Origin of the sequence: Confluentibacter citreus, assembly GCF_002807055.1 — a bacterium.
GTDB lineage: Bacteria > Bacteroidota > Bacteroidia > Flavobacteriales > Flavobacteriaceae > Confluentibacter > Confluentibacter citreus.
Genome location: NZ_NIXN01000006.1, coordinates 1 through 57,671 on the forward strand (window position 1 = coordinate 1; position 57,671 = coordinate 57,671).

General features: G+C 34.7%; 55 protein-coding genes and 1 other RNA gene (1 of these 56 running past the window's edge). 22 read left to right on the top strand and 34 right to left on the bottom strand.

The window, feature by feature from the left end; translation table 11 throughout:
- A partial coding sequence (locus CDH49_RS11610; RefSeq protein WP_157805307.1) for a PKD domain-containing protein occupies positions 1-2,156 on the bottom strand: 2,156 nt, incomplete at its 3' end.
- A 448-nt stretch (positions 2,157-2,604) separates the two neighbouring features.
- Here CDH49_RS11610 and CDH49_RS11615 point away from each other — a divergent pair.
- The 4 genes from CDH49_RS11615 to CDH49_RS11630 all read left to right on the top strand — a co-directional run bounded on the left by CDH49_RS11615 (position 2,605) and on the right by CDH49_RS11630 (position 6,955).
- Positions 2,605-3,090, top strand: a complete 486-nt coding sequence (locus tag CDH49_RS11615; protein WP_100615705.1) for a SixA phosphatase family protein — start codon at positions 2,605-2,607, stop codon at positions 3,088-3,090.
- Between the two features lie 203 nt (positions 3,091-3,293).
- Positions 3,294-5,357, top strand: coding sequence for a polyphosphate kinase 1 (ppk1, locus tag CDH49_RS11620; RefSeq protein WP_100615706.1), 2,064 nt, complete (start codon positions 3,294-3,296; stop codon positions 5,355-5,357).
- A 1-nt stretch (position 5,358) separates the two neighbouring features.
- On the top strand, positions 5,359-6,264 hold the full coding sequence (locus CDH49_RS11625) for a Ppx/GppA phosphatase family protein (RefSeq protein WP_100615707.1): 906 nt from the start codon (positions 5,359-5,361) through the stop codon (positions 6,262-6,264).
- Between the two features lie 97 nt (positions 6,265-6,361).
- The gene (locus tag CDH49_RS11630; RefSeq protein ID WP_100615708.1) at positions 6,362-6,955 is read left to right on the top strand and encodes a porin family protein; all 594 of its coding nucleotides are present in this window, start codon (positions 6,362-6,364) and stop codon (positions 6,953-6,955) included.
- Here the strand turns inward: CDH49_RS11630 and miaE are convergent.
- On the bottom strand, positions 6,952-7,533 hold the full coding sequence (gene miaE, locus CDH49_RS11635; RefSeq protein WP_100615709.1) for a tRNA-(ms[2]io[6]A)-hydroxylase: 582 nt from the start codon (positions 7,531-7,533) through the stop codon (positions 6,952-6,954). The genes CDH49_RS11630 and miaE overlap by 4 nt on opposite strands.
- A 115-nt stretch (positions 7,534-7,648) precedes the next feature.
- Here miaE and CDH49_RS11640 point away from each other — a divergent pair, with 115 nt between their 5' ends.
- The 6 genes from CDH49_RS11640 to CDH49_RS11665 are packed head-to-tail and all read left to right on the top strand — an operon-like array spanning position 7,649 to position 14,067.
- Positions 7,649-8,503: an EboA domain-containing protein gene (locus CDH49_RS11640; RefSeq protein WP_100615710.1), complete on the top strand. Its 855-nt coding sequence runs from the start codon at positions 7,649-7,651 to the stop codon at positions 8,501-8,503.
- Between the two features lie 6 nt (positions 8,504-8,509).
- The gene (locus CDH49_RS11645; RefSeq protein WP_100615711.1) at positions 8,510-9,418 is read left to right on the top strand and encodes a TatD family hydrolase; all 909 of its coding nucleotides are present in this window, start codon (positions 8,510-8,512) and stop codon (positions 9,416-9,418) included.
- Positions 9,399-10,322 carry a UbiA-like protein EboC gene (eboC, locus tag CDH49_RS11650; protein WP_100615712.1) on the top strand — a complete coding sequence of 308 codons (924 nt, stop codon included), beginning with the start codon at positions 9,399-9,401 and terminating at the stop codon, positions 10,320-10,322. The genes CDH49_RS11645 and eboC overlap by 20 nt, the downstream gene beginning before the upstream one ends.
- 11 nt (positions 10,323-10,333) lie before the next feature.
- Positions 10,334-11,476 (top strand): 3-dehydroquinate synthase, encoded by a 1,143-nt coding sequence (locus CDH49_RS11655; protein ID WP_100615713.1) that lies wholly within the window; start codon positions 10,334-10,336, stop codon positions 11,474-11,476.
- 15 nt (positions 11,477-11,491) lie between these two features.
- Positions 11,492-12,688, top strand: a complete 1,197-nt coding sequence (eboE, locus tag CDH49_RS11660) for a metabolite traffic protein EboE (RefSeq protein ID WP_100615714.1) — start codon at positions 11,492-11,494, stop codon at positions 12,686-12,688.
- Complete coding sequence (locus tag CDH49_RS11665; RefSeq protein WP_100615715.1) at positions 12,685-14,067, top strand: alkaline phosphatase family protein; 1,383 nt, start codon at positions 12,685-12,687, stop codon at positions 14,065-14,067. The genes eboE and CDH49_RS11665 overlap by 4 nt, the downstream gene beginning before the upstream one ends.
- 6 nt (positions 14,068-14,073) lie before the next feature.
- Here CDH49_RS11665 and CDH49_RS11670 read toward each other — a convergent pair whose 3' ends face one another.
- Positions 14,074-14,640, bottom strand: a complete 567-nt coding sequence (locus CDH49_RS11670) for a DUF4738 domain-containing protein (protein WP_100615716.1) — start codon at positions 14,638-14,640, stop codon at positions 14,074-14,076.
- A gap of 10 nt (positions 14,641-14,650) precedes the next feature.
- Positions 14,651-16,387, bottom strand: coding sequence for a DNA polymerase III subunit gamma/tau (gene dnaX / locus CDH49_RS11675; protein WP_100615717.1), 1,737 nt, complete (start codon positions 16,385-16,387; stop codon positions 14,651-14,653).
- A gap of 102 nt (positions 16,388-16,489) precedes the next feature.
- On the opposite strand from dnaX, the gene rnpB reads away from it, so the two are divergent.
- Positions 16,490-16,809: RNase P RNA component class A (rnpB, locus tag CDH49_RS11680), an RNA gene on the top strand.
- Between the two features lie 63 nt (positions 16,810-16,872).
- Here the strand turns inward: rnpB and CDH49_RS11685 are convergent.
- From CDH49_RS11685 to CDH49_RS11700, 4 genes are all read right to left on the bottom strand, one after another.
- Positions 16,873-17,385, bottom strand: coding sequence for a nuclear transport factor 2 family protein (locus tag CDH49_RS11685; RefSeq protein ID WP_100615718.1), 513 nt, complete (start codon positions 17,383-17,385; stop codon positions 16,873-16,875).
- A 134-nt stretch (positions 17,386-17,519) separates the two neighbouring features.
- A complete protein-coding gene (locus tag CDH49_RS11690) occupies positions 17,520-18,062 on the bottom strand; it encodes an RsmD family RNA methyltransferase (protein WP_100615719.1) in 543 nt (180 codons plus the stop codon).
- Positions 18,062-18,889: a DUF3822 family protein gene (locus tag CDH49_RS11695; protein WP_100615720.1), complete on the bottom strand. Its 828-nt coding sequence runs from the start codon at positions 18,887-18,889 to the stop codon at positions 18,062-18,064. The genes CDH49_RS11690 and CDH49_RS11695 overlap by 1 nt, the downstream gene beginning before the upstream one ends.
- A complete protein-coding gene (locus CDH49_RS11700; RefSeq protein ID WP_193434733.1) occupies positions 18,873-19,610 on the bottom strand; it encodes a hypothetical protein in 738 nt (245 codons plus the stop codon). Before CDH49_RS11700 ends, CDH49_RS11695 begins: the two co-directional genes overlap by 17 nt.
- Positions 19,611-19,737: 127 nt before the next feature.
- Here CDH49_RS11700 and CDH49_RS11705 point away from each other — a divergent pair, with 127 nt between their 5' ends.
- The 5 genes from CDH49_RS11705 to CDH49_RS11725 all read left to right on the top strand — a co-directional run bounded on the left by CDH49_RS11705 (position 19,738) and on the right by CDH49_RS11725 (position 24,355).
- Positions 19,738-21,165, top strand: a complete 1,428-nt coding sequence (locus CDH49_RS11705; protein ID WP_100615721.1) for an ATP-dependent DNA helicase — start codon at positions 19,738-19,740, stop codon at positions 21,163-21,165.
- The gene (locus CDH49_RS11710; protein ID WP_100615722.1) at positions 21,161-21,727 is read left to right on the top strand and encodes a DUF4126 domain-containing protein; all 567 of its coding nucleotides are present in this window, start codon (positions 21,161-21,163) and stop codon (positions 21,725-21,727) included. Before CDH49_RS11705 ends, CDH49_RS11710 begins: the two co-directional genes overlap by 5 nt.
- Positions 21,728-21,775: 48 nt before the next feature.
- Positions 21,776-22,504, top strand: a complete 729-nt coding sequence (gene kdsB / locus CDH49_RS11715) for a 3-deoxy-manno-octulosonate cytidylyltransferase (RefSeq protein WP_100615723.1) — start codon at positions 21,776-21,778, stop codon at positions 22,502-22,504.
- A complete protein-coding gene (locus CDH49_RS11720; protein WP_100615724.1) occupies positions 22,495-23,199 on the top strand; it encodes an HAD family hydrolase in 705 nt (234 codons plus the stop codon). Before kdsB ends, CDH49_RS11720 begins: the two co-directional genes overlap by 10 nt.
- A gap of 94 nt (positions 23,200-23,293) precedes the next feature.
- Positions 23,294-24,355 carry an iron-containing alcohol dehydrogenase family protein gene (locus tag CDH49_RS11725; protein ID WP_100615917.1) on the top strand — a complete coding sequence of 354 codons (1,062 nt, stop codon included), beginning with the start codon at positions 23,294-23,296 and terminating at the stop codon, positions 24,353-24,355.
- Between the two features lie 162 nt (positions 24,356-24,517).
- Here the strand turns inward: CDH49_RS11725 and CDH49_RS11730 are convergent, their stop codons facing one another.
- The gene (locus tag CDH49_RS11730) at positions 24,518-27,106 is read right to left on the bottom strand and encodes a zinc-dependent metalloprotease (protein ID WP_100615725.1); all 2,589 of its coding nucleotides are present in this window, start codon (positions 27,104-27,106) and stop codon (positions 24,518-24,520) included.
- Between the two features lie 194 nt (positions 27,107-27,300).
- Between CDH49_RS11730 and CDH49_RS11735 the strand changes: the two genes are divergently transcribed.
- Positions 27,301-28,029 (top strand): NYN domain-containing protein, encoded by a 729-nt coding sequence (locus CDH49_RS11735; RefSeq protein WP_100615726.1) that lies wholly within the window; start codon positions 27,301-27,303, stop codon positions 28,027-28,029.
- Positions 28,030-28,033: 4 nt separating this feature from the next.
- On the opposite strand, the gene CDH49_RS11740 is transcribed toward CDH49_RS11735, so the two are convergent.
- Both CDH49_RS11740 and CDH49_RS11745 read right to left on the bottom strand, forming a co-directional pair.
- On the bottom strand, positions 28,034-29,047 hold the full coding sequence (locus tag CDH49_RS11740) for a ThuA domain-containing protein (RefSeq protein WP_193434734.1): 1,014 nt from the start codon (positions 29,045-29,047) through the stop codon (positions 28,034-28,036).
- Positions 29,048-29,095: 48 nt separating this feature from the next.
- A complete protein-coding gene (locus CDH49_RS11745; protein WP_100615727.1) occupies positions 29,096-30,082 on the bottom strand; it encodes a Gfo/Idh/MocA family protein in 987 nt (328 codons plus the stop codon).
- Between the two features lie 120 nt (positions 30,083-30,202).
- On the opposite strand from CDH49_RS11745, the gene CDH49_RS11750 reads away from it, so the two are divergent.
- Complete coding sequence (locus tag CDH49_RS11750) at positions 30,203-31,228, top strand: hypothetical protein (RefSeq protein WP_100615728.1); 1,026 nt, start codon at positions 30,203-30,205, stop codon at positions 31,226-31,228.
- A gap of 167 nt (positions 31,229-31,395) precedes the next feature.
- Here CDH49_RS11750 and CDH49_RS11755 read toward each other — a convergent pair whose 3' ends face one another.
- The 14 genes from CDH49_RS11755 to CDH49_RS11820 form a co-directional block, all read right to left on the bottom strand.
- Positions 31,396-32,115, bottom strand: a complete 720-nt coding sequence (locus CDH49_RS11755) for a YebC/PmpR family DNA-binding transcriptional regulator (RefSeq protein WP_100615729.1) — start codon at positions 32,113-32,115, stop codon at positions 31,396-31,398.
- A gap of 297 nt (positions 32,116-32,412) precedes the next feature.
- Positions 32,413-32,709: a 4a-hydroxytetrahydrobiopterin dehydratase gene (locus tag CDH49_RS11760; protein WP_100615730.1), complete on the bottom strand. Its 297-nt coding sequence runs from the start codon at positions 32,707-32,709 to the stop codon at positions 32,413-32,415.
- Positions 32,710-32,935: 226 nt separating this feature from the next.
- Positions 32,936-33,772 (bottom strand): sugar nucleotide-binding protein, encoded by an 837-nt coding sequence (locus tag CDH49_RS11765; protein WP_100615731.1) that lies wholly within the window; start codon positions 33,770-33,772, stop codon positions 32,936-32,938.
- A 27-nt stretch (positions 33,773-33,799) separates the two neighbouring features.
- A complete protein-coding gene (locus CDH49_RS11770) occupies positions 33,800-34,717 on the bottom strand; it encodes a glutaminase (protein ID WP_100615732.1) in 918 nt (305 codons plus the stop codon).
- Positions 34,717-35,799: a glycine cleavage system aminomethyltransferase GcvT gene (gene gcvT / locus CDH49_RS11775; RefSeq protein WP_100615733.1), complete on the bottom strand. Its 1,083-nt coding sequence runs from the start codon at positions 35,797-35,799 to the stop codon at positions 34,717-34,719. Before gcvT ends, CDH49_RS11770 begins: the two co-directional genes overlap by 1 nt.
- A 144-nt stretch (positions 35,800-35,943) precedes the next feature.
- Positions 35,944-37,053 carry a chromate efflux transporter gene (chrA, locus tag CDH49_RS11780; RefSeq protein WP_100615734.1) on the bottom strand — a complete coding sequence of 370 codons (1,110 nt, stop codon included), beginning with the start codon at positions 37,051-37,053 and terminating at the stop codon, positions 35,944-35,946.
- A 145-nt stretch (positions 37,054-37,198) separates the two neighbouring features.
- A complete protein-coding gene (locus CDH49_RS11785; protein WP_100615735.1) occupies positions 37,199-37,615 on the bottom strand; it encodes a DoxX family protein in 417 nt (138 codons plus the stop codon).
- Position 37,616: 1 nt separating this feature from the next.
- Positions 37,617-38,246, bottom strand: coding sequence for a class I SAM-dependent methyltransferase (locus tag CDH49_RS11790; RefSeq protein WP_100615736.1), 630 nt, complete (start codon positions 38,244-38,246; stop codon positions 37,617-37,619).
- Positions 38,247-38,353: 107 nt separating this feature from the next.
- Positions 38,354-39,064, bottom strand: a complete 711-nt coding sequence (locus tag CDH49_RS11795) for an aromatic aminobenezylarsenical efflux permease ArsG family transporter (RefSeq protein WP_100615737.1) — start codon at positions 39,062-39,064, stop codon at positions 38,354-38,356.
- Positions 39,065-39,502: a nitrophenyl compound nitroreductase subunit ArsF family protein gene (locus CDH49_RS11800; protein WP_100615738.1), complete on the bottom strand. Its 438-nt coding sequence runs from the start codon at positions 39,500-39,502 to the stop codon at positions 39,065-39,067.
- A gap of 19 nt (positions 39,503-39,521) precedes the next feature.
- The gene (locus CDH49_RS11805; protein ID WP_100615739.1) at positions 39,522-40,496 is read right to left on the bottom strand and encodes a permease; all 975 of its coding nucleotides are present in this window, start codon (positions 40,494-40,496) and stop codon (positions 39,522-39,524) included.
- Positions 40,489-40,893, bottom strand: coding sequence for an OsmC family protein (locus CDH49_RS11810; RefSeq protein ID WP_100615740.1), 405 nt, complete (start codon positions 40,891-40,893; stop codon positions 40,489-40,491). The genes CDH49_RS11805 and CDH49_RS11810 overlap by 8 nt, the downstream gene beginning before the upstream one ends.
- Positions 40,894-40,898: 5 nt before the next feature.
- Entirely contained in the window at positions 40,899-41,135 is a 237-nt protein-coding gene (locus CDH49_RS11815; RefSeq protein ID WP_100615741.1) for a thioredoxin family protein, read from the bottom strand.
- A gap of 54 nt (positions 41,136-41,189) precedes the next feature.
- Positions 41,190-41,525 (bottom strand): ArsR/SmtB family transcription factor, encoded by a 336-nt coding sequence (locus tag CDH49_RS11820; RefSeq protein ID WP_204524824.1) that lies wholly within the window; start codon positions 41,523-41,525, stop codon positions 41,190-41,192.
- Between the two features lie 243 nt (positions 41,526-41,768).
- Here CDH49_RS11820 and CDH49_RS11825 point away from each other — a divergent pair, with 243 nt between their 5' ends.
- On the top strand, positions 41,769-42,563 hold the full coding sequence (locus CDH49_RS11825) for a glycosyltransferase family A protein (protein WP_100615742.1): 795 nt from the start codon (positions 41,769-41,771) through the stop codon (positions 42,561-42,563).
- A gap of 153 nt (positions 42,564-42,716) precedes the next feature.
- Here CDH49_RS11825 and CDH49_RS11830 read toward each other — a convergent pair whose 3' ends face one another.
- The 3 genes from CDH49_RS11830 to CDH49_RS11840 all read right to left on the bottom strand — a co-directional run bounded on the left by CDH49_RS11830 (position 42,717) and on the right by CDH49_RS11840 (position 47,178).
- Complete coding sequence (locus CDH49_RS11830; RefSeq protein ID WP_100615743.1) at positions 42,717-43,820, bottom strand: aldose epimerase family protein; 1,104 nt, start codon at positions 43,818-43,820, stop codon at positions 42,717-42,719.
- A gap of 346 nt (positions 43,821-44,166) precedes the next feature.
- Entirely contained in the window at positions 44,167-45,549 is a 1,383-nt protein-coding gene (locus CDH49_RS11835) for a GH1 family beta-glucosidase (protein WP_100615744.1), read from the bottom strand.
- A 15-nt stretch (positions 45,550-45,564) separates the two neighbouring features.
- The gene (locus tag CDH49_RS11840; protein ID WP_100615745.1) at positions 45,565-47,178 is read right to left on the bottom strand and encodes an MFS transporter; all 1,614 of its coding nucleotides are present in this window, start codon (positions 47,176-47,178) and stop codon (positions 45,565-45,567) included.
- Between the two features lie 237 nt (positions 47,179-47,415).
- Between CDH49_RS11840 and CDH49_RS11845 the strand changes: the two genes are divergently transcribed.
- Positions 47,416-48,051, top strand: a complete 636-nt coding sequence (locus CDH49_RS11845; protein WP_100615746.1) for a hypothetical protein — start codon at positions 47,416-47,418, stop codon at positions 48,049-48,051.
- Positions 48,052-48,063: 12 nt separating this feature from the next.
- Positions 48,064-48,735, top strand: a complete 672-nt coding sequence (locus CDH49_RS11850) for a PRC-barrel domain-containing protein (RefSeq protein ID WP_100615747.1) — start codon at positions 48,064-48,066, stop codon at positions 48,733-48,735.
- Positions 48,736-48,855: 120 nt separating this feature from the next.
- Here the strand turns inward: CDH49_RS11850 and thrC are convergent, their stop codons facing one another.
- The 3 genes from thrC to thrA form a co-directional block, all read right to left on the bottom strand.
- On the bottom strand, positions 48,856-50,148 hold the full coding sequence (gene thrC / locus CDH49_RS11855; protein ID WP_100615748.1) for a threonine synthase: 1,293 nt from the start codon (positions 50,146-50,148) through the stop codon (positions 48,856-48,858).
- Between the two features lie 142 nt (positions 50,149-50,290).
- A complete protein-coding gene (locus CDH49_RS11860; protein WP_100615749.1) occupies positions 50,291-51,211 on the bottom strand; it encodes a homoserine kinase in 921 nt (306 codons plus the stop codon).
- Positions 51,212-51,283: 72 nt separating this feature from the next.
- Positions 51,284-53,728 carry a bifunctional aspartate kinase/homoserine dehydrogenase I gene (gene thrA, locus CDH49_RS11865; RefSeq protein ID WP_100615750.1) on the bottom strand — a complete coding sequence of 815 codons (2,445 nt, stop codon included), beginning with the start codon at positions 53,726-53,728 and terminating at the stop codon, positions 51,284-51,286.
- 338 nt (positions 53,729-54,066) lie between these two features.
- Here thrA and CDH49_RS11870 point away from each other — a divergent pair, with 338 nt between their 5' ends.
- A complete protein-coding gene (locus CDH49_RS11870; RefSeq protein WP_100615751.1) occupies positions 54,067-55,608 on the top strand; it encodes an NAD(P)H-hydrate dehydratase in 1,542 nt (513 codons plus the stop codon).
- Here CDH49_RS11870 and CDH49_RS11875 read toward each other — a convergent pair.
- From CDH49_RS11875 to CDH49_RS11885, 3 genes are all read right to left on the bottom strand, one after another.
- Complete coding sequence (locus CDH49_RS11875; protein WP_100615752.1) at positions 55,605-56,645, bottom strand: TlpA family protein disulfide reductase; 1,041 nt, start codon at positions 56,643-56,645, stop codon at positions 55,605-55,607. The genes CDH49_RS11870 and CDH49_RS11875 overlap by 4 nt on opposite strands.
- Positions 56,646-56,732: 87 nt before the next feature.
- A complete protein-coding gene (locus CDH49_RS11880) occupies positions 56,733-57,596 on the bottom strand; it encodes a nucleoside phosphorylase (protein WP_100615753.1) in 864 nt (287 codons plus the stop codon).
- On the bottom strand, positions 57,586-57,671 hold the final stretch of the coding sequence (locus tag CDH49_RS11885) for a DUF1835 domain-containing protein (protein WP_100615754.1). Its footprint extends 856 nt past the window's final position; only the last 86 of its 942 coding nucleotides appear in the window; the start codon falls outside the window, past its right edge — the gene reads right to left on this strand; the stop codon is at positions 57,586-57,588. Before CDH49_RS11885 ends, CDH49_RS11880 begins: the two co-directional genes overlap by 11 nt.

Sequence of the window (57,671 nt, forward strand, 5' to 3'; positions counted from 1 at the left end):
ACCGCAGGTGCTGCGGGCTGAACGGCATCGGCGATACATTCCACGGTAGAGCCCGCATTTGCTGGCACTACTGGCACTGACGTTACGTCAATGGTATATGTATAGGTATATACTGATCCGTTGCCTGCGCAGTCGGTATACGTAAAAGTATATACCTTGCTGCCCTCACATGTAAGATCGGTATTTTCGGTTATCACTGGCACGATGTCGTTTCCACATGCATCCGTCACCGCAGGTGCTGCGGGCTGAACGGCATCGGCGATACATTCCACGGTAGAGCCCGCATTTGCTGGCACTACTGGCACTGACGTTACGTCAATGGTATATGTATAGGTGTATACTGATTCGTTGCCTGCGCAGTCGGTATACGTAAACGTATATACCTTGCTGCCCTCACATGTAGGATCGGCGCTTTCGGTAATAACTGGTGTAATATTACCATCACAAGAGTCATTCACAATTGGTGCAGTGGGTTGTACAGCGTCATTTAAACATTGTACAGTTGAACTAGCATTGACAGGAACTGTTGGAGGCGTAGTATCTTGAACGGTAATTGTTTGTGTATAAACTGAAAGTACTTCATTGTTGCAATCATCAAATACAGTCCAAGTATTTGTATAAGTTCCAGTATTAGGACAAGACCCAACAACAAAACTACCAATAGTTTTAATAGGAGTTAGAGAGTTGTCACATAAATCGGAAGCTGTTGGGACTAATGCTTGTGCATCTATTAGAGCTTGAGCATTACTACATTCCACTGTTCTATCAAGCGTGTTTGCAACGGTAGTCCAACTGGGAGGCGTTGTATCTGTTATATTAATAATTTGATCAGCTTGTGACATATTACCACAATCGTCTGTAATAGTATAAGTTCTAGTGATAACAATTGGACATGTGCCCGATAGGCTATCAGAGCTACCTACAATTAAGTCGGAGTCTCCAGTAGCATCATCACTAATTATGAACCCAATTGTTTCAAGACCAGCAACTGTAGTTTCAGGAGCAGGCGCAACACTTATATCACAACCTTCAATATCTAAAGGTGTAGGCGCTGTTATGCTTGGGGGATTATCAGTAATAATGACTTCTTGGTTTACAACAATCACATTACAAGGTTCAGTACCATCAGGGTCAGTAACTGTTAATGATACATTATAGGTGCCACTAGTAGCATAGGTATGTGATGGATTCATAGCTGTGCTTGTATTTCCATCCGCAAAATCCCATAAGTAAGTTAGATTAGCGCCCCCATTTGTGGTAGAAGCAGAGAAATCAACATTTAAATTACAAGTGCCTCCACCTCCAGGCGTTGTTGCTAATGTAGTGGCACCTAAACCTTCTCTAAATTCAATTTCTATATCATTATAAACAGTGACAAATGTTGTTGTACAAGAATCACTTAAAGGAACTGTTACGCTTATTCTTAAAGTATAAGTACCCGGAATGCTAGCGGTTACAGTAGTTGTAGCTGCATTATTTGGTGAGAATGTTACAGTGCCAGGACCAGAAATTTTTGACCATTCATATTGCGGAGTACCTTCTACATATCCATTAAGTTCAATAGCTATATCTGTTGGGCCAAAGCAAACTTCATTATCAGAACCGCTAATAACAGCAAAATCTGGATCAATTTGTATGGTACCACCATTTTGAATTAAATCGGCAAATATAACACAAACTTGACCTCCGCCCTCACAAGCAGAATACTCAACACTCCCAATCCAAATGCGTTTAGTATTGCTACAAGAATTGGTTGTAGAGCCTATAGCTCCAGTGGTCGAACCAATATTAGAGGTGTTTTCAATAACAATTGCGGTATTTTCTGCTAAATTGAGCGCCACATTATTAGTTGCCCATAATATTTGACCACCATTCTTTATAACAATTCTATCAATTGTGTTGGGAATAGTAATTGTTGAACTTAAAATAATATCTACTGGAGCTTCAATGGTCAATGTGCCCGTACAGTTATTACTATTTATAAAAGTTAGTAATTCTGCTCCAGTCATTATATTGTCACCACCGGTTGCAGCAGTATCAATAGTACAGTCTGCATTGACTTGAACAAGTCCTAAAAACAGAAAAACGAAACCAAATAAATATGATTTCATTTTTATACCTGTATTTAATAGCAGATTAGAGGTAGTTGTTTTCATAAGCCAAAAATTATGTAACAAAAATTTATGTTAAGTCAGTTAATTAGATTAATATTATTACAATACAATTATTTATTGCAATCTAATTTTGAATCTTAAAAAGTAGTGAGGGAGGAGCATTTTATAATGCTAAAACTTAAAAGTGAATTAGATTTTGGGGTCCATTTTTTATTAAATCACTAACAAATGAACATACATATAGTTATTTTTTCAAAAAAAAATGTTAAATAGCTTAAAAAAACGACGAATAGAACAGGGTGTGTTTTTAAACGTCTTTTTGTGTAATTTACCCTCATATTTTATGTTTATCCTTTATATATTTAGAAATTTATTTTACTTAAATATTTCTTATTTTTATACTCACTTTAAAAATTGATGATACAAATGAATTGAATTTTATCGATAAAAACAACATTTTATCGACTTTTATTGCGTTTAATCGAATTATATGAAAAAATTAATCGTTGTCAGACATGCAAAATCTTCATGGGAACATGATGTTATTGACCATGAAAGGCCTTTAGAATCAAGAGGTTTTTCAGATGCTAAGATGGTCTCGGACGGGTTAAAACACCTTGACTTAAGTGTAGATATCGTTATAAGCAGTGACGCTACAAGGGCTAAAACAACAGCTGAATTATTTGTTTCAAACCTTGAAATTGACGAAAATCTATTGACCTTTAACCACGATTTATATGATTTTTCAGGAGAAAAGTTGCTAAACACCATTAAATCAACTCATAATGAGATTGATAATTTAATGGTGTTTGGACATAATTACGCGATTACTTTTTTTGTCAATAAATTTGGAGATAAATATATAGACAACGTCCCAACTTGTGGGGTTGTCATTCTTGAATTTGATATTCCTTACTGGACAAATTTAAAACATGGCAAAACTATTAAAACCATTTTTCCTCGCCATTTGAGATAATAAACCACTGTAATCTTCAAGCATCATTTCATTCTTACGAAATAATAATCTTCAATTAGTTAGTAAAACAGAAATTTAATACAAATTTAAACTTAATGTATCATACAAATTTTCATTTTATGGATTTGTAAAATATAAAAAGTTAAGCCTTATTATTAAGTTTAAAATAGAATATATTTGTATAATTATTTACAAAATTGCTAATGATTACAAACGAAAGCCTTAATAACAGTTATATAAATAGAGAAATAAGTTGGTTACAATTTAATGCAAGAGTTCTTCAAGAGGCTTCAGATGAAAGAGTCCCTTTAATTGAAAGACTTCGCTTTTTAGGGATTTTTTCCAATAACTTGGATGAGTTTTTTAAAGTAAGATACGCCACGGTAAAGCGTATTGTGGAAGCAGGAAAAGGAGCTAAAAGTGAACTTGGAGGTATTAGGGCAGAAGAATTACTTGAAATTATTACCAAAATAGTTATTGAACAACAAACGGAAAGTCTAGAAGTTTTGGAAGCTATAGAAAACCGTTTAAAAGATGAAAACATCCATATCGTTGATGAAACTAATATCAGTTGGAAACATCACGATTTCATAAAGAAATATTTTATTCAAAAAGTCAGTCCGGCGCTTGTCACAATCATTTTAAACGATTTGGTGACACTTCCCAATTTAAAAGATAGTGCAGCCTATTTAGCCGTAAGGATGGTTATGAATGATGATTCCAATCAGTTTGCGCTTATTGAAATCCCAAAATCCATTAATCGATTTGTTGAGTTGCCAAAATACGAGGGTAAGGATTTTATCATCATGATAGATGATTTGCTCCGTTATTGTCTGAGCGATATTTTTAACATTTTTGATTATAAAAGCATTTCGGCCCACATGGTTAAAATCACTCGCGATGCCGAATTGGATTTTGAAAGTGATTTAAGTAAAAGCTTTATTGAAAAAATTTCCGATAGTGTAAAACATCGACAACTTGGAGAACCGGTTCGATTTGTTTATGATAAAACCATTGAAGAAGTAACACTTCAGTTCCTAATGGGTAAAATGGGCATTACGGATACGGATAGTATTATTCCGGGTGGTCGTTATCACAACCGACGTGATTATATGAAGTTTCCAAGCATGGGAAGGCAAGATTTATTGTATCCAAAAATGGAATCCTTGCCCATTAAAGGCCTGAGTTTAGAGAGCAGTATTTTTGAAGCCATTGCTAAAAAAGATTATTTGCTTTACGCGCCTTATCATACGTTTTCATATGTAGTTAAATTTTTAAGGGAAGCTGCGCTAGATCCTAAAGTAAAAACCATTAAAATTACCATTTACCGATTAGCTGAAATATCGCATATTGCCAGTTCTTTAATAAACGCTGCCATTAACGGGAAAAGCGTAACGGTATCGATAGAACTTCAGGCACGGTTTGATGAGGAAGCTAATATTAATTATGCCCAGCAGATGCAAGAAGGCGGGGTGAACTTAATTTTTGGGGTTCAAGGTTTAAAAGTGCACAGTAAAATGTGTGTTATTGAACGTGAAGAAAATAAAAAAATAATACGCTATGGGTTTATAAGCACAGGCAATTTCAATGAATCTACCGCAAGAATTTATACGGATTATACATTATTTACTTCGAACCAAAATATTTTAAAGGATATCACTAAGGTGTTCATGTTCTTTGATACCAATTATAAAATTTATAGATATAAGTACATTGTAACATCGCCACATTATACCAAAAAAGCCATCTTTAAATTTATTGATGAGCAAATTATTCTTGCCAAAGCTGGCATGGGAGGTTACATCAGATTAAAAATGAATAGTATTACTAGTTACCTAGTTATAGATAAACTTTACGAAGCCAGTAGGGCAGGCGTAAAAATAGATATGATCGTTAGAGGGATTTGTTGTTTAGTTCCCGGGATAAAAGGTATGAGTGAAAACATTGAAGTTATCAGCATCGTTGATAAATTTTTAGAACATCCTAGGGTGTATATTTTTGGAAATGACAGAGATGCTAAAGTATATATATCTTCAGCAGATTGGATGACCAGAAATATTGATAATAGAGTAGAAGTTAGTTGCCCTATTTATGATGTGGAGATTAAAAAGGAAATTATTGATACATTTAATATTTCTTGGAGCGATAATGTGAAAGCAAGATTGATTAACACGCCAAATGAAAATGAATATAGAATAAATAATAATCCGAAAGTTAGATCGCAAATTGCTACTTACGATTATTATTTAAAAAAGCTAGAAAATTAATATGCTATCAATAAAAAAATATGCGGCGATAGATATAGGCTCCAATGCTGTACGATTGCTTATTTCAAACATTATTGAACAAGAAGGGAAACCTACACAATTTAAGAAAAACTCGTTAGTGCGTGTTCCTATACGTTTGGGAACTGATGTGTTTTTGTCAAATAAAATTTCTGTAGAGAATACCGAACGTTTGATAGATACCATGAAAGCATTTAGACTATTAATGAAATCCCATAAAGTGATTAAATACAAAGCATGCGCCACATCTGCTATGCGGGAATCATCGAATGGGAGGGAAGTGGTTGATCTGGTCTTTAAAAAGTCAGGAATACAAATAGATGTTATTGGAGGAGAGGATGAAGCAGCTATTATTGCGGCAACCGATTTGAACAAATATATAGATAATACAAAAACATATTTATACATTGATGTTGGTGGTGGTAGTACGGAATTCACTATTATTCATGAAGGTAACCCCGCCGCTTCCAAGTCGTTTAAAATAGGAACTGTTAGGTTGTTAAATGATATGGTTCAAAAAGAAAACTGGCTTGAACTGGAAGAATGGATAAAAGTAAATACAAAACCTTATGAGCGAATCGATGTTATAGGTTCGGGAGGAAACATCAATAAAATTTTCAAGGTATCTGGAAAAACGGAAGGCAAGCCTCTTTCTTATTTTTACCTAACATCTTATTTTAATACCCTTCAAAGGTATTCTTATGAGGAACGTATTACTGAATTGAATTTAAATCAAGATAGGGCTGATGTTATCATACCCGCCATGCGAATATATCTATCTTCCATGAAATGGAGTGGTGCAAAAAACATATATGTTCCTAAAATAGGATTAGCAGATGGTATCATAAAAAGTATATATTTTGATACCGTTTCTAGCAATACACAGTAAAATTATGCACTTCAACTTTTAAAATATCCAGAATTTAATTTATAATATATATTCGTTCTGCAATATTGCTAATAATTTAACCCCCAACCTATTAATTATGAAAAGACTAATACTTTTAACAATACTTCTTGGTTTTCCTATTTTTGGATTTTGTCAAGATGACAATACAGAAAAAAAAGTTTCCAATACTAATGCGTCAGGTTCTAAAACACCTTCATTTCAAGGCATCATATATGGTGTTAGAGGTGGATACAATATCTCAAATTTAGATTTTACGGGAATACCTTTTATGGAAAATAAACATCGGAATAGTTTCTATTTTGGCACATTTGCAGATATAGCCCTATCGAACATAATTTCTTTAGTACCTGAATTACAGTTTTCTGCAGAAGGAGCCAAGGACGAGAAATTACATTTAGATTATATACAAGCGCCTATTTTTTTAAAATTTAAACTAAACAAAAGAATACGTTTTGGTATTGCTCCACAAGTTGGTTGGAAAGTTTACAAGTTTAATGATGGTATAAAAGACATAGCTTTATCAGGCGTTGCAGGATTTGAATATAAAATCAATGAAGTCCTATTTATTGATGCAAGATACACTTACGGAGTTACAAACATCTTTCATGAAGATTTGGGGATAGAAGCAAAAAATACTAATATCCAAATAGGTATAGGGCATCAATTTTAACCATGTATTGTTTCTTTATTACCTAAGTTAGCTATTATTTTAGATTCATATTCAAGAAGTTGTTGCCATTTTGCATCAACTTCTTTTTTGTCTCCATATTTTCGGGCAAAGCCTAAAAACATGGTATAGTGGTTGGCTTCACTGACCATTAAATTTCGGTAAAAGGCAGCTAATTCTTTATCCTGTAGTTCTTCCGAAAGCAATCTAAACCGTTCACAACTTCTCGCTTCAATTAGAGCAGCATACAATAATCGATGCACTAATTGCGTGGTTCTACTTCCTCCTTTTGGAAAAAATGTCACTAATTGAAGCACATAATCATCTCGTCTGTCTCTCCCAAGTGTCCAGCCGCGTTCAATTATTTTATCATGAACCATTTTAAAATGGCTAATTTCCTCTTTAACCAAGGCGACCATTTCTTGCACCAATTCTGTATACTCCGGAAAGCTAACAATGAGTGAGATTGCTGTGCTTGTAGCTTTTTGTTCGCAAAAAGCATGATCTGTTAATATATCCTCTATATTTTTCTCAACAATGTTGACCCAGCGAGGGTCAGTTGGTAGTTTTAAACCTAGCATTTTATTATATTTGATTGCTAAATTAAAAGAATTGAATAAACAATAGTTTGCTATTTAACTTTTTTATAATAAAATCTAATTCTTCAATTTGTACATTTAATTTTTTAAAAAAACAATGTTATTCAAAAATGTTAGTGAAGACCTAAAAACGGTCATCGATTATAATTATACTTCCGAGTTATCTTATTGGTTAGAAGACAAGATAAATGATATTATTTCAAACAAATCGACGAAGGATTTATACCTCACTTATAGCTTAATAGCTTCAAAAATTGATGTAAATAAAAAATTATTGATGCCTCATGAAGGTTCTGAAATATTCCAATATCTTCTTAATCATCAGACTAATTATTTAGAATTAGGTAGGATTTACATCTTGGTAAAAGTATTGGAAGCTGACAAAGACTTTTTTACTTCTAAAGTTTCAAATATCATTCAAGTTGCCGATACCACAGAGTTGGAAACATTCCTTAAATACTTGATTTTATTGCCAAATCCTGAAGCTCATAAACATGTTGCTGTTGATGCACTTAGAACAAATATCACACCTGTTTTTGATGCTATATCTTTAAACAATCCATATCCAGCTTTGTATTTTGATGATAACCAATGGAATCAAATGTATTTAAAAGCGGCATTTATGCAGCGCGATTTAAGTGCCATTGTAGATATTGATAAAAGAGCCAATAAAGAATTGGCTAGAATTATATCGGATTTTGCACATGAAAGATGGGCAGCTTCAAGAGATATTAATCCGTATTTCTGGAAACCTGTAGGCAAATTTATAGATGACGTTTTGTTGGAGGACATGAAAAAATTATTCGAAAGCTCCAATGAAAATGAAAAAATAGCAGCAGCGCTATGTTGCTCGCTATCAAATAACAATAAAGCTAATGAATTGTTAAACGAAAACGCCTTATTAAAACAAAAAATAGAACAGAATTTAATCAACTGGGACACTATAAAATAAAGATTTATGCAAGAAAAATTAATGATAATAGACCCTCATGTCCATATGACTTCAAGAACAACGGATGATTATGAAGCTATGGCGGCAGCAGGTATTGTAGCAATTATAGAGCCGTCATTTTGGTTAGGGCAACCAAGAACACAAGTTGGTTCTTTTCAGGATTATTATAGCAGTTTGGTAGGGTGGGAACCTTTTAGGGCAAGCCAGTTCGGAATTAAGCATTATTGTACCATCGGTTTAAATTCTAAAGAAGCTAATAATGAAGCATTGGCAGAACAAGTTATAGAATTGTTACCATTATATGTTCATAAAGAAAATGTAGTCGCCATTGGTGAAATCGGCTATGATGATCAAACACCTGCAGAGGATAAGTATTTTAGAATGCAGTTGGATATGGCAAAGGAATTGAATATGACGGTTCAAATACATACACCACATAGAGATAAAAAATCGGGTACTCTTAAAAGTATGGAAGTGTGTTTGGAGCATGGACTAGACCCAGCTAATGTCATCATCGATCACAACAATGAGGAAACCGTTAAAGATGTTTTAGATCGTGGCTTTATAGCTGCCTTTACCATTTACCCAAAAACAAAAATGGGTAATGAACGGATGGTTGAAGTTGTTAGGAAATTTGGAAGCAATAATATTATCGTCGATAGCTCAGCCGATTGGGGAGTTAGCGACCCATTAGCGGTTCCAAAAACAGCCGCATTAATGTTAGAACGAGGCATATTAAAGGAAGATGTTATAAAAACCTGTTATCAAAATGCATTAGATGCTTTTGGGAAAAATGGCAAAATGAAAGAATCCCATTGGTTAGGGACTTCAGCCATCGATCAAAGAGAATTATTTAACGATAATAGCGTATTAAGAGGTCAGGAGCCAAAAATTGATGGGAATAAAATCGTCTAAAAAAACATCTGTTTTTAAAGGTTGTCTTATTTTAATGCGACCTCCAAATTTACCAACAGCAGCTGCCGATATTATTGCAGGTGCTGCCATTGTTGGTTTATTTGTGACTAGCTGGGTAGAAATACCTCAAGGAAAAATTGTAGATTTTATATTTTTAATCCTCGCTTCTGTATTTTTATATGCTGGAGGTGTTGTTCTTAATGATGTTTTTGATTTAAAAATAGATAAAGAAGAACGACCCGAACGCCCCATTCCCAATGGTGTAGTTTCGTTAAAAACCGCCTCTCTTTTAGGCGGAAGTTTACTAGTTTTAGGCGTAATACTATCGTTCTTTAGCAATGTACATGCTGGTTTTCTGGCATTGGGTCTGACTGGAGCTATAGTTTTATATGATTCACTGGCAAAGCATCATGTATTTTTTGGCCCTTTGGCAATGGGTTTTTGTAGAGGACTTAACTTACTATTAGGCATGTGTGTTTTGGGATTGCCGCCATTTTCTAAATGGATTTATATACTGATACCCATCATCTACATTTTTGCGGTGACTTTAATAAGTAGAGGAGAAGTGCACGGACACAACAAAATGAATATTAAATTATCAGCTTTACTATATAGTTTGGTCATTTTTTTCATTCTTTTTTATAACTCAACAGACATCGATGTTGTTCTTCAAGTAGCCCCATTTTTACTATTGTTTGGTTTATCTATATTTATACCATTGGCAAAGGCCTATAAAATAAATTCACCAACAAATATAAAAAAAGCGGTGAAGGCAGGGGTCCTTTCTTTAGTGGTCATGGATGCTGCTATCGCTGTTAGTGTATCTCATTGGTGGGTTGGAATAATAATTCTTTTGCTATTACCTTTATCCTTATTTTTGTCAAAACGTTTTTCAGTAACGTAAATTATTTTTCAATGCACATCCCTAAAACCATAGAGCAAACCTTTAAAGTGGAGTATAATTATAAATTGTATTTTACCAACCACTTATTTAATCATAGTAACACATTGTTTGCAGACATTATAAATAGCTACTCTAAGACATCTAGGGTTAAAGTGCTATTTGTTGTAGATCAAGGAGTAACTAATGCCCATCCATTGCTACACAAAGATATTATGTCCTACTGCGAGCAATATAGTTCACATATCGAATTTAAGAGCTTTATTGTGGTGCCTGGAGGCGAGCAAGTAAAAATTGGCAGCGAACATCTGGACACCGTATTGCAAGGTATCAATGATTTTAATATTTGCAGACATTCTTTTGTAGCCACTATCGGAGGAGGTGCTGTTATAGATATGGTTGGTTATGCCTGTGCCATAGCACATCGAGGGGTTAAATTACTCAGAATACCAACAACAGTGCTTGCGCAAAATGATTCCGCTGTAGGGGTTAAGAATAGTATAAACCATTTTGGCAAAAAGAATTTTTTAGGAACATTTGCATTGCCGTATGCCATTATAAATGATAGTGATTTTCTTGAAACCTTAGATCATAGGGATTGGATCTCTGGTATTGCTGAAGCCATAAAAGTGGCACTTATTAAAGACAAATCGTTCTATAATGACATAGAAGAATTGTCTGAAAAACTTAGAAACAGAGACATGGAAAGTATGCAATATGTCATCTATAAATGCGCAGCATTGCATATGGAACATATTACACAAGGAGGCGATCCTTTTGAAAACGGTTCATCACGGCCACTTGATTTCGGGCATTGGGCAGCCCATAAAATGGAACATATGACCAACTACACTATCAGACACGGTGAAGCCGTTGCGGTAGGTATGGCCATTGACCTTATGTATGCTAAATATATTGGCCTAATTGATCAAACTATTTTGGAAGCTGTTTTAAACACTATGGAACGCATTGGTTTTAATTTAAAATTACCAATTTTAGAACATCAAATAGATGCGCTTATTAATGGCATTGAAGAATTTAGGGAACATTTGGGAGGAGAACTTACTATTACACTGATTTCAGAAATTGGAAGAAAAGTTGATGTACATGAAATCGATACTGATAAAATGAAAAAAGCTATTGCTTCATTTTTATAACAAAAAGCTATATAAATGCTAATTAAAGATAAATATCACATAACGTATTGCTCAAATATTCACCCTGGTGAAGATTGGGAAACGACGTTTTCAAATATTAAAAAATACATTCCTAAAATAAAAAAAGAGGTCTCAGACAGTTCTCCTTTCGGAATAGGGTTGCGTTTATCCAACAATGCCAGTGAAGCATTAGAGGTAGGTGATAATTTGTCGGATTTTAAAAAATGGCTTCTAGATAATGATTGTTATGTGTTTACCATGAATGGCTTTCCTTATGGAAATTTTCACAATACGATTGTAAAAGAACAAGTACATGCTCCTGATTGGACAACTAAAGAACGATTGGTTTACACCAAAAGATTATTTACGCAATTGGATTCAATGCTTCCACATGGTGTTTCAGGAGGTATCTCAACATCGCCAATAAGTTATAAACATTGGTTTAGTTCTAAAGATGCTGTTTCTAATGCTTTAAAAAAGGGAGCTGAGCAATTATGCGAAATTGTAGAACAACTTTATAATATAGAAAATACCTCAGGCAACTATTTGCATTTAGATATTGAACCAGAACCGGACGGACTTATTGAAAATACAAAAGAATTTTTAGACTTTTATTTAAATGTTTTACTTCCAATCGGGGTTAGCGTTTTAAGGCCAAAATTAAATTTGGATGCCTTGGAGATTGAAAAGATCATAAAGAGATATATCACCCTTTGTTACGATGTTTGCCATTTTTCATTGGCTTACGAAAACCCAGAAGACACATTTCAAGCCTTGGAAAAGGAGGGCATTGGTGTCGGTAAAATACAAGTGAGTGCTGCTTTAAAAATTTTGTTTGAAAAAGGCAAAGAAGGGGCGATATGGAATTCTTTAGAACGATTTGATGAATCCACTTATTTACACCAAGTGACTGAAAAAGTGGGAGGAACCATTAAGGTTTACAACGATTTGCCCATCATACTTCGTAAAAAAGAGCAACATAAAGAATTAAGAGCTCATTTTCATGTGCCTATTTTTTTGGAAAAATTCGATAATTTATATTCTACTCAAGACCAAATTTTAGATACGTTACAGTACTTGAAAAATCACGAAGTTTCAAACCATTTAGAGGTGGAAACCTATACTTGGGATGTGCTCCCTAACACTTTAAAAGTTGATATTACGCAATCCATTGCTAGGGAAATGAAATGGCTAAAAGATAGGTTAGAATGAAAAAAACGGTTGTTATAAATATAGTAGGGTTGACCAAAAGATTGATTGGGGAACACACGCCATTCATCAAAACCTTTTTAGAAGATGGATTATCTACTACTATTAAACCTATTCTTCCAGCAGTTACTTGTAGCATGCAATCAACCTATCTGACTGGTAAATTGCCTTCCGAACATGGTATTGTGGGCAATGGTTGGTATTTTAAGGAAGAGCATGAAGTGAAATTTTGGCGACAATCCAATACCTTGGTGCAATCAGAAAAAATTTGGGATGTATTAAAAAAAGGACATCATGATTTTACTTGTGCCAATCATTTTTGGTGGTACAATATGTATTCAAATGCTGATTATAGTGTGACACCACGTCCTAATTATCTGGCAGATGGCAGAAAAATACCGGACATATATTCACATCCATCCGAACTAAGGGATGAACTCCAAACTAAACTGGGGACATTTCCGCTGTTTAGTTTTTGGGGACCTAAAACGTCCATTAAATCAAGCAAATGGATTGCTGATGGTGCTATCAGGACTGATGAAATTTACAATCCGACGCTAACACTTATATACATTCCGCATTTAGATTATAATATTCAAAAATATGGATTGGATTTTACTAAAATTAGTAAAGATTTAAAAGAAGTTGATGAAATTGTAAAACAGTTGGTGGATTATTACAATAAACAAGATACCAATATCATTTTGCTTTCTGAATATGGCATTACTGATGTCAATAATCCCATTCACCCTAATAGAATCCTACGAAAAAAAAGATTATTAAATATTAGAATAGAGCGTGGTTTAGAGCTTTTAGACGCAGGAGCCAGTAAAGCGTTTGCCGTTTCAGATCATCAAGTGTCACATATCTATTTGAATGATTTATCGTTAAAAGACGAATTGGTTTCATTGTTTAAATCCGTTAAAGGCATTCAAAAAGTACTGGTTGATAATGACATTGAAAAAGCACATTTAAATCACAGTCGCTGTGGCGATATCGTGCTTGTTGCTGATAAAAATTCTTGGTTCACTTATTATTATTGGCTAGATGATTCGAAAGCACCAGATTTTGCTAGAATGGTAGATATCCATAAAAAACCTGGTTATGATGCGGTTGAATTAACCACAAATCCTAAAGATGTATTTGTTATACCTAAAATAATATTCAAATTAATAAAAAAGAAACTGGGTTTTAGAACCCTAATGAATGTGATACCTTTAGATGCTACATTGATTAAAGGATCGCATGGAAGAATTCCAGAGAGTAAAGATGATCATCCTATTTTTGTTACCAATTCAAAAAAAATAGCTTTGAATGAAGATATTGAAGCAACGGATGTATTTAGTTTAATCTACCGCCACGTAACGAATAAAATCAATTAATATCTTTTAAACTTTGCTGTTTGTAAGACTGATTTCCTTTATCTCTATATTTCCATCATCAAAAATGGTTAGGGTAAAATCCTTGTAAATTTGTGTGTCAGGAATATTGAAAGACGTATGTAACTGAATGCTATGCTCGGTCATGGCACTATAATCCACCCAAACATATTGCATTATGGCATTCTGCCAAAAAGTGTTATCTGTGTTTTCATGAAACAATTCCTTATTAACAATACCATCCAGGATTAGCCTATTATTTTTTTGAACTTGAAATTGCGCTTCAAAATTTTTATGATAGGTTTTTGTTACAGTTCCATTTTTACTTTTTTTGGTTTTTGGAACGTGACTATTTTCATTGGAATAATAGTTTATTTTAATATTAAAACCGTTGCTCAATATAGTGTCCGTCACAATTTCAGTAGGTTGTTCTGGAATGTATTTCAATTGCTCAGAGAAGGATTCTAATAGGTTAGCCTCCCGCAAAACATCTTCGTTGCTTCGGTGCGATCTGTACTTTCCGTCACAGCCAATTAAGGAAATCACTAATATTATTAAAACGCATAATTTATTCATATACAATTCATTATATATCTAAATCGAAAGTTTTTCTTAAAATATCTATATTCGGATTTTTAGCTTTTAATTTTTCGAATTTCTCTAAGGTGCTATAGGCATATTGTTTTTCTTTTTCTTCATTTACCGTGATTGATAAATCAATGCTAAAGTTGTTAAGGGATTTTCTTAAAAAAGACAATAGCTCATATTGTTGGCGTTCAACTTCTACTTTATTCGTCGCATTAGGGAATTCTAAATAAATGGTTGTGCCAATCACTTTAGGTATGTCTATAGACAAAATAGAAGCTAAATTATGCTTTCCATTATCTTGCAATTGATTCACATAAAGATTCCAAAGATCCACAAGAGCTTCTTCAGTAAAATCTTCTTTCGGCAGATTGTCTTCGTCTATAACAACATCCATTTGCTTTATTTGATGCTCTTTTTTAGCTTTAATGCTACTTAAAGAGAGTCCCGAAAGCCGTTTAGTTTCTTGCTTTAAAACGATTTTAGGAGGTTCTTTTACTTGCAAAGTTTCTATAATAGCAGGAGTTGATTCGAGCAGATTTTCATCTTTACTTGTTATTTCAGAAGTCGTAGCCTCTTTTATCTGCAAAGGTTTAGGAACATTTACATGAACGGGCGTAATGCCTTTACTTTTAAAATAAGAAGGTGGAATTATGTAATGTTTGCTATTTTTTTTTTCTCCATCAAAAGTGATAGAGGCAAGCTGCATAAGACATAATTCAACTAATAAGCGTTGATTTTTGCTGGTTTTATATTTAAGGTCACAATCGTTAGCCAAATGTATTCCTTGCATTAAAAACGCTTGGGAAGTTTTTTTGGATTGTATTAAATACTTTTCTTGGGTTTGCTCACCGACTTCCAAGAGTTCAATAGTTTCAGGCGTTTTGCTTACTAATAAGTCCCTAAAATGAGAGGCTAATCCAGCGATGTAATGATGGCCATCAAATCCTTTGGAAAGCGTATTGTTAAACTGAAGTAATAACTCTGGAATCTTGTTCTCTAAAATGAGGTCGGTACTTTCAAAATAGGTTTCGTAATCGAGCACATTTAAATTTTCGGTAACCGCTTGCCTTGTTAGGTTTTTGCCTGAAAAACTAACGACCCTATCAAAAATTGATAAGGCATCTCGCATGGCACCATCTGCTTTTTGTGCAATGATATGGAGTGCATCATCTTCAGCACTCACATCTTGTTCTTTGGCTATATATTTTAGATAATCTTTAGCATCTTTAACGGTAATTCGCTTGAAATCAAAAATCTGGCAACGCGATAAAATGGTAGGTATAATTTTATGTTTTTCAGTCGTAGCAAGAATGAAAATACAGTGTTTTGGCGGCTCTTCAAGCGTTTTAAGGAACGCATTAAAAGCGGCTTGCGATAGCATGTGCACCTCATCAATGATGTACACTTTATATTTTCCAACTTGGGGCGGGATCCTAACTTGGTCTGTTAGATTTCTAATATCATCAACAGAATTGTTAGAAGCAGCATCCAATTCAAAAATATTAAAGGCAAAATCCTCTTCACCAGTTTCTGTACCATCACTGTTAATCATTTTGGCTAAAATACGTGCACAGGTCGTTTTACCAACACCACGCGGGCCTGTAAACAATAAGGCTTGGGCTAAATGATTATTTTCAATGGCATTTAATAAGGTATTTGTAATAGCTTGCTGTCCAACAACATCCTTAAATGTTTGTGGTCTGTATTTTCTAGCCGATACAACAAAATGCTCCATTGAAATTTCTTGAATAACAAAGTTAAAAATTCAATTAAGAATATAGAATTTAGAAATGAGATTTTAGAATGAGTTATTAACAATTAATTGTAATTTTGTGCTTAAGTAAATCGCCTTATCGATTCGCTTTGCGAGTAGGAAAGTCCGAACACCATAGTGCAGCATAGTGGCTAATAACCACCAGTCGTGAGGCTAGGAATAGTGCAACAGAAAGTATGTACAGGTCAAGCTGTAGTGAAACCATGTAAACTCTATGCGGTGCAATGCCATGTATACCAGCACTAAGGGTAGCACGCCCAATGCTGGAGGGTAGGCAGCTAAAGTGTATTGGTAACAATGCACTCAGATAAATGATAAGGGTGTTTTGTTCTTGGCAACAAGTACAAGATATACAGAATTCGGCTTATAGATTTACTTTCATAAACAAGCCCTTTGAAATGTCAAAGGGCTTTGTTTTTATGTTGGTTGAAATATTAGTTGTTTTTTTATTTTGTTGCCATAGTATCAACGGCAGTAGTATCACTTAACTTTTCCATTTCCTGATATACTGGTAACAAATTGTAATAAGAGTATTCCTTAACAACTTTTCCATCTTTAAACTGAAATGTTGAATGACATGGAACAACGATTTCGGTACTTGGCCCTTTAAACTTACCCACAATGGTATACCAACAGTTAACCCAAGTTTCGTTATCCTTTGTGAGTACCATTTCATACTCTGAGGAATCCTTAACCTTCATATATTCCATCATGTCTTCATTGGCCTTCATGCCAGTAATCATATCTGCCAGTGACATAGGATTCACTGAATTGTCATAAATCTTAACGGAATCACTATAAATCTCTTTAATGCCTTCATAATCATGGGAGGCAAAATAACCAACAAGTTTTTTTGAACTTTCAATTTCGGCGGATTCACTAAAATAGCGTTGGGGTTCCTTTTCTTGACATGCATTGAATAAAATCAACGCGAAAATGATACATACTAATTTTTTCATGGTGCGGTTGTTTAAATTGTTTTTAAGATTACAAACAATAAGTACTCAAATTAGTAGTAGATTTCTGGAGGAAATAACTATCTAATTTACTGAAAATAAGCTAATAACAATCGCAATATTGAAAAAATATTATTCTATAGAGAGTATTCAAAAAAGCTGAACATGTTTCCACCGTAACTTTTTGAATAATTGTAGTATTCCAATTGGGAAAGATCTGTTTCTTTAGAATGCTCTACAATCAATACACCATCATCTTCCAATAGTGAGTTTTGGAATACCAGCTCAGGGATTTTAGAAAACTGATCAAGAGTAAATGAGTAAGGAGGATCGGCAAAAATAATATTGAACTTTAATGAGGCTTTTTCTAAAAACTTAAAAACATCACTTTTAATAGTTTTAATGGGCATTTTGAAACCTTCTGAAGTTTGATTGATGAATTTTATACAACTCAGTTCTTGGTCTACAGCAATGATATTTTTTGTGCCTCTTGAGGCAAATTCATAGCTTATGTTTCCTGTACCCGCAAAAAGATCTAATACAGAAACCTCGTCAAAATAAAAATGATTGTTTAAAATATTGAACAATCCTTCTTTTGCCATATCTGTAGTGGGGCGTACTGGTAAGTTCTTGGGAGCTACAATTTTCCGACTTTTATATAATCCAGAAATGATTCTCATTAAAAGCTTTTTATTAGAGTGAAGTTGGAATGATTACTTTTTGGCTGCGAGTCTAAGCTATATTTATAATGGTCTTGACGCTTTCCAAAAGAGACAAACTGGATGTATTTATAAGCCATAAAATAAAGTTCGTCTTTTGAATCGATATCTCCAATAAAAATTAGCTCAAATAATTCTGGGTTAAGTTGTAATTGTTCCGCAGTAAACAGTATGTAATAAATAAAATCTTCTTTGCTAGTATACTCAAACGTGTTATATAATAAGAGTTTCGATTTATCTATAACAATCATTTCAAAATGGTTGCTATTTATATTTATGTATACTTTTGTATTATTGGCATTTTTTTCAATAGACAACAATTGTTCAATTAAAATGGTCGAAGCATGTTTATAAGTGAACGCCCCAAATAAATCATAAATAAAATTATTGATGTTTACATAGGGAATATAAACATTGGCAGTATCATTTATTTCTATCGAATCATATGCTATAAAATCAGACTTTAAAATTTTAGAATTGAATTTTAAATAATCGGCCAAAGAATTTTCATCAAACAAAGGTTTGGGTACCAAAGTTGAAAGTTCGTTTACATGTATAACATGTACATTATTGAAATTAGATTGTAAAAAAGATTCTGTATTAAACAAATGCTTTAGTTTATCTAATACATCGTGATGGTTTAATTTTTTGTCAAAATTATAATCCCTTAAAAAAGTAATGGTTTTTGTATCTCTCTGTAGGATACAAAAAGAAAGTCCACTCAAACTTATTTGAATGGACAATTCTTGTTTAGTTGGTATATTGTAAGTATTACTCGTTATTACCATAAGTTTTTGGCCAGTTTCCACTGGTATTAACCTGATCCATAGATCCTACTTTAATAGCATCTCCATTAACACCATCTACAGATACTACTTGGTTTTCTTGAACTAATAAATCTTTATCCTGATCAAACAAAATAACATCTTTTTTAACATATACTTCAAAAACAGGGATATTAACACCATTTTGCTCTATAAAGCCTGCTTTAAGTTGAAATTTTTCTCCCGGTTTGCCTACAGGTACATTCATCATGGTTTTATATCGGTCGGAGTTTTTAAATAATGAATCCTTAACAGCCACATAACCCAAAGTATCAATTATAACAATGTCTTTAGGGATATCAACACCAAAAAGCCTACTTTGTTCAACATCTATTATACTTGAATCTCGACGTTGTGTAATAGTAAATTTGGCTTCTTCAATAAACTTAACCAAATTATCGAAGTTATCAGTAAACTTTCCGGTAACTTGTCTGTGAGCTAATTGAGCATTTCTTATGTCTATTAAATTTTTTATAACAACTGTATAACGTTTTTCTTTTTCTTGGTTGAAAAGTATTGGGCTGTAAACAGATTTGAATGTACTATAAGCTAAAAAAGCAATTAGTACCCATAGGGCAATAATTAAAGCAGGTTTAAATTTTGTTGGTATAAATTTATCTACCAGTTTAACCAGGCCAATGGTTAATAATATTACAGCAATTACAATTAAAATTATTGTCCACATAATTTGTTAGTTTATTTTATGTTATTAAAGGTCTTTCGCAAATCTACAATTTTTTTTTAATCGCAAAAACCAATGTTGGTAAAAATCATTTCTATATTTGAATAATTTATAATTTTCCACCCAAATAATGACATCTTCTGAATTTTCCACCCTTATAAAACAACAATTTCCATTTACACCCACCGTAAAACAAAATATTTTATTACAACAGCTCTCTGAATTTATTTTCAGTAAAACGCAAAATAGCTTATTTGTAATAAAAGGTTATGCCGGTACTGGAAAAACAACCATTATAGGGACTATAGTCACTAATCTATGGAAAGCAAAAATGAGTGCCGTGCTTATGGCACCTACTGGGAGAGCAGCAAAAGTAATATCAAATTATTCAGGTAAAGAAGCGTTCACCATTCATAAAAAAATATATTTTCCAAAATCGGAGAAAGGCGGGGGCGTGACGTTTGTTTTACAACCTAACAAGCATAAAAACACCATTTTTATTGTAGATGAGGCCTCTATGATACCAGATACACCCGGAGAATCAAAACTTTTTGAAAACGGATCGCTATTGGATGATTTAATACAATATGTGTATTCTGGTCACCAATGCAAATTAATTTTAATAGGTGATACGGCCCAATTACCTCCCGTAAAATTAGATTTAAGTCCTGCATTGGATGAAAATACACTTAGCTTGAATTATAATAAAGAGGTTTTTAAAATGGAGTTAGATGAAGTAGTGAGGCAGGAGCAGGGCTCAGGAATTTTAGCCAATGCAACTGTTTTACGAGAATACTTATCAAATGCCTTATATGATGATTTTAAGTTTGATTTAGCAGACTTTAAAGACATTATAAGACTAATTGATGGACACGAAATTATGGACGCCATTAATGATTCTTACAGTGCTTTGGGTAATGAAGAAACTACTATTATAGTAAGAAGTAACAAACGTGCTAATTTATACAATCAACAAATACGTAGCAAGATTTTGTTTAACGAGAACGAACTGACTGTGGGAGATTATCTTATGATTGTAAAAAATAATTACTTTTGGGTAAAACCAACTACCGAAGCTGGGTTTATAGCCAATGGAGATATTATTGAAGTGTTGGAAATTTTTAAAATAGAGGAATTGTATGGTTTTCGCTTTGCAGAAGTTAAAGCACGCATGGTAGATTACCCTAAAATGACCCCTTTTGAAACCGTTTTGTTGTTGGATACCGTTGAATCTGAAACACCCTCATTATCGTATGACGATTCAAATAGATTATATCAAGAAGTCATGAAAGATTTTGAAAACGAAACCAGTAAGTACAAGAAGTTTTTAAAAGTTAAAAACAATAAACATTTCAATGCTTTGCAGGTTAAGTTTTCTTATGCCATTACCTGTCATAAATCCCAAGGAGGCCAATGGAATACTGTATTTGTAGAACAGCCGTATTTACCTAATGGTATTGATAAAGAATATTTAAGATGGCTATATACTGCCGTTACAAGAGCCAAAGAAAAGTTGTATCTTATCGGTTTTAAAGATGATTTTTTTATAAGCAATTAATATGGAAACATTTATAAGTATTTGCTTAGGCATAGGGTTGGCTGCATCTGTTGGCTTTAGAATATTTTTACCACTATTGGCATTAAGCTTGGCGTCTTTTTTTAATGTTTGGCAACTCAACGATTCTTGGCAATGGCTAGGGAGTTTAACGGCCTTAATTACTTTTGGCGTCGCCACTTTGGTAGAAATCTCCGCTTATTACATTCCATACATAGATAATTTGTTAGATAGTATTTCTGTACCGCTTGCTGCTATAGCAGGAACTTCGGTTATGCTGTCTACGATGGTAGATTTAACTCCAATTGTATCGTGGTCCCTTGCCATCATAGCTGGTGGTGGTACAGCCGCCGCCATTTCTGGTTCTTCTAGTGTAGCGAGATTAACGTCAACCTCAACAACAGGTGGGTTGGGAAATCCTATCATATCAACAATAGAAACAGGTACGGCCATGTTCATGTCCGTTATTTCAATTTTTTTACCACTTTTAGCGATCGTTTTTGTTATAATTATCTTGTTTATAATCTATAAAATTTATAAAAAGTTTACAACATCAAAAAGATGAAACCTTACATAATTATCTTATTTTTGAATCAGAATAGATTTATATAAAATGAAAATAATCTCCATGATTCCTGCACGATACAGTGCGACTAGATTTCCGGGAAAACTAATGCAAGACCTAGGGGGTAAATCGGTTATTCTTCGAACTTATGAAGCCACAGTTGCAACAAATCTATTTTATGATGTTATTGTGGTTACGGATAGTTCCATTATTTACAATGAAATTGTGAATAATGGGGGTAAAGCCATGATGAGCATAAAGGAACATGAATGTGGAAGTGATAGAATTGCAGAAGCGGTTGAAACTTTAGATATTGACATAGTCATCAATGTGCAAGGAGATGAACCTTTTACCGATAAAGAATCTCTAGAAAAATTAATAGCCGTTTTTAAAGACGACCACACTAAAAATATCGATTTGGCCTCTTTAATGGTTCATATTACTGATGAAGCTGAAATAAACAATCCAAATACCGTAAAAGTAGTTCTAGATAAGTTCGATTTCGCATTATATTTTTCCAGAAGCCCAATTCCATATCCAAGAGATAAAACCGTTGGCGTCAAGTATTTTAAGCACAAAGGCGTTTATGCATTTAGAAAAGAAGCCTTGTTAGATTTTTATAAGTTGCCAATGCTAACATTAGAAGCTTCAGAAAAGCTAGAACAATTACGTTATTTGGAATATGGAAAACGTATTAAAATGGTTGAAACTTCAGTACAGGGCGTGGAAATTGATACGCCAGAAGATTTAGAACGCGCCAAAAAATTATGGAAATAAGTTATAAAAAGATAAAGGTTATTGGTTTTGACGCCGATGATACTTTATGGGTAAATGAGACGTATTTTAGAGAGGCAGAGCTAGAAATCCAAAGACTTTTATCGGTTTATGAAACTCCCAATCAAATAGATCAAGAGCTTTTTAAAGTCGAAATACGAAATTTACCAATATATGGCTATGGCATAAAAGCGTTTACCTTATCGATGGTCGAAGTTGCTCTAGAGCTGTCAAACTATCAAGTGCCCAACAAAACCATTGAAGCCATATTGAATATTGGTAAAAATATGTTGGAAAAACCAGTAGAATTGCTTGATGGTGTTGAGGATGTCTTAAAAAAATTATCAAAAAATTACCGATTAATTTTAGCTACCAAAGGCGATTTATTAGACCAAGAGCGCAAACTTAAAAAGTCTGGTTTAACGGATTATTTTCACCATATCGAGGTGTTGAGTGATAAGCAAGAAGCTAATTATTCCAAATTATTAAATCATTTGGATATTAAGCCTTCTGAGTTTTTGATGATAGGCAATTCTTTGAAGTCCGATGTATTACCATTGGTAAATATTAAAGCTAATGCTATCCACGTTCCTTTTCATACCACTTGGGCACACGAGCAAGTCACTGAAAAAGAAACAAATGGAAAAACTTATAAAACCATACACAGTTTAAGGGAGGTTTTAGAATTATTTAATTAAAAAAATAAGAATTTTAAGTCATTTAAAATTTAAAATAATAGTAAATTTAACTTTTGAAAAAGAAATATATTAAATGAGTTACAAAAACTTTCCCATGGTACCAAGAGTTGTTTTTGGTAGAGGTAGTTTCAATCAGTTAAGTGAAATAATAACCCCAAAACGCTTGAATCCAGATGCCCCATTTATCTTTTTGGTAGATGATGTGTTTAAGAATAATACTTGGATAACAACAAGAATACCATTGTCTTATGATGATAAAATCATCTATATATCTGCTAATGAAGAACCCAAAACATCACAGGTTGATGACTTAGTTGAAGATATTATATTAACGACAAAAGAACGTCCGTCAGGAATTGTAGGCATAGGAGGAGGCACGTTGTTGGATTTAGCCAAGGCAGTTTCAATCATGTTAACAAATGAAGGGGAGACTAAGGATTATCAAGGATGGGATTTGGTAAAAAATCCTGCTATTTATCATGTTGGCATCCCAACCATTTCTGGTACTGGTGCCGAAGTTTCAAGAACAACTGTATTAACGGGACCCACTAGAAAACTTGGAATAAATTCAGATTTCACGCCCTTTGATCAAGTTATTTTAGACTCTGAGCTTACAAAAGATGTTCCAAATCATCAATGGTTTTATACAGGTATGGATTGTTTTATTCATTGTGCAGAATCTTTAAATGGGACGTATTTGAACACGTTTAGTGAAACCTATGGAAACATGGCATATGATCTATGTAAAGAAATCTTTTTGGATAATACCCTTAGCGAAGTAGAATCTCAAGAAAAACTCATGATGGCGTCTTGGCATGGTGGTATGAGCATTGCTTACTCTCAGGTTGGTGTTGCCCATGCTATGAGTTATGGATTATCTTACCTACTAGGCATAAAGCATGGTATTGGTAACTGTATTGTATTTGATCATTTAGAAGAATTTTATCCGAAAGAAGTGGCACTTTTTAAAGCCATGAAAACTAAGAATAACATAGTACTGCCTCAAGGAATTTGTTCGAATTTAAGTGATGAAGACTTTGATATTATGATTGGGGTCGCTCTAGGTTTAGAGCCATTATGGGATAATGCTTTGGGTAATAACTGGAAAAAATTAATGACCGCAAAAAAGCTCAAGGAATTATATAAAAAAATGTAGCCTGCATTCAAAATAATGGCATGAAAATTGAAATCATACAATTATAGCAATGAAACATAAATTAAACAATGTTGGTTGTTCCTAAAAAGAAACATTCGCTATTTCTAAAAACACAAAAGCTACCATTTAATGGTAGCTTTTTTTATTTGCATAAAGCATATATCACTTAATTTCCTCTAAGGCATTATCAATAAGTGTTCTTAGATGTTGTTTATGGGCTCTTGAAGCAATATCACCCGAGGGTGTTGCCATGGTTTTAATAGCATTTAAATTATACAATGCCATCGATTTGGCATTATTATTATATCTCTCTGCTTGTTTTCCAGTTAATATGTCTATTAAATTGTTAGTGTATTCCAATTGAAGATTTTGTCTAAAAGAGTTTATACTGCCATAAATATCCGCTTTGAAAATAGCATCGTTTAATTCCGTCATAAAATTGGAAAGTACATATTCATTTCCATAAAGTTCTGAATCAGTAATTCTTTGCAATGTATTGTAATGCAATAATTGGCTGAGAATAGTTTTTTGATAGCCCAACACCTGATCATGAATTTTAGGGTCTTCGGGCAATCTAAAATTAAAACCCCTACGCTGCATGGCTAAATAGTTATATAAATCATTTGGCGCATTAAAGGCATTTGGTGCAAAAACATAGGTGTTTAATGCTGACATAGCTCTTTTTTGGTCTTTTAAACTAACAGGTGTATAGGGTTGTGAGCCGCCTTTTTGACCAGCCATAGCACGATCTACATATACACCGCCGATAAATCTAGAAATGGTATTGGCTGCAGAGCCTTTTTGATTGCTCAGTAGATAATAAACCCTTCGTAATTCCTGATAAGATTCGCCACTTTTTGTAAATCTCATTTTCACGTCTTTCATCAAATCGTTAGACAATTCAATCCTATCGATGGCCCAAGCTATTTGGTCGTTAGATTGATCGGATACATTGACTCTGGGGTCTATGGCCTTTCCAGGAGAGCGCATATCATCTGCATCGTTTCCAAAAATATGTTCTGGTTTGGTAGACTCATCAAGTAAAGCTTGACGCTCCATTTCAGATTTAAAAGGTTTATAACCTAATTGGATGGCCCAATGGTCATAAGGACCAACAGCTACATCATCATATTGACCTTGTTTACTTCTATCTCTTGTTATATTAAGTGCAGCATAGTCCATTACAGAAGCCGTTAAACATTTTCCGCTTATAAAAGCGGCATCATTCAATTGTTCAGGAGAGAATAATTGACTTGCTTTCATATTATGATTAAGCCCTAATGTATGTCCAACTTCGTGCATAATTAAAGCCGTCATGGATTCTTTTTTGATACGTTCCATCTCTAATTCAGAGTTGCTACCAGCAGAAATAACAGCACTAGCAAACATAACTTCTTGGTGCAATTCCTCTCCTAAAGAGCAATACTTGAAATTATGATCATGTGTATTTGAATCGTTAAATGGTTTATCAACGGAAGCCAGTTCAAATACTTTGTCATATAGTACACGGTTAGTAAAATGTAAAAACTCTAACATAATATCTGCTCCCAAAATTTGTCCTGTTTTCGGATTCACAAAACTAGGGCCATACCCACCAAATGGAGGTTCAGGAGATGATGTCCATCTTAGAACATTATATCTCAAGTCGCCAGCGTCCCATGTGGCATCATCTGGTTGTACTTTTACGGCCATTGCATTTTTAAATCCTGCTTTTTCAAAAGCAACATTCCATTGTAAGACCGCATTTGTTATGGTTTCACGCCATTCTAAAGGGGTAGAATTTTCTATCCACCACGTTATGGGTTCTACAGGTTCTGAAACAATAGAGTCTGGATACTTTTTAACCAGATGCCACCTATGGATTAAATCTCTGTATGGAATGGAACTTGTAGAAGTTTGATCTTCAACTTGGGTTGCAAAATATCCAACCCGGGGATCATCAAATCTAATCTCATAATCATTCTCGGGAATGGCCAATAAACTGTGATAGACTTTAATGCTAACGTTTCTACCATCCGCTAAAGCATTGGAGCCATTATTAATGACAGATGGACTCGTATAATTGTATTCAACTTCAACATCAGTGTTTTCAGGATAATTTTTAATATTTTTTATTTTGGTCTTGGATTTATCCAGATTACCTAATTTAAATGCGGTTGGGGATTCTCCCGGCAAACTCGGATTTTTAATTTGTGATAACACTTCACTTAAAAACAAATCGTCTGCCTTTATTAGATATTCACCTTCTTTTTTGTCCTGAGCCTCAATTTTTATACTGGCAATGTTACCATTACTTGTATTGGCGTCTTTAGATTTGGACAATGGATTTTCAGGGTCGAAATAAAAGGAGGTGTTTTGTATTATAAATTCAATTCGGTCGAAATACTTTTCAATCTTAAACACTTTTGAGTCGTTGTAAGAACCCCTATTAATCCTACCCACATCAGTAACACCATCCGAAATCTGGCTGAAATATATAAACTCGTTGTTTATTTGATTTTCACATACAATCATTTGTATCGACCCCGTGATGGTATCTCGATACAATGTAAATAAACCTTCAATTTTTTTGCTGGATTTAACTAAATCCTTGATTGTTTTTTCTTTTGGGGTTTTCGGAGCTTCTTCTGTAGTGTCCTTTTTAGTGTCTTTTTTCTTTCTTTGAGCTTCGATATTTTGAGATGACAAGAATATCGTCAACGAAAAAGCAATACAAATTGCTTTGTAATTTTTAAAATGGTAAGATTTCATGTTGTGAAACGAGTGTTTAGGATAAAATCCTGTTAATTAATCTGAATTAGTCATGCTAAATGTAAAAAATATACTAGTAAGAACTTATTTAATAAATGTTAAAAAATTATGGATTATAACTATAAAGGAGGACTATTCACATAATTAGCTAGTAACTTCCATGTTTCCTGTCTAATTTAAGTATCTTTGTGGACATGATTAAAGACATTAAAATAGCCGTTTTAATAGACGGTGACAATATTCCATCTAAGTATATTAGTGAAATGATGGAAGAAATTACAAAGTATGGCACACCAACCATAAAACGAATTTATGGCGATTGGACCAAGCCCCATTTATCTAAATGGAAAAGCGTTCTACTTGAAAATGCTATAAGCCCCATGCAACAATATGGTTATACAAATGGTAAAAATGCTACTGATTCTGCTATGATTATCGATGCCATGGATATTTTGTATTCAAGTAGGGTAGATGCATTTTGTTTAGTGTCGTCGGATAGTGATTTTACCAAATTAGCAACTCGATTAAGAGAGGCTGGCATGCAAGTTTTTGGGATTGGGGAAAAGAAAACTCCTGAACCTTTTATAGTTGCTTGTGATAAATTTATCTATTTAGAGATATTAAAGAATTCTGAAGAAGATACTACCGATAAAACCAAACCCAAAAAGGATAATTTATATAATATTACCCCTAATGTGATTCGGTTTTTGAAAAATTCCGTAGCCGATGCTGCCGATGAAGATGGTTGGGCTTTTCTAGGGGATGTTGGGTCGCTTATCATTAAAAAGCAACCCAATTTTGATGCTAGAAATTTTGGCTTTGAAAAATTAACGCCTCTTTTCAAATCGTTAAATCAATTCGAATTAGAGCAACGCGAGCAGCCCAATGCTAGGTTTAAGTTAATTTATGTACGGAATAAATAATTGATTATTTATCCCATTTTCTAATACTAACCTGGCCTTCCGTTGGAAAATCTTTTGGAACTTTTTGAGTTACTTTTCCTGTGGCGACCCATTCAGCGCCACGTTGTAAGGTCACTATAAACCCAACACATTCCATGGAATAATCCATATGTCCTAAAATTGTATGGAAGATACGGCCTTTACCATATTCAATAGTCATAAGAGCAGGTTCATCTCTTCCTGTTCTTCTTTTATCAGTTGAATTATCTGAATAAGCGGTTGCTAAAACAGTCATATTTTCAGCTGGGCCACGTAAACGCTCATACAATTCGTCTTTACTGTGCAACCATAAATTAGGTAATCCTTTCATAATGGGGTGTTTTGGCGCACGAGTTTCTATTACAAAATTATGCTGTGCTCCATGGGAACCAGCACCACCTTTAATGGTATCCACCACTTTTTCATTAGTATCATTATAATATACAAAAGGCCCAGATTTTTCATTTCTACCGCCCCAGCCACCAAGACCAATCATTTTATTAAATTCATTCCAGTCAGCCCAAGGGTTGTTTGCCGCATGAACAATCACTAATCCACCGCCATTTAGCATAAATTTTTCAAAATTGGCTCTCGTCATTTCTGGTAGCTCTGAGGCTTGCCAACCAAAATTTGAAATTATTACTTGATATTTTGTGAAATCTGGATTAAAATTTGGGTCGAATTGCGCTTTAGGAACTACTGTCCTTTCTTTGCCATCATTTAAAGGATATTTTGTAACAAGTTCATTGATGTTAGTAATACCTTCCACTTTATCATGAGCAGGACCAACCCAAACAAATTCTTTTCTGTAAATATCAACCTCGAACAAACCTGTTTGTTCCAAGTAATCCTTTATCATGAATGTAGATTTTGGCCAAATGCCATGATTGCTATCGCCGTCAATAATAAGAGCTTTTAATTTTTTAGAGGAACTTTGTGAAAGCACAACGCTAAAACTACTGATAAAGAAGATGATGAAACATATTATTTTAAATTTCATATTATAATAATTTATTTAGTTAATGGTATTGGTTTTTATTTTTAAAGCTTAAATTTTTCCTAATATTTTATCCATAACCCAACTCGTATGTAGTGCCGTTTCACCTGTTGATGGATGTGTGAATTCAGGACTAAACAACGCCGTTTTTAAGTTTTCAACATGATACATTTGAACATGTTTCGGATTTTCAATAAAAAGGGATTCTGTCTTAGTGTTACTTTCTAATATGACAAATTCGTCCTTAAAGATAGGGAATTCAATGTGTCCTTTGCTTCCATAAATGATGACCTTATCATCGTAAGTGCTACAACCAAAATTCCAAGTTCCAGAACCTGTGATACCATTATCATGAACCCAACAAGCAGTTATGGCATCATTGGCGGTATATAAATGTTGCTGATTCAAACTAATGCCTTTTACGTCTTTGATATTTCCTAAAAGGTAGGTAAATAAATCGAGACCGTGACTCGCTAAATCATCAAAATAGCCACCATTGGCGACTTTAGCATCGGTGCGCCAGTTATAATCACCTGATAAATCTTTATCACATGGATATTTATTCAATTGCCAAGAAACATGTCTAACATCACCAATAAAACCGTCATCTAACCACTCTTTTATTTTAAGAAATCTTGGTAGCGAGCGTCTGTAATAAGCAACAAATAGGGGCGTATTAGTTTCTTTAAAGGCGTTATAAACTACTAAACTATCTGCATAACTTGGCGATAAAGGTTTTTCAATACAGCACACTTTTTTTGCTTTAGCGACTTTTAATCCATAAAATTTATGGGTATCAGGTGGGGTTGCAATGTAAACGGCGTCAATAGTAGGGTCGTTGATTAAGTCATCAGCATTTGTATAATATGTTTCTATTTGGTGTCTTGTGGCATAATCTTTAAGTTTGTCTTCATCACGCCTCATAACCGCTTTTAGATTAAAGCCATTGGTTAGTTTGTAAGGAGGGCCACTTTTAACTTCTGTCACATCACCACATCCAATAATCCCCCAATTAATTACTTTTTTATTGCCTACCATGTATCTGTTATTTGTTGATTTTCATAACATTAAAATTTATTTCATTTTTTTTTGACCTTTTTTAAAACCCCTCTTTACAAAATTTCGTAGGTAGGGTATAACAATAAAAATCAAATCCATATGAAACGGTCAAATTTAATTAAATGCTTAGCATTAACAACAGTTTTTTCTTCTATTTTAGTATCTTGTGATGATGATAATGATGACAATCAAGGTCCAATATCAACATATTTATTTGCTTCAAATAATTCGAATGGGAATATCACCAGCTATGACGTAAGTAATTTATCAAGCATCACTTCTAAAACACTGATGACAACTTCTACCGCTGCAGATGGTATTTATTATGATAAAGATAATGATGTTGTTGTTCAAGCTTCAAGATCTTCGTTTGGTTTAGAAGGTTTCTCTAATGCATCATTAGCAACTGATGGCACTGCTATTTCTATAGGAATATCTGGGACAGCCGATATGTTTAACCCCAGGGAAGTTGCCGTGAACGGTAATTTTTATGTTGTGGCAGATAGTCAAGACGTTGATGGAGATGTTACTACACCAGATGGTAGATTTTTTATCTATTCTAAAACCGGTAATAGTTTTACGCTGAGAAATATCATTACAACCGATTTTAAATTATGGGGTATGGTATTTGACGGCAATGATTTATACGCTGTTGTAGATGCGACTGGTAAATTAGCAATTTTCACAAACTTTTTATCTAATACGACAAATGCTTCGGTAGCTGCTTCAAAAATCATTACTATTGAAGGCATTGTAAGAACTCATGGGATTACTTATGATGCCATGAATGATATGATGGTTTTAACTGATATTGCTGATGCAACAAATACCCAAGATGATGGTGGTTTTCAAATCATTGAAAATTTTAAATCTAAATTCACCAGCACTGCAAACGGTGGTACTTTAGCATTATCTCAACAAACGCGTGTTTCTGGAAGTTCTACATTATTGGGTAATCCTGTAGATGTGGCCTATGATAATGCTACTGAAACAGTATATATTGCTGAAGCTGGAAACGGTGGTGGTAGAATTTTAGCGTTTAATAATATTGGAAGTGGTGGAAATATAGCTCCAGTGGTAAATAATAGTTTAGCTGCGGCATCATCGGTTTATCTTTCTAAATAATTAAAACATATTCAGAAATGGGTTAATGATTTATAAAAGTCCAGCAAATAATGGGACTTTAGCTAGGACAATTATAAAATCAATGGTTTCTGTAATTTCATAAGTGCTATGAAAAAGAAAAGGCTATCAAGAGATTGATAGCCTTTTTAAATATATGCGTATGGGAATTAATCTTCACTTTCTTCCATGGTGTGATATACGTTTTGAACATCGTCATCATCATCCAGTTTTTCTAAAAGTTTTTCAACATCCAGTATTTGTTCTGGCGTTAGTTTTTTGGTAACCTGGGGAATGCGCTCAAATCCAGAGGATAGTATTTCAATGCCTTTGGCTTCTATGGCGGCTTGAATAGCTCCATAACTTTCAAAAGGGGCGTAGATTAAAATGCCATCTTCGTCAGCAAAAACTTCTTCAGCACCATAATCGATGAATTCCAATTCCACTTCTTCAGGATCCAATCCTTCAGCGTTGATTCGGAAATTACACGTATGGTCAAACATAAATACCACCGAGCCAGACGTTCCTAAACTACCATCACATTTATTAAAATAGCTACGTACATTAGCTACAGTTCTGGTATTATTATCTGTTGCGGTTTCTACCAAAACGGCAATTCCATGTGCAGCATAGCCTTCAAAAATGACTTCTTTATAATCACCTTGACCCTTTTCGCTAGCCTTTTTAATGGCACGTTCCACATTATCCTTAGGCATATTTACAGCCTTCGCATTTTGTATCACCGCTCTTAAACGCGAATTACTTAAGGGATCGGGACCACCTTCTTTTACGGCCATCACTATGTCTTTGCCAATGCGAGTAAAGGCTTTGCTCATGGCCGACCAACGTTTCATTTTACGTGCTTTTCTAAACTCAAAAGCTCTTCCCATAATATAGTTAACTATTAAAAAGTTTAATGTTCAAGGTTTTTTTTGCCGTCGCAAAATTAAAAAATTTTAGAAATTGAAATAATAATTATCATACCCAATTGTGCATTTTGATGAAAATTTGTCAATTAACTACGTTCAGTTCGGCTTTGCCTCGTGTCGAGTGTCCCGATAGCTATTGGGATTACACATTTTTCATGTGTGAAATTTGTATCGAGAATCAAATTTTAATCAATAAACCAATGTTCTCGATACAATTCGCTTGGGCGAATCACTCGAACTGACATTCAGTGTATTTAATTATTCTTCATCTTCGGGTTCTACAATACTTTCTATGGCTTCCGCAAGTTTAAAGTCTAGGTCGGTCACGCCATCTGCACTGTGTGTTGATAATGATATGGTAAGCACATTATAAACATTGGACCAGTCGGGGTGGTGATTGAGTGCTTCACATTCAAAAGCAATTCGGCTCATAGCACTAAAGCAATCCTTGAAATTTTCAAATTCGAATTCCGCATGAATGGCATCATCATAATAATCCCAATCTGGAAAGCGAAGCAATCTCATTCTTATTTCTTCTTCTGAAAGTTTATTCATCTTTTTAAAGTTTTAGGTATTTGTATGCTTACAATTTAACAATTAAAAATCAATTAACCTCTGCTCATTTTGAATAAAATTTTGTCAATTCGAGTGAATTTCATAGATTTTTTATATGTGAAATTTGTATCGAGAATCAAAATTTTATTTTAATCAGAGTTCTCGATACAATTCGCTTGGGCGAATCACTCGAACTGACATTCTAGGTTTTAAAGTAAATAACGGTTTAATTATATTTTAATTCAGAAATAATTTCTTGGCTAGTTAACTGCAAATGTTTTGGCAACATGTTATGTTTTGGCAATACCGCTAAGTATCTGTCTTCATTTGTGGTAAATACTTTTTTATAGATGGCTTTATTGTTTTCACCAATAGCATCTATCATTTCTTTAATGAAATCATCATGATGCACCAAATCGTTGCTTCCCAAGTGGAAAACACCGTATTTATTTCGGTTGATGATGTAATGTATTTGCTGTGTGACTTTAGAATCGTTGGTGACGTTGATAATTAAATTAGGGAACACCTCAACAGGTTCGTTATTTTTTAAATTTTGAAGAATGTCGAGTATTCTGGGCGATTGCGAGCCAAACACCATGGGTAGCCTTAAAATGGTAACGTGTTTTTTTGGCAATCGCAACAGCATATTTTCGATTTTTATTTTGAAATGTCCATAAACGCTATTGCTTAAGGTTTTATCGTCTTCGTAACTTGGATACTTGCTATACGCATCAAACACATTGGCAGAAGATAAAAACAACAACCATGTTTTATGCTCTAAAATATATTCGGCTATGTGTTTGTGGGCTATCACTTGCGCTGCAAAATCGCCTCGAAGTGCCGAAATAATAATCGTTGGTTTTACGGCATTTAAAATCTCATAAATATCGTCTTCCTCAACAGCGTACTGAAAAAAATGTTTGTTCTTTTCGTAATGCTTATTTTGTGTATGATAGGTTCCAAAGGTTTTAAAATAGGAGCAGAGTTCTTTATAAATGATACCGCCTAAGAATCCGCTAGCACCTAATATTAAAATTCTATGTTTCTCTTCTTTTTTTATCATACCGCACAGTAATTCCCAATAGAATATTTAAAAAATAGATAGTTTTGTGACACTTGTAAATTGCTCCAACGCCATCATGCCCAATTGTGAATTCCCTTTTTTGTTCAATCCGGGTGACCACGTGGTAATTACGAATTTATCAGGTAATAAGGCGACAATACCGCCACCAACGCCACTTTTTCCGGGAAGTCCGACTTCAAAGGCAAATTCGCCAGCTTCATCATAAAAACCACAGGTTAGCATAATGGCATTGATGCGTTTTATGAGGGATTCGGTGAGCTGGGCTTTTTGTAATAAACTAGTTCCTTTATTGGCAAATAAATAAAAGGCTTTGGTTAATTGCTTGCAGGACATTTCTATGGAACACTGATGAAAGTAAAAATCCAAAACATCATCCACACTATTTTCCAGATTATTAAAGGATTTTAAGAGATTGGCTGCTGCATAATTTTTAAATCCAGTTATCTTTTCAGAATGTGAAACCTCCAAATTAAAATCTATGGAATCATCACCAACCAACTCCCTCACATAGTTTAAAAAATCTTGCTTCGGATTTTTTAAATTAGATATCAAAATATCCGCAATCACAATGGCTCCAGAATTAATTAATGGATTTCTAGGAATGCCATTTTCAATTTCCAATAATGCCAAATGGTTAAACGGATTTCCAGAAGGCTCTACATCCACACGTTTAAAAATATCATTTCCAACCAATGATGCGGCTTGTGAAAGTGCCAATACTTTAGAAATACTTTGTATGGAAAACCGTGTATCGAAATTGCCAACGCCATAACTTTTACCATCCAATGTTCTTAAATGAATTCCAAAATGATGTTTATCAATATTTGCTAATTCAGGGATGTACGATGCCACCGTTCCTTTATCATCAAGAGATGTTACATGGTTATAAATGGTATCTAAAATGGCTTGAAAATCTTGGCGCATTATATGTTATAAAAAGGCAACTTTACGATGGTTGCAGGGATGTTATTTTTGCGGATTTGAATATAAATGGTACTTTCAATTTCTGAAAAAGCAGTCGGCACATAACCCAAGCCAATACCTTTATTAAAGGTAGGTGACATAGTGCCAGAGGTAACAACGCCAATTTTATTACCATGTCTATCTACAATATCGTAGCCATGTCGGGGAACGCCACGTTCATCCAATTCGAAGGCGACTAATTTACGTTTGGGGCCTTGTTCTTTTTCTGCTTTTAAAGCTGTGGAGTTGGTAAACTCTTTGGTGAATTTGGTAATCCATCCCAAACCAGCTTCAATAGGCGAGGTGGTATCGTCAATATCATTGCCATACAAACAATAGCCCATTTCCAAACGCAAGGTATCACGAGCGGCTAAACCAATCGGCTTAATCCCAAAATCTGCTCCAGCTTCAAAAACTTTATCCCAAATCTGTTTGACTTCGCTATTTTTGCAATAAATCTCAAATCCGCCACTGCCGGTATAACCCGTTGCTGAAATAATCACATAATCAATCCCTGCAAAATCTGCCACAACAAAATTGTAAAAATCAATGCTGGATAAATCGTAGCTCGATAAACTTTGCATGGCTTCCACCGCTTTCGGTCCTTGAATGGCAAGTAAGGAATAGTCCTCACTCACATCACGCATCGCAGCACCTACATCATTTTTAGATTGTATCCAATTCCAGTCCTTTTCAATATTGCTGGCATTCACCACCAATAAATAGGTGTTTTCTTTTAATTTATAAACAATTAAATCGTCCACAATACCACCTGTATCATTCGGCATACAACTGTATTGCGCTTTGCTGATGGTTAATTTAGACGCATCATTCGTGGTTACTTTTTGTATCAGATCCAGCGCGTGTTCACCCTCAATTAAAAACTCACCCATGTGCGATACATCAAATACGCCAACGGCATTTCTAACGGTTTCGTGTTCGGCATTTACGCCTTCATATTGTACGGGCATGTTAAAGCCAGCAAATGGCACCATTTTAGCGCCAAGGGCTACGTGAGTTTCAGTTAAAGCTGTGTTTTTCATTGGAAAAGTATATATTTTACATTCCTGCGATCCCGATAGCTATCAGGAGGGAATCTCATTATTTTTTACGAAAACAAAAGTATTGAAATTATATGGATTTGTTTTTTAACAGGACATTAAATTGGGATTATGGATGCGTTGTATTTATATCCATGTCAATAAATACCCGACAAGCGCTCCTCCAATAACAATAAACGCACTGTTCATATTCTTAAAAACAAATACAGCGATGATGCTGAGTAGGGCAATTAGAATGGTTCGCCAATCGGTTAAAGTATCTTTTCCCATGTCTATGCAAACGGCGATAATAACGGCAATGGCTGCGATGTTCACAGCGTCTAAAAAAGCAGCGATGGCTTTCGATTTTCGCATTTTTGGTACAAGTGGATTGAGAATAGCAACAAAAATAAATGACGGAAGAAATATTCCAACCGTCGCTGCAACGGCTCCCCAAAATCCGTTTAATTGCCAACCGATGAATGTTGCTGTTGATAAAACAGGTCCCGGTGTAAATTGTCCGACCGCTACGGCATCTATTAACTCTTGTCGGGTTAGTAACCCAGTGCTGACTAATTCCGCATCTAAATAAGCAAATAGCACATAACCGCTTCCGTAGAGTAAGGCACCGATTTTTAAAAATGTCAAAAGAATTTTTAGGTTACTAGCTGAAATGGCGACTTGCAATAAAACAAGAGGTGTAAAACTGTTTAGATTGGATGTTGAGTTTTTAATAACATACCAAGTCAAACCGATAAATCCGCAGACAAATAATGCTAAAATTTCGTGTACGCCGAGTAAACAGGCAATCAACGTCAACACTCCTAATATACCTAGCTCCACATTTTTTAGAGCTTTACTTCCTAATCGGTAAACTGCACCAAGAATAATGGCGATTACGGCGGGTTTTATACCGTAAATAAAGGGTTCCACTGTTTGTAATTGTCCGTATTGCTGATACAACCAAGCAAAAACCATTGTAATGGCAACCGCAGGAAATACAAAGCAAGCACCGGCGACAATCAAGCCTTTCCAGCCAGCTCGTTCATGTCCGCAATGCATGGTCATTTCGGTGGAGTTGGGACCAGGAATTAAGTTTGTAGCACCTACCAAGTCCAGAAAGTGCTGATGGGTCATCCATTTTCTTTTCTTCACTACTTCATCTTCCATCATGGCGATATGAGCCGCAGGACCACCAAAAGCAATGCTTCCCAACTTAAAAAATAGTAACGCTACTTCTTTTAAATTTTTACCCATCTTTATTGATTATTTGATTTGAAGATTACATGATTTGAAGATTTACCAAAATTATGATTATTTGATTTGAGGATTATATAATTATTCGATTATATGATTAAAACCAATCCATTATAAATCATTTAATCATATCATCAACTCATCTTCAAATCAGTGAATCAACCGACCATTTCCCACCACCTTTAATAATCAAAAATAGGCTTCCCAAAAGCATGGCCCAATCGGTTCGGCTGCTATGCATCATGACCCAAAATCCTTCATTCATTAAAACTTCCGATTTCGTAGTTGCTATGGCAACCAACATGATAATAAGCGTTGGAATACTTGCCAATCTGGTGAGTAAGCCTAGTAGAATGAATACACCGCAAATAATCTCGAACGTGCCGACAAAAGTCCCAAGAAATTCTGGGGAAGGCAATCCGATTTTCTCAAAACGTCCTGCACCACGAATGGCAGGAAACAAGAATTTTTGAATGCCTTCTGAAAGAAATACAGCTCCTACCATCAAACGAATCAAGATGGTGGTTTTTGAATTATCGGTATGGATTATCTTTTGGAACATATTATACCACAGCAATTTTTTTAAAGCTACAAAATATAAAATTTTGAATGGTATCAAACGGTGTTTTATGGTCAAGTGTGATGCACTTTATTTTCTCAAAGACACTTTTTAGTCGCTCCGTCATCGAGTTTTCTGAATATTGCTTGATTTCAATGCCACTGCATTTGGTGGGGCCTTGTTCAGAAAAAGTACCAATCACCAAAACGCCCCTAGGTTCTATATGCTGTTGCGCGGTTTTAATATAATTTGAAATATCTTGTTCATCCGTTAGAAAATGAAAGGCGGCGCGGTCATGCCAAAAATCATATTGCTTGGTAGGTTGAAACTTGGCCGCATCTGCAACAATCCATGTGACGTTTTTTGCTCGGGTTCCAAGGCGTTTTTTTGCTCGTTCTATAGCGGCTTCCGAAATATCAAGCACACTAATATCCTTATAACCTTTATCAAGTAAATGGTCGACCAAAAAACTATCGCCTCCACCAATATCAATAATTTTTGCAGTTTTTGGCAACTCAAATTGCTTGATAAAATCTAATGACGTTTCGGGAGTTGGCTCGTACCAACTTACTTCATTTAATGCTTTGGTTTGGTAAATGGTTTCCCAATGTTTTTTTCTATCGAAATTCTCCATAATTAATTATAATCGGTGTTTATCAACTTTCTAAAGTACACCTTTTACACAAAAATATTGAATTTAAATAGATTAGTTTTAATTGGATTTTGTTTAATGATACTTCCCTAATTCCATAATCCCATAAAAATGGAAACATAATACAAGCCTGTGATAATAAAAACCACACCTGCAACAGTACGCATTACTTTTTCAACTTTTGAAATGCTGTTATAATACACGCCTACTTTACTGGCTGTAAAAGCTAATAAATACGTAAACAGAAGAACTGGCAAACCTGTGCCTAGAGCAAACACTATTGGTAAGTAGAGTCCGTTAGCAGAGGCTATGGTCATAGGTATTAACATGCCAAAAAACAAAGCGCCGCTATACGGACAAAATGCCAAGGCAAATACAACGCCTATTAAAAAGGATCCTAACAGCCCTTTGTCCTTGAATTTTTCTGAGAGTTTTTCTTGAAAGTTTGTTTTTCCTAAAAATTTAAGTTTAATCACATTCAGCATGATTAAGCCAATAATAATTAACAAAGGACCTAAATACTTTTCGCCATTTTGATTAAAAAATCGTGCTATGTGAAATTTACTAGCACCAAAATACAAGATCAATCCTATGGCAGTATAACTAAATCCTCTGCCTAAAGAATATAATACACCGCTTAAAAACACCTTCTTTTTACTAGAAATATTTTTTGAAATAAATGCCGTTGCCGTGATGTTGGTCGCCAATGGACACGGACTAATGGCTGTCATGAGTCCGAGTACAAAAGCTGATACAATCGGAATATTATAATCTTCAATAAGCGATTGTAATAATTCCATTTAAAGTGCTTTTAATGCGCCATCAATTTTCGATTTCAGTTCTTTTGAAAACGCCTCTTGGTTGTTGCCTTTCATAAAAGCAAATTCGGTTAAATCGAGTTTGGTTTCTTTACCATTTTTAATCACATTCAAAAATAGCGAGGTGCCAGAAGCTTCGAATTTTTCAGCTAAAGCTTTGTTTTCTTTTTTATCGACATTAATCACTTGAAACGTGATTTTCCCTTTTTTTACTTCATCTGCAAAATAAGTATCTAAAGTATATTTGGTGCTCGCTTCAATAGCGTTGCAAGTCATACACCTGTTAGTGGAGTGAAAGTCGATGACTTCAATTTTAGAAACAGATGCGTTTAAAGCGTTGTCTTTGCTTTTATCTTGTCCGTTGCAAGAGGCAAGTACAAAACTGATGGCGACTAGTGTGAAAATTTTAATTGTGTTCATGGTTATATTGATTTATAGTTTACAATAACATATTGAATAAAAATCCTGAAAGGATGATGAAGATTGTTACGATTCCAAAATAAATGGCAATCAGTTTTATGGTCATTACTTTTTTGAGTAAAGTCGCTTCTGGAATGGACAAACCTACGGTTGCCATCATAAACGCAATGGCTGTGCCAAGCGGTACGCCTTTAGCAACAAATACCTCAATTACGGGAACAATTCCGGCGGCATTGGCATACATGGGCACAGCAATAATCACGGCAAGCGGCACGGTCCACCATTCACCACCACCTAAATAATTTCCGAAGAAGTTTTCAGGAACATAACCGTGCATGGCAGCACCAATGGCAATACCAATAATCACATAAATAACCACGCCTTTCACAATATCCCAAGCACTCCGGGTAATGTCTGGCAAACGTTGGCGAAAGGTTCGTTTTTCTTCCTCAAATTTGTTTTGCTGTATTTTTTTGTCTAAAATGGACTTTACCCAATCGGAAAGTAAGGGTTCTAGGTTTAATTTTCCCAATAACCAACCACCAATCGTGCCCAACAGAATTCCCGAGCCTGCGTATATTAAAGTTGCTTTCCAACCAAATAGACCGATGAACATAACAATGGCGACTTCATTAACCAACGGTGATGTAATTAAAAAGGCGAACGTAACGCCTAGTGGAATACCACCTTGCACAAAGCCAATGAATAAAGGCACAGAAGAACACGAACAAAAAGGCGTAATGGCTCCAAAAACCGAAGCAAAAAAGTATTCCAGTTCGTAGAGTTTTTTTCTGTGTAAATAGTCTTTTAATTTTTCAATAGGGAAGTAGGTGTTTACAATACCCATGATGAAGACAATTACAAACAAGAGCAAAAGAATTTTCAGCGTGTCGTAGACAAAGAAATTCAGGGCGGTTCCCAAATGGGTGTCTGCACCAATACCAAAAACACTATAAATAAGCCAATCTGCTATATGTTGTATCCAATCAAACATGATTAGCCGTTATGGTGCCAGAAATGGAACAGGACTGTTTTACTGTATTGTAAATAGTGCCAAACTTTTCGATGTTCTTTTGTAGCAAGGCAGTATTTAAACGGACATCATCGCTGTAAATGGTTAACTGATACATGATGTTATCCATTCGTGGCGGATTTTCAAGACGTGTGGCTTGAACGTCGAGCGTGGTTTTTGAATAGGTAAACTTCATCATTTCCGAAAAACGTTCCACATTTTTAAGAATACAAGACGCAAAAGCCCCCAAAAACAATTCGGCAGGATTTGGTAAGATGTCAGCCGTTTGAGCCGTGGTACCAAAACCGATATCCGATTGTTTGATATGTATCACCGCATCCTGATTGGAATTAGAGGAGGCTTTGATTTGATAGTTCATAACCTTTAATTTAAAAGTGCTAAAACTTCCTGTTTTGAAGGCACTCTGCCTTTTATGGTCACCACATCATCTATCACCAACGCTGGTGTGGTCATGATGTTGAAGGTCATTATCTCCATAATATCTTCTACTTTTTCAATGGTAGCATCGATATTGTTTTCTGAAACCACGGCCTTCACAACTGCAGTCATCGATTGGCATTTTGGACAGCCAGTTCCTAAAATTTTAATTACTTTGCTCATGGTATTTGTATTTGTTTATCGCCAATAGACGATGTCATTATTAAAAAAATGGCATTAAAAAAACTCCTGAAATAAGGCTTTTGCTTTATTCCAATTGTCTTTGTTAATGCAGTATTTTATTTTTGGCGGCTTTAATTCTCCTTGAATGAGACCCACATTTTTTAATTCCTTAAGATGCTGCGAAACAGTGGATTGCGCCAACGGAAAGACCTCAACCAAATCGCCCGTAAAACAACACGATTGATTTTCAAGATGTTTTAAAATAGCTATACGAGTAGGATGCCCTAAGGCTTTAGCAAATCGCGCCAAGGCTTCGGTATCTTGATTATAAGCGATGGGTTCTAAACTCCTTTTCACGATGTTTTTATGGATATGGTATTGCCATATCATTCATCGTAAATTTACGATAGGTAGTTGATGTGAAACATGATATTTGTCACGTTTTATTTCATGATAGATATTTAATTTTATTTTAAATAAAAAAAATAAAAATAACGGTGTTAATATTACGGAAAGTAATAATCCAAGTTGATGATTTTTACGAAACTGTAAAAAATATAATATAAATACATAGACGTTATTTAAAAATGAAATTATTTAAATACATTTATCATTAAATGATTAAGTTATTATATGCTGACTTTTGTAATTCCCGTTAAAAGTGAAAGAGTTTCGTCTGATTGGTCTCAATTTTGCCGATTATTTGAAAGAACGTTAATTTCCGTTTGTAACCAAACGGATCCAAATTTTAAAGTTATTGTGGTTTGTCATGAACTACCACAAATTGATTTTATACATGACAGCATATATTATCTTCATGCAACTTTTGAACCCCCTGTCTCACGCCCATCAGAAACTAAAGAAAGTATCACCAAACGCAGGGAAATTGATAAGGGAGAGAAGATCAAGTTAGGAGTAGCCTATGCAAAAGAAAATTTTAATACGGACTACATAATGACTGTTGATTCAGATGATTTTATTAGCAATCGTATTGCCGATTATGTTAACAATAGTGGCAATCATGTAAATGGATGGCACATAAAAAAAGGCTATATTTATTTAGAGGGAAAAAATTACTTGTTCTCAACTCGTAAATTTAGTGATTTGTGCGGAAGTTCAATTATTGTTAAGCCTGAACTAATAGAACACTTTTTTGGAACTGACCCAATTTTTTATTTTGATCATAAACTTAAAGTTTTGAATAATAACATCATTTTATCTGAATTTCCATTTGCTGGTGGTATATACAGTATGGCAAATGGAGAAAACCATTGGATGTCATTCAAAACTTTGAAAGGTTTGAACAACCACAGTGGATGGTTTTCTAAACAAGGTATAAATAGAATTTATAGAAAAATCCAAAATTATAGTTTCCGATTTATAACCGAAAGAATGCAAAATGAATTTAGTTTTTATAAGCTAGAATAGTTTAAGGATTTTCCATATTTTATTTTCAAAATGTAGCTAAACTATACTCTAAACGGCTTTATACGTAAGTTTTATAATATAAAGTTACTCGTATATTGAAATCCAAAGTACAGATTTAGAATATATAAAATCAATATCAAGAATTATAATAAATCAATCCTTCCTCACAGAAAACTTATAAACCGTTCTAGATTTATAGGGTTTACTTGGTGTTAATACGGTAGAAGGAAAGCTGGCTTGGTTAGGGCTATCAGGGAAATGTTGGGTTTCTAACGCAAAACTCGATCGTGAATTTTCGGGCATCGTACCAGTTTCCTTAAATTGATTCCACGACCTGCTATTTCCTGAATAAAACTGTAAACCGGGTTCATCGGTAATGACTTCCATCACACGACCGCTTTCGGGTGCATATGCTGTGGCTGCTATTTTAGCATTGGCATCCAACACATAATTATGGTCGTAACCTCTAAACGCTACCTCTTCGAACATACTGCCAATGCGCTCTCCAATGGTGTGAGGCGTGGTAAAATCAAATGGTGTATTTTTCACAGACTTTATCTCGCCCGTTGGGATGCTAGTTTTGTCAACAGGTGTGTAGTTACTGGCATTAATGGTTAACAAATGGTCTTGTATAAAACCTTTGCCAGTACCATTTAAATTAAAATAGGCGTGGTTGGTAATATTGAAAACTGTTTTTTTATCGGTGGTTGCAAAATAATCGATGATGATTTCATTTTTGTTCGTCCATGTATAGGTAACGGACATATTCACCGTTCCCGGAAAACCTGCTTCCATATCGGGACTTAAATACATAAATGTCACCGATTGTTGATTTTTTTTGGTGCTCATTTTAGAATCCCATACTTGCGCGAACCAGCCTTCAGGACCACCATGTAAAGTGTTTGGGTTATTATTGATGGGTAAGCTGTATTCGGTGCCATCCAATGTGAATTTTCCATTGGCAATGCGGTTTGCAAATCGCCCCACGGTAGCGCCGCCAAAAGCATCACCTTTCACGATGGTTTCCAACGTTTCACCGCCAGTTGTTATGTTGTCAATGGTGCCATTTTTATCGGGAACCTCGATTTTAACTATCCTAGCACCGTAGTTAGTCAGTTTTAATACGTGACCAGATTTGTTTTTTAGGGTAAATAGGCTAACATCTTTACCATTATGGTTTCCTAAAACCTCTTGGGTGGTTTGTGCTAAAATGATATTGGAGATTAAAAAAGTGAGGAGAATAAATGTCGGTTTCATATACTATTTGGTTTTGTGGTATCTGTTTTTACTTGATGCCAGTTCGAGTGAAATTCTTTTTCAGAATTTTGTATCGAGAACCACTTATAATTTATTTAGAATTGGTTCTCGATACTAATTCCAAACCTAAAAAGGTTTGAAATTCACTCGAACTGACAAACTAACAATAAACATGCTTACAACTAAGTGTCCCTTCGAGCGATTTTCGAAGCATGAGAAAATTGTATCGAGAAGCTATGCACTAAGAGGGTCTCAATACAAAATACCTCGTTCCTCGGTATTCCATTCGAACTGACATTAAATAACGTCATAAGTTTCAAAATGTACAACGAGTTTAACAAATAAATTAAATATCGGCAGTATTATTTTTTATAACCTCACCAAACCAAAGCGCTGATTTTTTAGGTGTGCGTTTTAAAGTTTTAAAATCTACATAATGCAAACCGAAACGTTTATCATAACCAGACGCCCATTCAAAATTATCCATGAAAGACCACGCAAAATAACCTTTGAGTTTCACGCCCTCAGAAATAGCTTCTTGGCAGGCTTTTAAATAGCCTTGGTAGAAATCCAATCGTTCTTGGTCATTTACCTCTCCGTTAACAAGTTCATCATTATAAGCACAGCCATTTTCGGTAATATAAATATCTGGTTTATCGTATCGTGCATCTATCCATTGAAGCAATTTTTTACAGCCCCAAGGCACAACGGCCCAATTCATGGACGTGAGTTTCCAGTTGTCGTCTAAGGATAAATCCACATGTTGATCTTCTGAAATCCCGCCATTCCCATATACACTTTGTTCTTTTTTATTGCCGTCGTTATGGGCGGCATACATGGTGGTATAATGATTTAATCCGAAGAAATCGGACGTGCCTTTAATCATGTCCTTTTCTTCCGAAGAAAATTTAGGAAGTCGGTCGCCCAAACGTTCCTTCATCGTTTTTGGATAGTCTCCTTTATAAATAGGATCTGCAAACCAAGCCAAGAAAAATTCAAGGGCTCTTTCGGCAGCTTCTTTATCTTCTTTACTATCGGTTAGAGGCTCTCTCCAATCACAATTATTGGTAATGCCAATTTTGCCGTTTTGATGGCTGTATTTATTTCTATAGATATGAACCGCTTTGGCATGCGCCAATATAAAATGATGACCCGCTAAATAAGGTTCAGATGTTGAAATCCTTCCCGGTGCAAACACACCTTGACCGTAACCCAAAATGGAAGCCACCCAAGGTTCGTTTAAGGTAATCCAATTTTTAACACGGTCGCCAAAACGCTCAAAACACAAATCGGCATACGCAGCAAAGTAATGGGGTAGGGATGTACCCAACCAACCATCATTTTCCAATTGCAATGCCAGAGGTAAATCCCAGTGATACAAAGTCACCCAAGGCACAATATCCGCCTTTAATAATTCATCAATCAAATCGGAATAAAACTGAATACCTGCTTCATTAATTTTGTCTTTCCCAGTCGGCATCACTCGTGCCCAAGCTATGGAAAACCGATAGGCTTTGACGCCCATGTTTTTCATGAGCTGGATGTCCTCCTTAAATGTATGATAGTGATCGCAAGCAATATCGCCAGTTTCGCCATTATGTACTTTTCCGGGAATACTCGAAAAGGCGTCCCAAATTGACGGTCCTTTGCCATGTAATTTAGTGGCGCCTTCAATTTGGTAAGACGACGTTGCTGTACCCCATATAAAATCATTTGGAAATGTTTTCATCTGCATCATTATAAATTATTCTACGGACTGTGCTAAACGTTTGGCATTTAAATCGCTTGTAATGATATCCATTTTGGTTTTATCAAGAGGATATAACAACATGATACCCGCGGCGACAAAAGCAATGAGGGCGGGAATCCAACTCATAAGCATCACCATACCAGGAAACGCCCCTTTAATGGCGACAGCATCCTGACCATCATAGAAATAAGCACCTAAAACCAGACCAATAATAGCACCCGCAATACCGCCACCAAATTTGGTTGCGAATGAGCCCGCAGAATAAATAAGACCGGTGGCTCTTCTGCCATTTTTCCATTCAGAAAAATCGGCTGCATCACCTAACATCACAAAAAATAAGGTCGGTAATATAGCTGCAGCAAATTCAGACACCGTGCCAATAATGAATATGGCAGCTACATTATCTGGCTTACAAAATACTAGCAAGGCGTTTACGGCACCTGAAAAAATAAGGGCATAAATAAGTAAATTACGTTTTCCGAATTTTCTACTCAATTGAGCAGTGAAAAAGGCTCCTAAAATAGAGGCAATCATTAAACCGACTAGATAAGTAGCGGATAATAATTGATCGTTTAAATAATGGGTAAAATAGATGACCACAATACCTTGTTTGATAGAATTATAGACATTAAACAGAAGCCCTATAATCAATAAAATAATCCAAGGTTTGTTTTTTATTAAGTCCTTGAAATCTTGTACTAAATCTGTTTTCTGGTCTTTTGGTGGTAATACACGTTCTCTCGTGGAATAAAATGTGATTAGCATCAATAAAGCAAGTATAGCGGACATCACATACATGGATTTGCTATAACCTTCTTTTTGGTTTATGATGGATATATCTTCGGCTTTTAGATTTTTTTCGCCAGTCACGGTAAAGGAATAGGTGTTGCCTTTTTCCATTTCGAAACTTTTTCCATTTGTGGCTTCAACATCATTATTTTGCATGCTAGCATTATTCCATGCAAATAAGGCGATGCCATTATCAGTCTTGATATTCACATGTTCAATATTATCAGAAGCTGTTACACTCACAGCATATGCATCTTCATCCAATTGGGAGATATCAATCGTTGGGTTGACATTGCCATAATACGCCACTAAAAACAGTAACGCCCCTTGAACGAGCATTCCACCTGCAAAAGCACCCACCATCCTAAAAGAGCCAATAGTGGTTCGTTCTTTATCATCGCCTGTCATCACAGCCATTAAGGCACCATAGGGAATATTATTGGCTGTATAAATTAATGTGAATAATATATAGGTGATATACGCATAAACAATTTTTCCGTTAGTCCCTAGCTCTGGACTTGTAAATAACAGAGAAAGAATAACGCCTAAAGGAATGGCGGTCCATAAAATCCACGGCCTAAATTTCCCATATTTGGAGTTGGTGCGGTCACCAATAATGCCCATTAATACATCACTAATACCGTCGCTAAACCGAGCCACCAACATTAAAACTCCAACGGTAATAGGGCTTAACCCAAAAACATCGGTATAAAAAATAAATAAAAACGTGGAAACACCTCGCCATGCTATGTTTGCCGCGCCATCGCCAAGCGCATAGCCAATTTTCTCTTTTAGGGAAACTCTATTGGTTAATTCCATTTAATAAGTTGGTTTTTAATTTCTGCCGAACGAAGTTAACAGAAATTTTAACATAATCAAGTGTTAATGGTTTATTGTGGGAAAAATTAGTTGACCAATAAAAGTTTTAAAATATTTTATAGGGTCAATTATTTTTTTAAATGAGCAAATTCAGATGAGGTCTTAAGGTTAATTTTACCATAACAAAAACCTGTTCACATTCAAAAATCATCAAAACATTAATTTAATTATAATATTATGGCAGAAATTAAAATTGAAAAAAAATCACCCATATGGCCTTGGATTTTGCTTGCTATTGCAGTAATAGCCATCATCGTTTATTTTGTGTATAACAATGAGGATAATCCTTCTATTTATGATAACGACACGAATAGCGAAATGAGAGACACTATATCCAATACTTACGATGATGGTTATCAATCAACAGCACCTTATGTGGGCTCTTCAAACGCAGTTCAGGAATTTGAAAATTCAATAATAGATTCAACTCGAATTGGTATCGATTCCACCTATACGAAAACGGCTATAGTAAATCTTGCAAAAGTTGTATCACTGAAAGCAGATCAACTTAATTTACAACCTTCTATTGCTTTAGAAAATTTGAAATACTATTCTGATCGAAGCAATGGAATGACTAATTCAGAGCTTCCGGAGAGTTCAGAAATTATAAATTTTAAAACTGTAAGCAAAGATATTGTTACCGTTTTAGAAACTATACAAACCAAAAATTACCCTTCACTCCAAGACGAAGTATCTGAACTAAAAGAAGCATCTAGTAAAATAGATAATAATATAGCAACAAAGGAGCAACAGAGCACCATTCAAACTTTTTTTACAAAAGCTAAAAAAGTGGTAAACAATATGAACACTTAAATAATTGATATTATGGCTACAGAAAACAAAAAACACTTATATTATTTAAACGAACTTTCGGACTATAAAATTGCGGATGGTTACCCCGATGTCAGAGGTTGGGATGTAAAGGACTTTGACAATCGAGTGATTGGTAAAGTCGATAATTTATTAGTAAATCAAGATTCGCAGCGGGTGGTTTATTTAGATATTGAAGTTGATAAATCTATTATTGATGCAAATCATGATCCCTATGGTCGTCCAAATAATGCGGAGTTTAAAGAGTTTGTTAATAAAGACGGTGAGAACCATATCATTTTACCCATTGGTTTGGTAGATTTAAATAGTGATTCCAAATATGTGTATACAGATATTATAGATCATAGAACGTTTACCGAAACTAAACGGATTCGCAAAGGTGATATTGTTGGAAGAAATTATGAACGCATGGTCATGAGTTCCTACGGTAGAAAAACAGACAAAAAATCCTATAGCGAACCAGTTTTGGTTGATGAAGAAAATGTATATGGAAATAATTTAAATGAAGAGAAAATTAGAGAAATTGTAAGAGATGAAATGAGAACGTATCGAAGAGAGATGGATAACGATCATTCTTATAATAATTTAGTTGATGATAACGATTATTCCGATGATGATTCATTCTATGACAGACCTGAGTTTGATGATAATCGTTTTCAAAGATAAACGAGTTTTTTTCACACAAAAAAGGAGTTGATTATCAAATCAACTCCTTTTTTGTGATTCTATACTAAATAAATAAAGTAACATTAACGGTTAAAAACCAAACCAGTTTTATCCCCTTAGCTATGCTAATAGAAATTTTTTTAAATCTTCATAAGTTGAAATTTTAACAGCCACTTTTTCTTTACCCATCACGGATTTAATTTGTTCTGGAAGGGTTTGTTTTTCTTTAATGACATCCTCAACCACATCTAAAAACTTGGTAGAATGCGCTGTTTCTAAAAAGACACAATGTGCATTAGGGTGTTCTTTTAAATAGGATTTACAACCCAAATACCCAACAGCACCATGCGGGTCTGCAACATAACCGTAATTATTATACATGTCTAGCATTGCTTCTTTAGTCTGACTATCAGTAAAACTGTATGACGATATGTTTTCTTTAAGTGCCTCAAAATTGTTTTTGTAAATTTCCTGTATACGAATAAAATTACTTGGTGCACCTACATCCATGGCATTACTTACGGTTTGAACAGAAGGCTTTGGTTCATATAATTGAGAAATCAAATAACGAGTCACCACATTATTGACATTATTTGCGGCCACAAAATGATTTACGGGCAAGCCTAATTGCTGTGCCATCATACCAGCACAAATATTCCCGAAATTGCCACTTGGCACCGAAAACACGATGTCTTCATATTTGTTGTGCAATTGTTTGTAAGCAAAAATAAAGTAGAACAATTGAGGCAACCAACGTGCCACATTGATCGAGTTGGCTGATGTTAATTGCATTTTGCCAGTTAAATTTTCATCCAAAAATGCTGTTTTAACCATCGCCTGACAATCATCAAATGTGCCATCAACTTCCAAAGCTTTGATGTTTTGTCCCAATGTGGTTAATTGCATTTCTTGAATATCGCTCACTTTTCCACTGGGGTAGAGTATAACAACATTAACCCCTTTAACACCTAAAAATCCGTTTGCTACTGCACCGCCTGTATCACCAGAAGTTGCTACTAAAACCGTAACTTCTCTATCATTATTCTGATTGAAATAACCCAAGCAACGTGCCATAAAACGAGCGCCTACATCCTTAAACGCCATGGTTGGCCCATGAAACAATTCGAGTGTTGAGATATTTTTATTTAATTCAACTACAGGAAAATCAAAAGACAACGTTTCTTCAACAATCGTTTTTAAAACAGTTTCTGGGATGTCTGGTGACACAAATTGTTTAATAGCTTCAAACGCTATTTCTGAATGAGATAAGTTATCAATATTCTCAAAGAAAGCTTTTGGAAGCGGCGTAATGCTTTCAGGAAAATATAGGCCTTTATCTGGCGCTAATCCTTTAATCACAGCATCTTTGAAAGATGTGTTTGGGGCTTTATGGTTTAGGGAATAATAGTTCATATTTTTTGTAATTAGCTTTATAATATTACGTCATTACGAGCGTAATAAAATGAAGCGTGGTAATCTTTTTATTTTAATCTCATTTTTAAAAATTAAACAGATTGCTTCATTACGCAAAAAAGCGTAATTCGCAATGACGGTCTTAAAGAATCTTAATGCCTCCACTGTTGATCTTTGACACATGAATGTCAAAATCAATGCCTGTATTTGAATATACATGTTTCATAGCATCTTTCACATTGTTAGCAGTTTCAATACCTTTATTCAAAGTAAAAATTGATGGTCCTGAACCTGAAATACCACAACCCAAAGCTCCTGCTTTCAAAACAACAGTTTTCACATCATTGTAATATGGAATCAATTTACTTCTATAGGGTTCGATAATAGCATCGTGAAGTGACTTTTGCATCAATTCATAATTACTAGTATGCAGAGCGTGTATCAAACTTCCAAAATTTGCCCATTGGGTAATGGCATCGCTTAGCGGAATGTCTTTAGGTAAAATGGCTCTGGCTTCAGATGTTTTTATTTCAATTTGTGGATGAATGATCGTGGCATATAAATCATCTGGCATTGGGATTTCCAATATTTCCAAAGGATTTACACTTTTCACTAATGTAAAACCACCAAACATGGCAGGAGCGAGGTTATCGGCATGTTCACATTTACTCGCCAAAGCTTCACCTTTAATGGCGAATGCGGTTAGTTGCGTTTTGTTATAAGGTCGTCCTAAAAGTTCGTTCATACCAAACACACTGCCTACTGCACTTGCCGCACTGCTACCAATACCGCTTCCTGGTTTGATGTTTTTATAGATTTCAATTTCAAAGCCACAATCAGGTTTTAAAGCATCATACATAGCCAAAGCCGAAACGCCTGCTACATTTAATTCCGCTTCGTAAGGCAAATCGAATCCTTCTATTTTAGTAATATAAATGCCTCTTTTGTCTATTTTTCTAATCACCATCACATCTCCAACACTGTCTAAACAGAAGCCTAAGACATCAAAGCCACAAGCCACATTGGCAACGGTTGCTGGAGAAAATATTTTTATTTCATTCATTTGTTTTAGATATGAGAGAATAGATATGAGAAGATAGTATCTTTATTCTTTTTTCTCTATTCTCAAGTCTTTTTAGTCGTTTCCAATTCTAATTATATCAGCAAATAATCCAGAGGCAGTCACTTCGGCGCCTGCACCAGCACCTTTAATAATCATGGGTTGTTCTGGATAACGTTGTGTGTAAAACATCACAATGTTATCTTTTCCTTTGAGATTATAAAACGGATGGTCGCTAGGAATTTCTTGTAAACTCACGCTCGCTTTGCCATTATTAAGTTGCGCCACATATTTTAACTGACAACCTTTTGCTTTTGCTGAAGCATATAGTTTTTGATAATGTGCTTCGTCATTAATAAGCGTTTGATAAAAATCATCAACAGAGTCACTTTTTAATCCAGCTTCAGATAAAAAAGGCGTATTAGAAATATCTTCCAAATTCATTTCCATGCCACTTTCACGAGCGAGAATCAATATTTTTCTAGCTACATCCACACCGCTTAAGTCAATTCTGGGATCTGGCTCTGTATAACCTTCCTTTGCGGCCTGTTTAACAACATCATAAAACTTCGTGGTGTCATTAAAATTATTGAATACAAAGTTTAAACTTCCTGATAACACGGCATGGATGGAAGTAATTTTATCTCCAGAAGCTATTAAATTGCTTAATGTTTGAATGATGGGCAAACCTGCACCCACATTGGTTTCAAACAAAAACGGCGCATTGTATTTTAACGATAAGCGTTTTAATAGTTTGTAGTTTTCATAATCACTAGAACATGCGATTTTATTACAAGCAACCACCCCAATGCTTTGACGTAAGTATTTAGCATATAGTTCAGAAACATCTTTATTTGCGGTGACATCCACAAAAATACTGTTACGAAGGTTTAAGGATTTTGTTCCCTCAAAAAAGCCCTCTAAAGTTGCTTTTTCGCCGGTTACTAATTGTTCTTTCCAATTGCTTAAATCGATGCCTTCTTCATTAAAAATCATGTTTTTGGAATTGGATAAACCAGTAATCCGTAAATTGATTTTTAAGTTTTCTTTTAAATATTTACGCTGTTGTTTTATTTGCTCAACCAATTTCTCACCCACGTTACCAACGCCAGTAATGAATACGTTTAATTGTTTTGTTTTTGATTCGAAAAATTGCTCATGCAAGGTGTTAAGTGCTTTTTTTACATCACTTTGTAATATCACTGCTGAAATATTTTTCTCTGATGCTCCTTGCGCTATGGCCCTAATATTTATATTATTCTTTCCTAAAGAGCTGAACATTTTCCCACTGATGCCTTGATGGTTTTTCATGTTATCACCAACCAATGCGATAATGGATAAATCCTTTTCAACAATAATAGGGTCAATTTTATTTAAAGCAATTTCATTTTCAAAAGTAGCATCAATAGCGCTTTTAGCCAGTTCGGCATCATTTTCATCTATTCCCAAGCAAATGGAATGCTCCGACGATGCTTGCGTAATTAAAATAACATTGATTTTTTCTTGTGATAAGGTTTCAAACAAACGCTTAGAAAAACCAGGGATCCCAATCATGCCACTACCTTGCAATGTTAATAAAGCAATGTTGGAAATGTTACTAATACCTTTAACTGGAGACGTTGTATTGGTTTCATCATTAGAAATAATCGTGCCGACCGCTTCTGGATCTAACGTGTTTTTAATATGAATGGGAATATTCAAATTTAAAACAGGCTGAACTGTTGGGGGATATAACACCTTGGCACCAAAATGGGATAATTCCATCGCTTCTTGGTACGATATTTTCTCAATCGGGTATGCTTGTTTTACCAATTTCGGGTTTGTGGTAAACATACCACTAACATCGGTCCATATTTCAAGTTGTTGTACTTTTAAGGCAGCGGCTACGATAGAGGCCGTGAAATCCGATCCACCACGACCAAGTGTTGTTTGTTCCCCTAACTGCGATTTAGAAATAAATCCCGGTATGATGGTTATTTTTTGAGTTACATTGCGAAAATAATCTTGTATATTTTTGTTGGTAATGTTATAATTCACCTCCGCTTTGGTAAAATTGGAGTTTGTAATGATCAATTCTTGAGAATTTTTGCATACTACAGACATACCACGTTGTTTCATGGTTTCGGCAATGATGAATGATGATAACAGTTCACCAAAACTGACCAACTTATCAGATGTTTTAGGCGATAGTTCATTAATTAAATAAATGCCATCCAACAAATTTTTAAGGGCATTTAAATCCGTTTCAACATGTTCTTTAAGGGATTTGCCATTATTCGGGTTTAATTCCTCTATGATAGCAACATGAATATCTTTTATCAAGCTGAATGTGTTTAGATACCCAATATCCTTATTTTGAGCCTGTTTTCCAGCTAACAGTAATTTATCAGTAATACCGCCTACAGCTGAAACAGTACCTATGATGGAATCGTTTTTAGAGACATTCTCTAAAATACTTATGACGTTATTGATATTTTTTGCAGAACCTACAGAGGTTCCACCAAATTTTAAAACCTTCATTTTTAATGAATTATAGTTTAAATAAATATTTTAAGAAGATGTAATTTTGATAATTACACAAATGGGCCGGAGAAAAATATACTAGCAACCCCAAAGGGTTGTAGCGGTTGTAGCAATTACAAAAATAGACGTATGTCCTCCATTAGTAGAAGAAGTAACAATATGTATATTTTGGTTTAAAAGCATCATTTTTATTTAAAAAGCCTTTCAAAAGTATTACATTTAGACATATAAAAAAACAAAAAAATGTTTTTTACATAATTCTTATACAGAATTGGTTTTTTTTAAGAAATACTATCTAGATTATTTAGAAATAAAAAAATCTTTAATGCATTAGGATGAAAATTTTCTCGAAAGAACAAATATATCAAGCTGATAAGCTAACAACAGAACGCCAAAGTATTTCTTCAACGGACTTAATGGAGCGGGCGGGCACACAGATTTTCAATTGGATGCATTTGCGTATGCAAGGCGTGCAAGTCCCAATTCATGTGTTTTGTGGTATTGGAAATAATGGAGGCGATGGTTTGGTTTTAGCTAGACATTTAATCCTAGATGGCTATCAAGTAACTGTTTACATTGTTAATTATGGAGATAAGCGCTCAAAGGATTTTTTGGTTAATTATGATCGGATAAAAAGCATTACAAAAAAATGGCCAGTATTAATAAAAAATATTGATGATTTTCCTGATATACATCCTGATGATATTATAGTAGATGCCATTTTTGGTATTGGATTAAATCGTCCTGTAGATGATTGGGTTAAGGCATTATTTCAACATTTTAAAATAAGCAAAGCCTTTACATTATCCATTGACATTCCTTCTGGATTGCGTACCGATAAAGTTCCATCTGATGAAAACGGTGTTGTATGGGCGGGTTATACCTTGAGTTTTGCCTCTCCTAAATTGGTATTCTTTTTGCCAGAGACTGCAAAATATACGGAGCAATGGGAAGTTTTGGATATTGGCTTGGATAGGGACTTTTTATTTACAACAACCACTGAAGCCGATTTAATAGGAAAACCAGAAGTATTGAGCATGTACATGCCAAGGGATAAATTTTCCCATAAAGGACAATTTGGACACAGCTTAATCATTGGAGGAAGTTATGGTAAAATCGGTGCCGTTGTTTTAGCTAGTAAAGCGGCCTTATCTGCAGGAGCGGGATTGGTCACCAGTTACATTCCCAAATGTGGATATACGATTCTGCAATCTGCTTTTCCAGAGGCCATGGTAATTACAGATGACAATGAAAAGGTTATTTCGGATATTACATTTGACATCGAACCAACAGTTATAGGATTTGGAGTAGGCGTGGGGACAAATGAAAAAACGATGACTGCTTTGGAGGCTTTTTTAAAAGTCAACAAAACACCATTGGTTATTGATGCCGATGGTATTAACATACTGTCAAAAAAACCTGAATTATTTAAGTTACTGCCTAAAGATACTATTTTAACGCCCCATCCTAAAGAGTTGGAACGTTTATTAGGAAGCTGGAAAGACGATTTCGATAAACTAAGGAAAGCGAAAGCATTTTCAAAAGAATATGAGGTCATCTTGGTTGTAAAAGGCGCCCATAGTATCACCGTATACCAAGATAAATTATATGTTAACACGTCGGGGAACCCTGGTTTAGCAACCGCAGGTAGTGGCGATGTGCTAACGGGTATTATAACGGGATTGGTTTCTCAAGGTTATAATCCGTTAATAGCCACTGTTTTTGGTGTTTATTTACATGGAAAATCAGCTGATATTGCCGTTGAGGATTATGGCTACCAAAGTTTGATAGCCAGCCATATTATTGATTATTTGGGGGCTGCTTATTTAGATTTGTTTAAACAACAGGAACAGCCCGCCCAAGAGGATAATAGTTAAATACTCAATTCATTGAACAAATCCAATAATTTAGGGTCGGAAGGCCTAGGGGCATCTGCACTAACGATATTACCGTTTGGGTCTATTAAAATGAACCTTGGAATGCCATTTATTTTATAATTTCTAACAAAGTCTGATTGCCAGCCATTTGGAGCGAAAATTTGAATGCCGCCTAAATCTTTATCCGCAATCATAGCTTTCCAACTTGCTTTGGCTTTGTCCCAAGATCCTTGATGGGTTTGATCATCATCAATAGATATACTTACAAACTGAATATTTTTATTGTGATAATCTTTTTCCAATTGTTTTAATGACGGGATTTCAACTTTACAAGGGCCACACCAGGTCGCCCAAACATCTACATAAACATATTTCCCTTTTAAGTCCGCTAAAGACGTTTTGCTACCATTATAATTTTCATAATTTTCAAATGTTGGAGAAGGTGCTCCTTTTGGAAAATTTGTTCTTAAAGCAATGGCGTCAGCTAAATAGGTTTTATAGGGTTTCAGCATAGGATCAACGTCATTGATGTATTTATTTGTGATGAGCGTATCTATGGCTTTGTTGGAATTATAATAAGTCATTAATTCATTTTTGATTTCTAAAAACCTGTTTTCCATTTGTGTGGAATCTAAATCAATTAATTCATCTAAATTCAAAAGCTTTTCCTGTAATAAATATTCTTTTGCTATAAAATTACTATGTTCTGCCCCATTTCCTGAATAGGTGATGGATTCATCAAACTCATCTGTATTAATGGTTACAGTAATGTTGAACCCATTCCTTAAAAATAAATTGGTGGATTCGTTGCCATCATATAAATTGTAAAACCCTGTTTCTACTTTTAAGGTATCGCTAAATGAGCCATCTTCTTTAAGATGAATGGTTTTAGAATAGGGGCTGTAAGAAGAGCGAATTATTAATGAATCACTATTTTTATTGGTTATTTGTCCTGAAAATGTCACATAATTTTTTGGTTCTTCTTTGCAGGAAATTAATAAGGCAAAAGTGCAGACTAGAATGAATAGTTTTCTCATTTATAAATTTTTTTTCAAAATTAATTATTCTTAAAACGTTTTATTGGATTTTAACAGTAGTTTATGTTTGCAATCTAATGAATAATTTTAAATACGATTTAAAGCATATATAATTAAATCCTCTACAATTTTATTAGGATTTTCACTGAAAGTACCACGCGCTCTGTTAGCAATGATGGCGTTTAAAGAGATGGCATGATGTCCTAATAACTTTGAAAGGCCATATATAGCCGCCGTTTCCATTTCAAGATTGGTAATACGAATCCCATTAAAATTAAAGGAATCCATTTTATTGTTTAATTCCGAATCTTGAATCTCTAAACGTAAAATACGTCCTTGTGGTCCATAAAATCCGCCAGCAGTAGCTGTTAAACCTTTATGAATTATGGGGCTATCGAATCTTTTTTCTAACACATCACTTCCTTTTATTACAATAGGTTTTGCTTTGCTTTCGCTCCAATTTGTGTGTTTTATAAAAGCATCTTCGATATCGGGATTTGTGATGGTATCTACTTTATATGAATGCAACATCCCATTGATATCCAAAGAATGGCTACTCATCAGCATAGAATCCACAGGGATATCTTTTTGAAGCGACCCGGATGTTCCAATCCTGATGATATCCAGACTTTTTAGATTATCTTTTACTGTTCGGGTTGTAAAATCGATATTGACCAAAGCATCCAATTCGTTGAGCACAATATCAATATTATCAGGACCAATACCGGTTGAAATGACTGAAATACGCTTCCCATTATAAGTGCCTGTTTGTGTCTTGAATTCCCTTTTTTGTGCTTCAAAATCAATAGCATCAAAATGTTTGGTTACTTTTTCCACCCGATCTTGATCGCCCACAAAAATGATAATGTCGCCTATGTTTTCAGGTTTTAAATTTAAATGGTAGATACTGCCATCTGGATTCAAAATAAGTTCAGAGGCTTTAATAGGCATTGCTTGGTGTTTTTACAAGTTTATTATGCGTTTTACTAAATTGAAAATCAGCATTACTAACCCCGCCATAAAACA

Excerpts from the sequence above, each read along its gene's own strand:
- CDH49_RS11785 (WP_100615735.1), bottom strand. The coding sequence starts at position 37,615 with ATGTTCCAAAAGATAATCCATACCGATAATTCAAAAACCACCATCTTG.
- CDH49_RS11795 (WP_100615737.1), bottom strand. The coding sequence starts at position 39,064 with ATGGAATTATTACAATCGCTTATTGAAGATTATAATATTCCGATTGTA.
- CDH49_RS11735 (WP_100615726.1), top strand. The coding sequence starts at position 27,301 with ATGATTAAAGACATTAAAATAGCCGTTTTAATAGACGGTGACAATATT.
- CDH49_RS11760 (WP_100615730.1), bottom strand. The coding sequence starts at position 32,709 with ATGAATAAACTTTCAGAAGAAGAAATAAGAATGAGATTGCTTCGCTTT.
- CDH49_RS11690 (WP_100615719.1), bottom strand. The coding sequence starts at position 18,062 with ATGAGAATCATTTCTGGATTATATAAAAGTCGGAAAATTGTAGCTCCC.
- CDH49_RS11870 (WP_100615751.1), top strand. The coding sequence starts at position 54,067 with ATGAAAATTTTCTCGAAAGAACAAATATATCAAGCTGATAAGCTAACA.
- gcvT (WP_100615733.1), bottom strand. The coding sequence starts at position 35,799 with ATGAAAAACACAGCTTTAACTGAAACTCACGTAGCCCTTGGCGCTAAA.
- CDH49_RS11860 (WP_100615749.1), bottom strand. The coding sequence starts at position 51,211 with ATGAATGAAATAAAAATATTTTCTCCAGCAACCGTTGCCAATGTGGCT.
- CDH49_RS11880 (WP_100615753.1), bottom strand. The coding sequence starts at position 57,596 with ATGCCTATTAAAGCCTCTGAACTTATTTTGAATCCAGATGGCAGTATC.
- CDH49_RS11805 (WP_100615739.1), bottom strand. The coding sequence starts at position 40,496 with ATGTTTGATTGGATACAACATATAGCAGATTGGCTTATTTATAGTGTT.
- CDH49_RS11685 (WP_100615718.1), bottom strand. The coding sequence starts at position 17,385 with ATGAAAAAATTAGTATGTATCATTTTCGCGTTGATTTTATTCAATGCA.
- CDH49_RS11640 (WP_100615710.1), top strand. The coding sequence starts at position 7,649 with ATGTTATTCAAAAATGTTAGTGAAGACCTAAAAACGGTCATCGATTAT.
- CDH49_RS11820 (WP_204524824.1), bottom strand. The coding sequence starts at position 41,525 with ATGATATGGCAATACCATATCCATAAAAACATCGTGAAAAGGAGTTTA.
- dnaX (WP_100615717.1), bottom strand. The coding sequence starts at position 16,387 with ATGGAGCATTTTGTTGTATCGGCTAGAAAATACAGACCACAAACATTT.
- CDH49_RS11755 (WP_100615729.1), bottom strand. The coding sequence starts at position 32,115 with ATGGGAAGAGCTTTTGAGTTTAGAAAAGCACGTAAAATGAAACGTTGG.
- CDH49_RS11615 (WP_100615705.1), top strand. The coding sequence starts at position 2,605 with ATGAAAAAATTAATCGTTGTCAGACATGCAAAATCTTCATGGGAACAT.
- eboC (WP_100615712.1), top strand. The coding sequence starts at position 9,399 with ATGGGAATAAAATCGTCTAAAAAAACATCTGTTTTTAAAGGTTGTCTT.
- CDH49_RS11655 (WP_100615713.1), top strand. The coding sequence starts at position 10,334 with ATGCACATCCCTAAAACCATAGAGCAAACCTTTAAAGTGGAGTATAAT.
- CDH49_RS11840 (WP_100615745.1), bottom strand. The coding sequence starts at position 47,178 with ATGGAATTAACCAATAGAGTTTCCCTAAAAGAGAAAATTGGCTATGCG.
- CDH49_RS11630 (WP_100615708.1), top strand. The coding sequence starts at position 6,362 with ATGAAAAGACTAATACTTTTAACAATACTTCTTGGTTTTCCTATTTTT.
- CDH49_RS11790 (WP_100615736.1), bottom strand. The coding sequence starts at position 38,246 with ATGGAGAATTTCGATAGAAAAAAACATTGGGAAACCATTTACCAAACC.
- CDH49_RS11770 (WP_100615732.1), bottom strand. The coding sequence starts at position 34,717 with ATGCGCCAAGATTTTCAAGCCATTTTAGATACCATTTATAACCATGTA.
- CDH49_RS11810 (WP_100615740.1), bottom strand. The coding sequence starts at position 40,893 with ATGAACTATCAAATCAAAGCCTCCTCTAATTCCAATCAGGATGCGGTG.
- CDH49_RS11725 (WP_100615917.1), top strand. The coding sequence starts at position 23,294 with ATGGTACCAAGAGTTGTTTTTGGTAGAGGTAGTTTCAATCAGTTAAGT.
- kdsB (WP_100615723.1), top strand. The coding sequence starts at position 21,776 with ATGAAAATAATCTCCATGATTCCTGCACGATACAGTGCGACTAGATTT.
- CDH49_RS11730 (WP_100615725.1), bottom strand. The coding sequence starts at position 27,106 with ATGAAATCTTACCATTTTAAAAATTACAAAGCAATTTGTATTGCTTTT.
- CDH49_RS11625 (WP_100615707.1), top strand. The coding sequence starts at position 5,359 with ATGCTATCAATAAAAAAATATGCGGCGATAGATATAGGCTCCAATGCT.
- CDH49_RS11765 (WP_100615731.1), bottom strand. The coding sequence starts at position 33,772 with ATGATAAAAAAAGAAGAGAAACATAGAATTTTAATATTAGGTGCTAGC.
- CDH49_RS11835 (WP_100615744.1), bottom strand. The coding sequence starts at position 45,549 with ATGAAAACATTTCCAAATGATTTTATATGGGGTACAGCAACGTCGTCT.
- eboE (WP_100615714.1), top strand. The coding sequence starts at position 11,492 with ATGCTAATTAAAGATAAATATCACATAACGTATTGCTCAAATATTCAC.
- CDH49_RS11800 (WP_100615738.1), bottom strand. The coding sequence starts at position 39,502 with ATGAACACAATTAAAATTTTCACACTAGTCGCCATCAGTTTTGTACTT.
- CDH49_RS11645 (WP_100615711.1), top strand. The coding sequence starts at position 8,510 with ATGCAAGAAAAATTAATGATAATAGACCCTCATGTCCATATGACTTCA.
- CDH49_RS11750 (WP_100615728.1), top strand. The coding sequence starts at position 30,203 with ATGAAACGGTCAAATTTAATTAAATGCTTAGCATTAACAACAGTTTTT.
- CDH49_RS11745 (WP_100615727.1), bottom strand. The coding sequence starts at position 30,082 with ATGGTAGGCAATAAAAAAGTAATTAATTGGGGGATTATTGGATGTGGT.
- CDH49_RS11850 (WP_100615747.1), top strand. The coding sequence starts at position 48,064 with ATGGCTACAGAAAACAAAAAACACTTATATTATTTAAACGAACTTTCG.
- CDH49_RS11700 (WP_193434733.1), bottom strand. The coding sequence starts at position 19,610 with ATGTGGACAATAATTTTAATTGTAATTGCTGTAATATTATTAACCATT.
- CDH49_RS11720 (WP_100615724.1), top strand. The coding sequence starts at position 22,495 with ATGGAAATAAGTTATAAAAAGATAAAGGTTATTGGTTTTGACGCCGAT.
- ppk1 (WP_100615706.1), top strand. The coding sequence starts at position 3,294 with ATGATTACAAACGAAAGCCTTAATAACAGTTATATAAATAGAGAAATA.
- chrA (WP_100615734.1), bottom strand. The coding sequence starts at position 37,053 with ATGGGTAAAAATTTAAAAGAAGTAGCGTTACTATTTTTTAAGTTGGGA.
- CDH49_RS11740 (WP_193434734.1), bottom strand. The coding sequence starts at position 29,047 with ATGAAATTTAAAATAATATGTTTCATCATCTTCTTTATCAGTAGTTTT.
- CDH49_RS11695 (WP_100615720.1), bottom strand. The coding sequence starts at position 18,889 with ATGGTAATAACGAGTAATACTTACAATATACCAACTAAACAAGAATTG.
- thrC (WP_100615748.1), bottom strand. The coding sequence starts at position 50,148 with ATGAACTATTATTCCCTAAACCATAAAGCCCCAAACACATCTTTCAAA.
- CDH49_RS11815 (WP_100615741.1), bottom strand. The coding sequence starts at position 41,135 with ATGAGCAAAGTAATTAAAATTTTAGGAACTGGCTGTCCAAAATGCCAA.
- CDH49_RS11670 (WP_100615716.1), bottom strand. The coding sequence starts at position 14,640 with ATGAATAAATTATGCGTTTTAATAATATTAGTGATTTCCTTAATTGGC.
- CDH49_RS11830 (WP_100615743.1), bottom strand. The coding sequence starts at position 43,820 with ATGAAACCGACATTTATTCTCCTCACTTTTTTAATCTCCAATATCATT.
- CDH49_RS11665 (WP_100615715.1), top strand. The coding sequence starts at position 12,685 with ATGAAAAAAACGGTTGTTATAAATATAGTAGGGTTGACCAAAAGATTG.
- CDH49_RS11875 (WP_100615752.1), bottom strand. The coding sequence starts at position 56,645 with ATGAGAAAACTATTCATTCTAGTCTGCACTTTTGCCTTATTAATTTCC.
- CDH49_RS11845 (WP_100615746.1), top strand. The coding sequence starts at position 47,416 with ATGGCAGAAATTAAAATTGAAAAAAAATCACCCATATGGCCTTGGATT.
- CDH49_RS11705 (WP_100615721.1), top strand. The coding sequence starts at position 19,738 with ATGACATCTTCTGAATTTTCCACCCTTATAAAACAACAATTTCCATTT.
- CDH49_RS11825 (WP_100615742.1), top strand. The coding sequence starts at position 41,769 with ATGCTGACTTTTGTAATTCCCGTTAAAAGTGAAAGAGTTTCGTCTGAT.
- thrA (WP_100615750.1), bottom strand. The coding sequence starts at position 53,728 with ATGAAGGTTTTAAAATTTGGTGGAACCTCTGTAGGTTCTGCAAAAAAT.
- miaE (WP_100615709.1), bottom strand. The coding sequence starts at position 7,533 with ATGCTAGGTTTAAAACTACCAACTGACCCTCGCTGGGTCAACATTGTT.